This is a genomic window from Pseudomonas sp. HD6515 (assembly GCF_024971855.1).
GTDB lineage: Bacteria > Pseudomonadota > Gammaproteobacteria > Pseudomonadales > Pseudomonadaceae > Aquipseudomonas > Aquipseudomonas alloputida.
The window spans coordinates 1,567,362-1,622,464 of record NZ_CP079827.1; the positions used below are offsets into that span (position 1 = coordinate 1,567,362).

The 55,103-nt window shown below is 62.1% G+C and carries 53 protein-coding genes and 1 pseudogene (2 of these 54 cut by a window edge); 30 read left to right on the forward strand and 24 right to left on the reverse strand.

What is annotated here, in order from left to right:
• The 3 genes from KW568_RS07325 to KW568_RS07335 all read right to left on the reverse strand — a co-directional run.
• Nucleotides 1–1,008 (reverse strand): IS3 family transposase gene (locus KW568_RS07325; RefSeq protein ID WP_098089532.1). Its coding sequence is split into 2 segments (ribosomal slippage): nucleotides 1–532 and nucleotides 535–1,008, totalling 1,353 coding nucleotides; it reaches 347 nt to the left of the window's first position; the frame shifts between segments, so codons are not numbered across the junction.
• A 236-nt stretch (nucleotides 1,009–1,244) separates the two neighbouring features.
• A complete protein-coding gene (locus KW568_RS07330) occupies nucleotides 1,245–2,195 on the reverse strand; it encodes an IS110 family transposase (RefSeq protein WP_004577666.1) in 951 nt (316 codons plus the stop codon).
• 257 nt (nucleotides 2,196–2,452) lie between these two features.
• Nucleotides 2,453–3,364, reverse strand: a complete 912-nt coding sequence (locus KW568_RS07335) for a LysR family transcriptional regulator (protein WP_003254668.1) — start codon at nucleotides 3,362–3,364, stop codon at nucleotides 2,453–2,455.
• A gap of 130 nt (nucleotides 3,365–3,494) precedes the next feature.
• On the opposite strand from KW568_RS07335, the gene KW568_RS07340 reads away from it, so the two are divergent.
• The 4 genes from KW568_RS07340 to KW568_RS07355 are packed head-to-tail and all read left to right on the forward strand — an operon-like array spanning nucleotide 3,495 to nucleotide 7,167.
• Nucleotides 3,495–4,781, forward strand: a complete 1,287-nt coding sequence (locus KW568_RS07340; RefSeq protein ID WP_003254666.1) for an MFS transporter — start codon at nucleotides 3,495–3,497, stop codon at nucleotides 4,779–4,781.
• Nucleotides 4,782–4,790: 9 nt separating this feature from the next.
• Nucleotides 4,791–5,567 (forward strand): 5-oxoprolinase subunit PxpA, encoded by a 777-nt coding sequence (locus KW568_RS07345; RefSeq protein WP_033726002.1) that lies wholly within the window; start codon nucleotides 4,791–4,793, stop codon nucleotides 5,565–5,567.
• Nucleotides 5,567–6,253 (forward strand): 5-oxoprolinase subunit PxpB, encoded by a 687-nt coding sequence (gene pxpB / locus KW568_RS07350; protein WP_003254664.1) that lies wholly within the window; start codon nucleotides 5,567–5,569, stop codon nucleotides 6,251–6,253. The genes KW568_RS07345 and pxpB overlap by 1 nt, the downstream gene beginning before the upstream one ends.
• A complete protein-coding gene (locus KW568_RS07355; RefSeq protein ID WP_004576040.1) occupies nucleotides 6,250–7,167 on the forward strand; it encodes a biotin-dependent carboxyltransferase family protein in 918 nt (305 codons plus the stop codon). The genes pxpB and KW568_RS07355 overlap by 4 nt, the downstream gene beginning before the upstream one ends.
• A 117-nt stretch (nucleotides 7,168–7,284) precedes the next feature.
• Here KW568_RS07355 and KW568_RS07360 read toward each other — a convergent pair whose 3' ends face one another.
• From KW568_RS07360 to KW568_RS07370, 3 genes are all read right to left on the reverse strand, one after another.
• Entirely contained in the window at nucleotides 7,285–8,463 is a 1,179-nt protein-coding gene (locus KW568_RS07360) for a VWA domain-containing protein (RefSeq protein WP_004576041.1), read from the reverse strand.
• A gap of 13 nt (nucleotides 8,464–8,476) precedes the next feature.
• Nucleotides 8,477–9,322 (reverse strand): MoxR family ATPase, encoded by an 846-nt coding sequence (locus KW568_RS07365; protein ID WP_003254658.1) that lies wholly within the window; start codon nucleotides 9,320–9,322, stop codon nucleotides 8,477–8,479.
• A 179-nt stretch (nucleotides 9,323–9,501) separates the two neighbouring features.
• Entirely contained in the window at nucleotides 9,502–10,575 is a 1,074-nt protein-coding gene (locus KW568_RS07370) for a DUF748 domain-containing protein (protein ID WP_004576042.1), read from the reverse strand.
• A gap of 132 nt (nucleotides 10,576–10,707) precedes the next feature.
• On the opposite strand from KW568_RS07370, the gene cysK reads away from it, so the two are divergent.
• Both cysK and KW568_RS07380 read left to right on the forward strand, forming a co-directional pair.
• A complete protein-coding gene (gene cysK, locus KW568_RS07375) occupies nucleotides 10,708–11,682 on the forward strand; it encodes a cysteine synthase A (protein ID WP_004576043.1) in 975 nt (324 codons plus the stop codon).
• Nucleotides 11,683–11,855: 173 nt separating this feature from the next.
• On the forward strand, nucleotides 11,856–12,791 hold the full coding sequence (locus KW568_RS07380; protein ID WP_003254653.1) for an aspartyl/asparaginyl beta-hydroxylase domain-containing protein: 936 nt from the start codon (nucleotides 11,856–11,858) through the stop codon (nucleotides 12,789–12,791).
• Between the two features lie 110 nt (nucleotides 12,792–12,901).
• On the opposite strand, the gene KW568_RS07385 is transcribed toward KW568_RS07380, so the two are convergent.
• A complete protein-coding gene (locus tag KW568_RS07385) occupies nucleotides 12,902–13,030 on the reverse strand; it encodes a hypothetical protein (RefSeq protein ID WP_003254652.1) in 129 nt (42 codons plus the stop codon).
• A 195-nt stretch (nucleotides 13,031–13,225) separates the two neighbouring features.
• On the opposite strand from KW568_RS07385, the gene KW568_RS07390 reads away from it, so the two are divergent.
• Complete coding sequence (locus KW568_RS07390) at nucleotides 13,226–14,107, forward strand: DMT family transporter (RefSeq protein WP_003254651.1); 882 nt, start codon at nucleotides 13,226–13,228, stop codon at nucleotides 14,105–14,107.
• A 3-nt stretch (nucleotides 14,108–14,110) separates the two neighbouring features.
• Here the strand turns inward: KW568_RS07390 and KW568_RS07395 are convergent, their stop codons facing one another.
• Nucleotides 14,111–14,569, reverse strand: coding sequence for a DUF4265 domain-containing protein (locus KW568_RS07395; RefSeq protein WP_004576044.1), 459 nt, complete (start codon nucleotides 14,567–14,569; stop codon nucleotides 14,111–14,113).
• A 13-nt stretch (nucleotides 14,570–14,582) separates the two neighbouring features.
• Entirely contained in the window at nucleotides 14,583–15,458 is an 876-nt protein-coding gene (locus KW568_RS07400; RefSeq protein WP_004576045.1) for a DMT family transporter, read from the reverse strand.
• 204 nt (nucleotides 15,459–15,662) lie between these two features.
• Between KW568_RS07400 and aceK the strand changes: the two genes are divergently transcribed.
• The gene (gene aceK, locus KW568_RS07405) at nucleotides 15,663–17,378 is read left to right on the forward strand and encodes a bifunctional isocitrate dehydrogenase kinase/phosphatase (protein WP_003254647.1); all 1,716 of its coding nucleotides are present in this window, start codon (nucleotides 15,663–15,665) and stop codon (nucleotides 17,376–17,378) included.
• Nucleotides 17,379–17,397: 19 nt separating this feature from the next.
• Here aceK and KW568_RS07410 read toward each other — a convergent pair whose 3' ends face one another.
• On the reverse strand, nucleotides 17,398–18,258 hold the full coding sequence (locus KW568_RS07410; RefSeq protein WP_004576046.1) for a DUF6279 family lipoprotein: 861 nt from the start codon (nucleotides 18,256–18,258) through the stop codon (nucleotides 17,398–17,400).
• 130 nt (nucleotides 18,259–18,388) lie between these two features.
• On the opposite strand from KW568_RS07410, the gene KW568_RS07415 reads away from it, so the two are divergent.
• A complete protein-coding gene (locus tag KW568_RS07415) occupies nucleotides 18,389–19,225 on the forward strand; it encodes a S1 RNA-binding domain-containing protein (protein ID WP_004576047.1) in 837 nt (278 codons plus the stop codon).
• 5 nt (nucleotides 19,226–19,230) lie between these two features.
• On the opposite strand, the gene KW568_RS07420 is transcribed toward KW568_RS07415, so the two are convergent.
• Nucleotides 19,231–19,611 (reverse strand): hypothetical protein, encoded by a 381-nt coding sequence (locus tag KW568_RS07420; protein WP_003254641.1) that lies wholly within the window; start codon nucleotides 19,609–19,611, stop codon nucleotides 19,231–19,233.
• Nucleotides 19,612–19,846: 235 nt separating this feature from the next.
• On the opposite strand from KW568_RS07420, the gene KW568_RS07425 reads away from it, so the two are divergent.
• From KW568_RS07425 to def, 3 genes are all read left to right on the forward strand, one after another.
• The gene (locus KW568_RS07425; RefSeq protein WP_003254639.1) at nucleotides 19,847–20,026 is read left to right on the forward strand and encodes a CsbD family protein; all 180 of its coding nucleotides are present in this window, start codon (nucleotides 19,847–19,849) and stop codon (nucleotides 20,024–20,026) included.
• A gap of 160 nt (nucleotides 20,027–20,186) precedes the next feature.
• Complete coding sequence (locus tag KW568_RS07430) at nucleotides 20,187–21,143, forward strand: YihY/virulence factor BrkB family protein (RefSeq protein WP_004576048.1); 957 nt, start codon at nucleotides 20,187–20,189, stop codon at nucleotides 21,141–21,143.
• Nucleotides 21,143–21,679, forward strand: coding sequence for a peptide deformylase (gene def, locus KW568_RS07435; protein ID WP_003254635.1), 537 nt, complete (start codon nucleotides 21,143–21,145; stop codon nucleotides 21,677–21,679). The genes KW568_RS07430 and def overlap by 1 nt, the downstream gene beginning before the upstream one ends.
• On the opposite strand, the gene KW568_RS07440 is transcribed toward def, so the two are convergent.
• A complete protein-coding gene (locus tag KW568_RS07440) occupies nucleotides 21,634–22,038 on the reverse strand; it encodes a GNAT family N-acetyltransferase (RefSeq protein ID WP_003254633.1) in 405 nt (134 codons plus the stop codon). The genes def and KW568_RS07440 overlap by 46 nt on opposite strands.
• A 318-nt stretch (nucleotides 22,039–22,356) precedes the next feature.
• Here KW568_RS07440 and KW568_RS07445 point away from each other — a divergent pair, with 318 nt between their 5' ends.
• The 5 genes from KW568_RS07445 (at nucleotide 22,357) to KW568_RS07465 (ending at nucleotide 25,362) form a co-directional block, all read left to right on the forward strand.
• A complete protein-coding gene (locus KW568_RS07445; protein WP_003254632.1) occupies nucleotides 22,357–22,614 on the forward strand; it encodes a DUF2790 domain-containing protein in 258 nt (85 codons plus the stop codon).
• Between the two features lie 188 nt (nucleotides 22,615–22,802).
• Nucleotides 22,803–23,228, forward strand: coding sequence for a nuclear transport factor 2 family protein (locus KW568_RS07450; RefSeq protein ID WP_003254630.1), 426 nt, complete (start codon nucleotides 22,803–22,805; stop codon nucleotides 23,226–23,228).
• Between the two features lie 44 nt (nucleotides 23,229–23,272).
• Nucleotides 23,273–23,617: a YciI family protein gene (locus KW568_RS07455; protein WP_003254628.1), complete on the forward strand. Its 345-nt coding sequence runs from the start codon at nucleotides 23,273–23,275 to the stop codon at nucleotides 23,615–23,617.
• 21 nt (nucleotides 23,618–23,638) lie between these two features.
• The gene (locus tag KW568_RS07460) at nucleotides 23,639–24,124 is read left to right on the forward strand and encodes an SRPBCC family protein (protein WP_003254626.1); all 486 of its coding nucleotides are present in this window, start codon (nucleotides 23,639–23,641) and stop codon (nucleotides 24,122–24,124) included.
• Nucleotides 24,124–25,362: an RNA polymerase sigma factor gene (locus KW568_RS07465; protein ID WP_003254625.1), complete on the forward strand. Its 1,239-nt coding sequence runs from the start codon at nucleotides 24,124–24,126 to the stop codon at nucleotides 25,360–25,362. The genes KW568_RS07460 and KW568_RS07465 overlap by 1 nt, the downstream gene beginning before the upstream one ends.
• A gap of 118 nt (nucleotides 25,363–25,480) precedes the next feature.
• Here the strand turns inward: KW568_RS07465 and KW568_RS07470 are convergent, their stop codons facing one another.
• Complete coding sequence (locus KW568_RS07470; protein WP_003254624.1) at nucleotides 25,481–25,951, reverse strand: MaoC family dehydratase; 471 nt, start codon at nucleotides 25,949–25,951, stop codon at nucleotides 25,481–25,483.
• Nucleotides 25,952–25,985: 34 nt separating this feature from the next.
• Nucleotides 25,986–26,930 (reverse strand): alpha/beta hydrolase, encoded by a 945-nt coding sequence (locus KW568_RS07475; RefSeq protein WP_004576049.1) that lies wholly within the window; start codon nucleotides 26,928–26,930, stop codon nucleotides 25,986–25,988.
• A 218-nt stretch (nucleotides 26,931–27,148) separates the two neighbouring features.
• On the opposite strand from KW568_RS07475, the gene fadD2 reads away from it, so the two are divergent.
• Nucleotides 27,149–28,837: a long-chain-fatty-acid--CoA ligase FadD2 gene (fadD2, locus tag KW568_RS07480; RefSeq protein ID WP_003254621.1), complete on the forward strand. Its 1,689-nt coding sequence runs from the start codon at nucleotides 27,149–27,151 to the stop codon at nucleotides 28,835–28,837.
• A 331-nt stretch (nucleotides 28,838–29,168) separates the two neighbouring features.
• Nucleotides 29,169–30,866 (forward strand): long-chain-fatty-acid--CoA ligase FadD1, encoded by a 1,698-nt coding sequence (fadD1, locus tag KW568_RS07485; protein WP_003254620.1) that lies wholly within the window; start codon nucleotides 29,169–29,171, stop codon nucleotides 30,864–30,866.
• Nucleotides 30,867–31,152: 286 nt separating this feature from the next.
• On the opposite strand, the gene KW568_RS07490 is transcribed toward fadD1, so the two are convergent.
• Nucleotides 31,153–32,460 (reverse strand): FAD-binding oxidoreductase, encoded by a 1,308-nt coding sequence (locus KW568_RS07490; protein ID WP_003254619.1) that lies wholly within the window; start codon nucleotides 32,458–32,460, stop codon nucleotides 31,153–31,155.
• A gap of 24 nt (nucleotides 32,461–32,484) precedes the next feature.
• Nucleotides 32,485–33,849, reverse strand: a complete 1,365-nt coding sequence (locus KW568_RS07495; RefSeq protein WP_004576863.1) for a glutamine synthetase family protein — start codon at nucleotides 33,847–33,849, stop codon at nucleotides 32,485–32,487.
• Between the two features lie 571 nt (nucleotides 33,850–34,420).
• Between KW568_RS07495 and hrpA the strand changes: the two genes are divergently transcribed.
• Both hrpA and KW568_RS07505 read left to right on the forward strand, forming a co-directional pair.
• The gene (gene hrpA / locus KW568_RS07500) at nucleotides 34,421–38,326 is read left to right on the forward strand and encodes an ATP-dependent RNA helicase HrpA (protein ID WP_004576865.1); all 3,906 of its coding nucleotides are present in this window, start codon (nucleotides 34,421–34,423) and stop codon (nucleotides 38,324–38,326) included.
• A 174-nt stretch (nucleotides 38,327–38,500) separates the two neighbouring features.
• On the forward strand, nucleotides 38,501–39,622 hold the full coding sequence (locus KW568_RS07505; RefSeq protein ID WP_003254616.1) for a beta-ketoacyl-ACP synthase III: 1,122 nt from the start codon (nucleotides 38,501–38,503) through the stop codon (nucleotides 39,620–39,622).
• Nucleotides 39,623–39,866: 244 nt separating this feature from the next.
• Here the strand turns inward: KW568_RS07505 and KW568_RS07510 are convergent, their stop codons facing one another.
• Nucleotides 39,867–41,111 (reverse strand): putative porin, encoded by a 1,245-nt coding sequence (locus KW568_RS07510; RefSeq protein WP_003254615.1) that lies wholly within the window; start codon nucleotides 41,109–41,111, stop codon nucleotides 39,867–39,869.
• A 262-nt stretch (nucleotides 41,112–41,373) separates the two neighbouring features.
• On the opposite strand from KW568_RS07510, the gene KW568_RS07515 reads away from it, so the two are divergent.
• Nucleotides 41,374–42,501, forward strand: a complete 1,128-nt coding sequence (locus KW568_RS07515; RefSeq protein WP_004576866.1) for a GNAT family N-acetyltransferase — start codon at nucleotides 41,374–41,376, stop codon at nucleotides 42,499–42,501.
• 105 nt (nucleotides 42,502–42,606) lie between these two features.
• Here KW568_RS07515 and KW568_RS07520 read toward each other — a convergent pair whose 3' ends face one another.
• The 4 genes from KW568_RS07520 to KW568_RS07535 form a co-directional block, all read right to left on the reverse strand.
• The gene (locus KW568_RS07520) at nucleotides 42,607–44,439 is read right to left on the reverse strand and encodes an ABC transporter ATP-binding protein (protein WP_004576867.1); all 1,833 of its coding nucleotides are present in this window, start codon (nucleotides 44,437–44,439) and stop codon (nucleotides 42,607–42,609) included.
• 64 nt (nucleotides 44,440–44,503) lie between these two features.
• The gene (locus tag KW568_RS07525; RefSeq protein WP_004576868.1) at nucleotides 44,504–45,061 is read right to left on the reverse strand and encodes a peptidylprolyl isomerase A; all 558 of its coding nucleotides are present in this window, start codon (nucleotides 45,059–45,061) and stop codon (nucleotides 44,504–44,506) included.
• Nucleotides 45,055–45,867: an alpha/beta fold hydrolase gene (locus KW568_RS07530; RefSeq protein ID WP_003254611.1), complete on the reverse strand. Its 813-nt coding sequence runs from the start codon at nucleotides 45,865–45,867 to the stop codon at nucleotides 45,055–45,057. The genes KW568_RS07525 and KW568_RS07530 overlap by 7 nt, the downstream gene beginning before the upstream one ends.
• 13 nt (nucleotides 45,868–45,880) lie before the next feature.
• Nucleotides 45,881–46,804 (reverse strand): LysR family transcriptional regulator, encoded by a 924-nt coding sequence (locus tag KW568_RS07535; RefSeq protein ID WP_003254610.1) that lies wholly within the window; start codon nucleotides 46,802–46,804, stop codon nucleotides 45,881–45,883.
• Between the two features lie 48 nt (nucleotides 46,805–46,852).
• Here KW568_RS07535 and KW568_RS07540 point away from each other — a divergent pair, with 48 nt between their 5' ends.
• From KW568_RS07540 to KW568_RS07550, 3 genes are all read left to right on the forward strand, one after another.
• Nucleotides 46,853–47,167, forward strand: a complete 315-nt coding sequence (locus tag KW568_RS07540) for a hypothetical protein (RefSeq protein WP_003254609.1) — start codon at nucleotides 46,853–46,855, stop codon at nucleotides 47,165–47,167.
• 108 nt (nucleotides 47,168–47,275) lie between these two features.
• The gene (locus tag KW568_RS07545; protein ID WP_003254608.1) at nucleotides 47,276–47,875 is read left to right on the forward strand and encodes an FMN-dependent NADH-azoreductase; all 600 of its coding nucleotides are present in this window, start codon (nucleotides 47,276–47,278) and stop codon (nucleotides 47,873–47,875) included.
• Between the two features lie 267 nt (nucleotides 47,876–48,142).
• Nucleotides 48,143–49,018: a carboxylate/amino acid/amine transporter gene (locus KW568_RS07550; protein ID WP_004576869.1), complete on the forward strand. Its 876-nt coding sequence runs from the start codon at nucleotides 48,143–48,145 to the stop codon at nucleotides 49,016–49,018.
• Between the two features lie 41 nt (nucleotides 49,019–49,059).
• Here the strand turns inward: KW568_RS07550 and KW568_RS07555 are convergent, their stop codons facing one another.
• The gene (locus tag KW568_RS07555; RefSeq protein WP_004576870.1) at nucleotides 49,060–50,361 is read right to left on the reverse strand and encodes a mechanosensitive ion channel family protein; all 1,302 of its coding nucleotides are present in this window, start codon (nucleotides 50,359–50,361) and stop codon (nucleotides 49,060–49,062) included.
• Nucleotides 50,362–50,464: 103 nt separating this feature from the next.
• Here KW568_RS07555 and KW568_RS07560 point away from each other — a divergent pair, with 103 nt between their 5' ends.
• The gene (locus tag KW568_RS07560) at nucleotides 50,465–51,826 is read left to right on the forward strand and encodes a DEAD/DEAH box helicase (protein ID WP_012051553.1); all 1,362 of its coding nucleotides are present in this window, start codon (nucleotides 50,465–50,467) and stop codon (nucleotides 51,824–51,826) included.
• 71 nt (nucleotides 51,827–51,897) lie between these two features.
• Here the strand turns inward: KW568_RS07560 and KW568_RS07565 are convergent, their stop codons facing one another.
• A complete protein-coding gene (locus tag KW568_RS07565; RefSeq protein ID WP_003254599.1) occupies nucleotides 51,898–52,170 on the reverse strand; it encodes a hypothetical protein in 273 nt (90 codons plus the stop codon).
• Between the two features lie 215 nt (nucleotides 52,171–52,385).
• Between KW568_RS07565 and KW568_RS07570 the strand changes: the two are divergent.
• The 4 genes and pseudogenes from KW568_RS07570 (at nucleotide 52,386) to KW568_RS07585 (ending at nucleotide 54,399) form a co-directional block, all read left to right on the forward strand.
• A pseudogene (locus KW568_RS07570) lies at nucleotides 52,386–52,663 on the forward strand (BrnT family toxin).
• Nucleotides 52,641–52,895 (forward strand): BrnA antitoxin family protein, encoded by a 255-nt coding sequence (locus tag KW568_RS07575; protein ID WP_004576871.1) that lies wholly within the window; start codon nucleotides 52,641–52,643, stop codon nucleotides 52,893–52,895. The pseudogene KW568_RS07570 and the gene KW568_RS07575 overlap by 23 nt, the downstream one beginning before the upstream one ends.
• A gap of 76 nt (nucleotides 52,896–52,971) precedes the next feature.
• The gene (locus KW568_RS07580; protein ID WP_003254595.1) at nucleotides 52,972–53,367 is read left to right on the forward strand and encodes a hypothetical protein; all 396 of its coding nucleotides are present in this window, start codon (nucleotides 52,972–52,974) and stop codon (nucleotides 53,365–53,367) included.
• Nucleotides 53,368–53,472: 105 nt separating this feature from the next.
• Entirely contained in the window at nucleotides 53,473–54,399 is a 927-nt protein-coding gene (locus KW568_RS07585; RefSeq protein ID WP_004576872.1) for a DMT family transporter, read from the forward strand.
• A gap of 99 nt (nucleotides 54,400–54,498) precedes the next feature.
• On the opposite strand, the gene KW568_RS07590 is transcribed toward KW568_RS07585, so the two are convergent.
• A protein-coding gene (locus KW568_RS07590) for an MFS transporter (protein ID WP_004576873.1) crosses the window boundary here: on the reverse strand, nucleotides 54,499–55,103 show its 3' portion. The gene runs 568 nt beyond the window's last position; only the last 605 of its 1,173 coding nucleotides appear in the window; its start codon lies beyond the right edge, outside the window; it ends in the stop codon at nucleotides 54,499–54,501.

The window sequence follows — 55,103 nt, forward strand, 5'->3', positions numbered from 1 at the left end:
CCAGGCTATAGCACGGGCGACTGGCCATTTCGTAGGCCACGATTTCGCCGTTGTACAAATCCATCACGGGCGACAGATAGAGCTTCTGTTGAGCTACTTTGAACTCGGTTACGTCAGTCACCCACTTTTGGTTTGGGCGTTGAGCGACAAAATTTCGCTCCAGTACATTCGCTGCCACTTTGCCGACGGTACCTCGATAGGAGCGATATTTCTTGGGGCGCACTACTGATTTCAATCCCTGCTCAGCCATCAGCCGCTCAATGACCTTCTTGTTCACCCGCTTTTCCTTCCTGATTACGAGTGCGATACGGCGATAACCATAAAGCCGTTTCTGCTCGTGATAGACGCGATGCACCAATGCCTTGAGCTCAGCATGCCGGTCTGGCTTCTGCTGAGCTTTGAGCTGGTAGTAGAAGGTGCTGCGCGCCAGCTCGACCAACTGAAGGAGGTCAGGCAAAGGAAACCTGCGCTTGAGTTTGGAAACGATCAGGACTTTTTCCCGCGTGTTCGTTCCTTTTCCTCGCGCAGAGCCTTGAGCTCCTTTAGGACAGCATTCTCCATGCGCAGGTACTCAAGTTCAGCCATCAGCTGATCTCGAGACTTCTGATCATCATTGGTATCGGTGGGTTTGGCAGGCTTGATCTTCTTCGACACGTCGATTGGCTTTCTTGGCTTGATGGCAGTAGAGGGTGCAGGACTGCCACTGTAGTACTGCCGCTGCCAAATGCCTATCTGAGAAGACTGCCCAAGACCAAAGTGGGCAGCGGTCTGGCGCAGCGAAAGCCGATGCTCGTGCATATAGCTAAGCACCTGCTGTTTGAAATCACTGGTATAGCGCCGCCCATGCGAGCCTGGACCAATGCCATTATTGGCCTGATAACTGGCCACCCAGCGTCGAAGCAGGCTGAAATCGATACCTAAGTGTTGAGCCACCTTTCGGAAACCGTTGCTGCCATCCAGGTAGGCTGTGATCGCTGTGAGCTTGAATTGCTCGGTGTACTTACCCATAGATCCCCCAAGGGTTGGATTGGTGTCCAACTTCTTGGGGGCAGTCCAGGATCATCACAGGCCTGGCGGGCCAGGTTGTACCTGTGGGAGCAACTGTCTTGCTCAATTTCTAAAAGCTGGCGCCTTCCCTGTGGGAGCGGGCTTGCCCGCGAACACGGGCGAAGCCCGTGCCATCCACCACGGTGTTGGCTTCGCGGGCAAGCCCGCTTCCACGCGGCTCACGCTGCGTTCTGGATTTAAGTTGTACTTTCAGGCTGCGGTAGCACTAGATCGAGCCAAGATGTACCCGTTCTGAGCATGGCATTTAACCGCACGATGAACGTTCTCATGCAGGCCACGATAGCGACTTTGGGAAGTTTTCCGCGCTCCCGCAGTGACTGATAACGAGCCTTGAGTGCTGGGTTGTATCTCATCGCCACAAGGCATGCCATGTACAGCGATCGCCTGACCGCAAATCGCCCGCCAGAGATAGAGCGCTTGCCCATGAATTTCCCGCTGTCGTGGTTGAAGGGCGCCACTCCGACCAGGGAGGCAATTTCTCTGGATTCAACCCGACCCAGCTCCGGCAGCAGCGCTACTAGCTTGCCCGCTGTCACCATCCCAATGCCTTTCACTTTAATCAGTTGGGTAACCCGTTCGTCGTTCAGCATCGCGGTTTGCTGTTCGATCTCACGCTCAACCAGTTTGATCTGCGCTTTGAAGTGTTTCAGGTTGGCATTCAGGTAGTTAGCAACTGCAGTCGATTGCACCTGCTTCAGGCGCCGCAGGTCGTCATCTCGCTGTTGAACCAACCGATCACGTTGCTGAAGCAACTCTCGCAGAAGCGCTCGTTCGGGGCTGATTCGCAGAGAGGGTTGATCTGGAATGACTTCGGCATAGTGCGCCAGAACCTCGGCGTCGATGGCGTCAGTCTTGGCCTTGATGCCTAAAGAGTCAGCGAATGACCTGGCTCGCCTGGGATTGACGCGTATGACCTTGTAGCCAGCGTCCTGTAGAAAACGCATGACATCTCGCTCGTAGCCACCCGTTGCCTCTAACAGGACGCGCTTGATACTGAGCTTGCGAAGGCTCTCCAGTAGCGCCTCAAAGCCTGTGGGATCATTGCTTAAATGCATTTTGATGCCCTGTGGCCGCACCGCAGCATCAAGGGAGAGACTGGAAACATCGATACCCAAGAAGGAAGCCATCACCAAAACCTCCTAAACTCAACACAGTGAGAGGACTTTGGCTTGGCCCACGCTTGTGATTCGAGATCAGAGCCGCATCCAACTGTTCGGGCTCTCGCCAAAGTGGAACGGTGAATGGCAGCTTGTGCTCCCACACGTGCTCAAGGCACCTACGGCATTCAGCTTGCCATTCACCGCTCTCACTCCAGATTCTAATCCCCCATCAAGACACAAGCGGGCTTGCCCGCGAAAGGGCCGGTACAGGCAGAGACTGTTGTTCAGACTAGTACGATCCGCTGCCCCCCCACATCCCGCGCATACCGCTCCAACACCTGCCGGCAAACCCCAACCACCTCATCGACCAACGCCACCCCGGTCTGCCACGCCACCACCAGCTCAAGGCTCGGCGGCGGCTGCAACCCTTCCAACAGCACCAGCTCGCCCCGGCCCAACTCGGCATCCACCAGCGCCGGCGGTAGCGCGCCAATGCCAAAACCGTCGCGCAACAGCCGGGTAATCGCCGCCACCGAGTTCACACAATTCAACCGCGGCGCCTCTGCCCCCGCAGCCTGCAGCAAGCTCAGCACCTCCTGGTGTGGCCGTGAATTCTTCGAGAAGGTGATGATGCGCTCGCGCCCAAGTTCGGCCAGCGATGCATAGTCCCGGTGCTGGTGGGCGCCTGCGGCCACCACCCAGCCCATTGGGTAGCGCGCCAGGTCGAGGCTGCGGATCGATTGCTCGCGCAGCAAGTCGGTCTGCAAAATCACGTCAAGAAAGCCCTTCTGCAGCTGCTCGCGCAAGTTCAGCGCGGTGTCGGCCACCAGTTCGATTTCCACCTGCGGGTAGCGCTCGGTCAGCTCCGCCACCAGTGCGCTCATCCAGGTGTGGATCACCGTGTCCATTACCCCGATGCGAATGCGCCCGACCTTGGCCCGGTCGCTGTCCAGCGATTGCTTCATGGCCTTGGCGGTTTCCAGCATGCGTTCGGCGTATTCCAGTACCTTGCCGCCCTCCGGGGTCAGGCTGACGCCGCGGGAGTCGCGCAGCAGCAGCTTCACGCCCAGGTCAGCCTCCAGTGCGGCAATACGGCTGGATACCGAAGCCTGGGTGGTGAACAGCTTTTCTGCCGTCAGGCGGAAGCTCTTGAGCCGGGCGACCCAGACGAAGGTTTCGAGGAAGCGAAGGTTCATGATCAGTTTTTCTTGTTCCAGACCGGCGGTTTTTTTCGTTGGACGCAGGCGAGGTGGCCTCTGAACAATGGCGCCCAGGCCGCGACGCTTCATGTCGCCCATAAAACAATACCAACAAGCCGAGGCATCCATGAACCCCACCGGCGTGCAACAGCAGGTCAGTTCCCTCCGTTCGTCCGGGCCTTTCGCCTGGTACCGCGACATCGACAAACAGCAACGACGTACCTTCTGGAGCTGCAAGATTGGCTATGGCCTGGACGGCATGGACACACAGATGCTCAGTTTCGTCATCCCTACGCTGATCATGCTGTGGGGTATCACCACCACCGAAGCCGGGTTGATCCACACCAGCACGCTGATCGCCTCGGCTGTAGGAGGCTGGGTGGCCGGTATCCTCTCCGACCGCATCGGCCGGGTGCGTACCCTGCAACTGACGGTGTTGTGGTTCGCCTTCTTCACCTTCCTGTGCGGCTTCGCTCAGAACTACGAGCAACTGTTGATTGCCCGAACCCTGATGGGCTTTGGCTTCGGTGGCGAGTGGACCGCCGGCGCGGTGTTGATCGGCGAGGTGATCCGCGCCCAGGACCGCGGCAAGGCGGTGGGCATGGTGCAGTCCGGCTGGGCAATTGGCTGGGGCCTTACGGCCATCCTTTATGCGCTGCTGTTCTCCTGGCTGCCGGCAGAGCAGGCCTGGCGTGCGTTGTTCCTGCTGGGGCTGGTACCGGCAATCTTCGTTATCTTCGTTCGCCGCCTGGTCAAGGACCCTGAGGTCTATCGTAAGGCCAAGGCAGTGGAAAACGCCGAGGCACCCTCGCGCTTCTACGAAATCTTCGCGCCGGGCATGCTCTGGACCACCGTGCGGGCATCCCTGCTGACCACCGGCGCGCTCGGCGGCTACTACGCCATCACCTCGTGGCTGCCAACCTTCCTGAAGAACGAACGCGGCCTGAGTGTGCTGGGCACGGGGGGCTATCTGGCCATGGTGATCGTCGGCTCGTACATGGGCTATGTGGTCAGTGCTTATCTGTCCGACCTGCTGGGGCGCAAGAAGAACTTCATCCTGTTCGCCGTGGGCTCCTTCGTCATTGTGCTGTTGTACACGCAGATGCCGGTCAGCGATGGCGTGATGCTGTGGCTGGGCCTCCCGTTGGGCTTCTTCGCCTCGGGTATCTTCAGCGGCATGGGGGCGTTTCTGACCGAACTGTTCCCCACGCGCATTCGGGGTTCGGGGCAGGGCTTCTGTTACAACATCGGCAAGGTCATTGCCGCGTTGTTTCCGTTGATGATCGGCATGCTCGGCCAGAATGTTCCGCTGGGCCTGGGTATCGGCGTGTTTTCTGCGGTGTCCTACGGCATTGTGATCGTGGCGGCCTTGAGCTTGCCTGAAACCCGCGGCAAACAGCTGCAGGCGCGGTAAGGTAGGCCTATGCACAACGACAAGGGAGACCGCGTGGTGGAACGCCTGCTACTCAATTGCGACATGGGTGAGAGTTTCGGCAGCTGGCGCATGGGCCTGGATGCCGAGGTCATGCCTTACATTGATTGCGCCAACATCGCCTGCGGCTACCACGCCGGCGACCCCGGTATCATGCGCCGTACCGTGGCCCTGGCGCTGGAGCACGGGGTGACTATCGGCGCGCATCCGGCCTACCCGGACCTGGTCGGCTTTGGCCGCCGTTCCATGGCCTGCAGCCCGGAAGAAATCCGTGACCTGCTGCATTACCAGATCGGTGCGCTGGATGGCATCTGCAAAGTGCTGGGTGGTCGCGTGGCCTATGTGAAGCCCCATGGCGCGCTGTACAACGACATGATGGCCGACCCGCTCAAGCTGCGTACCGTGCTGGAGGCCGTAGCGGCCTATGACAGCAACCTGCCATTGATGCTGATGGCCACCGCCGACAACCGTGCCGCCCAGGCACTGGGCGATGAAATCGGCGTGCCGCTGTGGTTCGAGGCGTTCGCAGACCGCGCCTACACCGCCAGCGGCCATCTGCTGTCGCGGCGCCTGCCGGGCGCGGTGCATCACGACCCGGCGCGGGTGGTGGAGCAGGCGGTGCGTCTGGCCCGAGGCGAAACGCTGTTGGCTGACGATGGCAGTGCCTTGCAGCTTGCCGCCCGCACCCTCTGCGTGCATGGCGACAACGACAGTTCGGTGGCGGCGGTGCGGCAGATTCGCCAGGCCCTCGATGGGCTGGAGGCGTGATGAAACCGCGAATTGAAGTGGTCGCCATCGACAGCCTGATGGTCCGCCTGTTCGACCGTATCGATGAGGCCAACATGCCATGGATGCTCGCCGCCAGCCGGCGCTTGAGCGCGGCGTTCGGCGAGCACCTGCTGGACCTGGTGCCGTCCTACACCACGCTGATGGTGCAGTCTGCCCTGCCGCCGGGCGAGGCCAGGGCGCGAATCGCTCAGGCGCTGGACGGCTTGCAGCCTGACACCGGCAGTGGCGGCCGCCGACACGAGATCCCGGTGTGGTACGACGCCAGTGTCGGCCCCGAGCTGCCTGTGCTGGCGGCCCGCAGCGGCTTGAGTGAAGCGGAGATTGTTCGGTTGCACGGCGAACGTGATTACCCGGTGTTTGCCCTGGGCTTCGCGCCTGGTTTCGGCTTTATGGGCCTGGTCGACGAGCGCCTGGCCAGCCCTCGTCTGAGTACCCCGCGCAAGCGCGTGGCGGCGGGCAGCGTGGGTATTGCCGAGCGCCAGACGGCGGCCTACCCGGCAGTATCGCCGGGTGGCTGGAACCTGATCGGGCGCACCCCGGTGCGGTTGTTCGACCGTGAGCGTGAGGGTTACAGCCTTTTGCAACCCGGTGACCGGGTGCGCTTCGTGCCGGTTTCGCGCAGCGAATTCCTGGCCATGGGTGGTGATGTGGAGGCGCAGGGATGAAGCAGTTGATGATTGAGGCCAGTACGCCGTTGTGCCAGTTACAGGATGCCGGGCGCTTCGGCGTGCGCCACCTTGGCGTGACCCAGGGCGGGGCGCTGGACTGGGTGGCGATGCACTGGGCCAACTGGTTGTTGGGCAACCCGTTGGGGGCGCCGGTGGTCGAGGTGGCGCTGGGTGGTTTTTGCGTGGTGGCTGAACAGGATTGCGTGCTGGCCCTGGCCGGTGCCGACCTGGATGCGTGTGTCGATGATCAGCCGCTGGCGCCATGGCGCAGCTTTGCCCTGGCCAAGGGGCAGCGCTTGACCCTGAAGCAGCCCAAAGTGGGTGTGCGGGCGTATCTGGCGGCACCGGGTGGGTTCCTGGGTGAGGAGGTGCTGGGCAGTTGTGCCACCGTGGTACGTGAAGCACTGGGTGGCATCGATGGCCAGGGGGCTGCGCTGGCTAAACACCAGGCATTGGCTTTTACCGGTAGCAGTGCACCCCTGCGCGAAGTGCCGCACGCGTTGTGCCCACAGTTCGCCCCAAAGCCGGTGCTCGACCTGGTGATGGGCGCGCAGATTGGTGAGTTCAGCGGTACCAGCCTGTTCGAGGCATTCAACCGGGAGTGGACGCTGGACAGCCGGGCCGACCGCATGGGCATCCGGTTGTTGGGCCCGCAACTGGTGTACCAAGGGGCGCCGATGATCTCCGAAGGGATCCCGCTGGGAGCGGTACAGGTGCCGCCGGACGGGCAGCCGATCGTGTTGCTCAATGACCGGCAGACCATTGGTGGGTACCCGCGGCTGGGCGCGCTGACGCCGCTGGCGCTGGCGCAACTGGCGCAGTGCATGCCGGGGGCGGTGGTGCGGTTCAGGGCGGTGGTGCAGGACGAGGCCTGGCGGGAGCAGCAGCTTTACCTGGGGCGTTGGTCGTAAGGCTGCTGGCCCTTTCGCGGGCTTGCCCGCTCCCACAGGGATAGCACTGCATTTGAAGGTTGTGAATGTGGGGCTGTGGGAGCGGGCGAGCCCGCGAAAGGGCCGGTGCAGGCAACCTCACTTGGACAGGTAGCGCATCCCGTCCTCCAACCCTTGCAGGGTCAGCGGATACATCTTGTCCTCGATCAGGTCGCGCACCAGATGGGTCGACGCGGTGTAATCCCAGGCCTGCTTGGGGTACGGGTTGATCCAGATGACCTTCCTGAATTTTTCCATGAAGCGCTGGATCCACACATACCCGGCTTCTTCGTTCCAGTGCTCTACGCTGCCACCCGGCTGGGTGATCTCGTAGGGCGCCATGGCCGCGTCACCGACGAACACCACCTTGTAGTCATCGCCGTACTTGTGCAGCAGGTCGAAGGTGGAAAAACGTTCGGACGTGCGGCGCAGGTTGTTCTTCCACACTGACTCATAAACGCAATTGTGGAAGTAGTAATACTCCAGGTGCTTGAACTCGGTCTTGCAGGCCGAGAACAGCTCTTCGCAAACTTTGACGTGGGCATCCATCGAACCGCCAATGTCGAGCAGCAACAGCAGCTTCACGGTGTTGCGCCGCTCGGGGCGCATCTGGATGTTCAGCAACCCGGCATCACGCGCGGTGTGGTCGATGGTGCCGTCGATGTCCAGCTCTTCGGCGGCGCCTTCGCGGGCGAACTTGCGCAGCCGGCGCAGGGCCAGCTTGATGTTGCGGGTGCCAAGCTCGACCTGGTCGTCGAGGTTTTTGTACTCGCGTTGGTCCCAGACTTTTACCGCTTTGCCCTGGCGCTTGCCGGCGTCACCGACGCGGATGCCCTCGGGGTTGAAGCCGCCCGAGCCGAATGGGCTGGTGCCGCCGGTACCAATCCACTTGTTGCCGCCAGCGTGGCGTTCCTTCTGCTCTTCGAGGCGCTGCTTGAAGGCCTCGATAAGCTTGTCCAGGCCGCCCAGCGACTGGATCTGTGCGCGTTCTTCATCGGTCAGCGAGCGCTCGAATTCCTTGCGCAGCCAGTCTTCGGGGATCAGCGCCTCGATGTGCCGGTCGAGGTTTTCCAGGCCCTTGAAGTAGGCTGCGAAGGCACGGTCGAACTTGTCGAAGTGGCGTTCGTCCTTCACCAGGATGGCGCGGGCGAGGTAGTAGAACGCGTCCATGTCGGCGAACACCACGCGCTTTTGCAAGGCCTGGTGCAGGTCGAGCAGTTCACGCACCGAAACCGGCACCTTGGCCGCACGCATCTCATTGAACAGATTGAGCAGCATGGCCCTGCTCCTGTCAGCGGTTGCCGCGCCGGCTCATGAAGGCCAGGCGCTCGAGCAGTTGTACATCCTGCTCGTTTTTTACCAGCGCACCGGCCAGCGGCGGGATGGCCTTGGTCGGGTCGCGTTCGCGCAACACCGCTTCACCGATGTTGTCGGCCATCAGCAGCTTGAGCCAGTCGACCAGCTCGGAGGTGGACGGCTTTTTCTTCAGGCCCGGCACCTTGCGTACGTCGAAGAACACGTCCAGCGCCTCGCTGACCAACGACTGGCTGATGTTCGGGTAGTGCACGTCGACGATCTGCTGCAGGGTCGTGCGGTCGGGGAAGGCGATGTAGTGGAAGAAGCAGCGGCGCAGGAAGGCGTCCGGCAGCTCTTTTTCGTTGTTCGAGGTAATGATGATGATCGGACGCTGTTTGGCCTTGATGGTCTCGTCGATTTCGTAGACGTAGAACTCCATCTTGTCGAGCTCTTGCAACAGGTCGTTGGGGAATTCGATATCGGCCTTGTCGATTTCGTCGATCAGCAGGATGACCCGCTCGTCGGCCTCGAAGGCCTCCCAGAGCTTGCCCTTTTTCAGGTAGTTGCGCACATCGTGCACCTTGTCCACGCCTAGCTGCGAATCGCGCAGGCGGCTGACCGCGTCGTACTCGTAGAGCCCCTGGTGGGCCTTGGTGGTGGACTTGATATGCCAGGTGATCAGGCGCGCCCCGAACGAGGCCGCCAACTGCTCGGCGAGCATGGTTTTGCCGGTGCCCGGTTCGCCCTTGACCAACAGCGGGCGTTCGAGGGTAATGGCCGCGTTTACCGCCAGTTTCAGGTCGTCTGTGGCGACGTAGTCGCGGGTGCCTTCGAACTTCATGGGGGGTTGTCCTCTGTTTAGGGCTGTGCGGGCCTTTTCGCGGTACAGGTGCGGGTTTACCCGCGAAGCGGCCCGAACAGGCAGCACATAATCCGGATTTGTTTCCGACTATAACGCGGGGCCAGGCGGCTGCAAACGCAGACCGGGTATTCAGTCCCTGAATGCCCCGTCACGCTGTCTCAGTCAGACTTCGGCGCTGGTTGCTCATAGCGCGCATTGAATGCCTGGACAAACCCGTTGCGCAGGATCTGCAAGAACGCCTCGAAGGCACTGACATCCTGTTTGCGCACACTGCCGCTGAGCTCCACCCGGGTAGCGAACTGGTTTTTCGGCTGGTTCTTCAGCACTGTCTCGGTCGCCCCCACCAAGGCTTCCCACACCGAGCGGAAGAAACCCTTGTCCTTTTCCTCGACGTCCTGTTGCCAGTCGAACACGTCGACATCACGCAGCAGCGGTTTTATATAGCCGTTCAGCCGGCCGTTTTCTGCCTGGGCCTCGATGACCACGTCACCGTGCCCGGCATTGAAGTCGAATTTGCCGTAAGCGCTGGCAAAGTCATTCAGTTTGCGTAGCTCGATGCCGGTGGCGCGAAGCCTGAATTCGAAGTCGTCGAAATCACTGAAAGGGTCGAAGGTGGCACGGCTTTCTACGTTCGCATCCCCCGCGATGAGCGCCGTGCCTTCGAAACTTGCGTCGCGACGGCCTTTCTGGTCGCGCACGTTGGTCAGGTTGCGGATGCTGGCGTTCAACCGGGTAGCCTTGAGGTCGACCGGTGGCTTGGAATTGAAGTTGCGGAACGTCAGCACGCCATTGTCGATACGCACTTCGTTGAGGGTGATGGGCAGGAGTTTTTCCAGCTGCTGGCGCCAGTCGGTACCTTGGCCGGTCTGCGACGCCTGTTTGCTACCACCGTCGACAAAGTTCAGCTCGGGATGCACGAAGGTCACCTCCGCCACCACTGCCTTGTCGTACCACAACGCATGCCAGCTCACCGAGAGGTCGATCAGTGGGGCGTCGAGAAACGGTACGGGCACCTTGCCGGTGGTCTTGACGATTTTCAGCCCGTTTATCTGATAGGCACCGCGCCACCAGGCCAGGTCCACATCGGCTACCTGGCCGCGGTAGTCTCCCATGTCGGCCAGCTTGTCGTTGAGGTAGTCGCGCACCAGGTAGGGCAGGGCCAGGTGCAGCGCCACCAGCAGCACGATCAGGCTGGCCAGGCCGACCAGCGGCCAGCGATAGCGGGCTTTCATGAGGCTGTCTCCAAGGCGGGATGTGCGGTTGACCGCAACGTGCCGGGCTGAGTTCGAACAGGCTTTACGGGCCACCGCCGCAGGCTTACCCTTGAGGCATTTCCCTGCTTTTTCATGCCAAGGACCCCTGCCATGAGCCGTATCTTTGCAGACAACGCCCACTCCATCGGTAACACGCCGCTGGTGCAGATCAATCGCATCGCCCCGCGCGGCGTGACCATCCTGGCCAAGATCGAAGGGCGCAACCCCGGGTACTCGGTCAAATGCCGCATTGGCGCGAACATGGTCTGGGACGCCGAAAGCAGCGGCAAGCTCAAACCGGGCATGACCATCGTCGAGCCCACCTCGGGCAACACCGGTATCGGCCTGGCCTTCGTCGCCGCCGCCCGCGGCTACAAGCTGATGCTGACCATGCCCGCCTCGATGAGCCTGGAGCGCCGCAAGGTGCTGAAGGCACTGGGCGCCGAGCTGGTATTGACCGATCCGGCCAAGGGCATGAAGGGCGCCATCGAGAAGGCCAACGAAATCGTCGCCTCCGACCCGGAGCAGTACTTCCTGCCGGGCCAGTTCGAAAACCCGGCCAACCCGGCCATTCACGAGAAAACCACCGGCCCTGAGATCTGGAACGACACGGACGGCGCCATCGACGTGCTGGTGGCGGGTGTGGGCACTGGCGGCACCATCACCGGCGTGTCGCGTTACATCAAACATACCCAGGGCAAGGCCATCCTGTCGGTGGCAGTGGAGCCCGTGGCATCGCCGCTGATCAGCCAGACCCTGGCCGGCGAAGAACTCAAGCCCAGCCCGCACAAAATCCAGGGCATCGGCGCCGGCTTCGTGCCGAAAAACCTCGACCTGTCGATCGTCGACCAAGTGGCGACGGTGACCGACGAAGAGTCCAAGGCCATGGCGATTCGCCTGATGCAGGAAGAGGGCATCCTTTGTGGTATTTCCTGCGGTGCGGCAATGGCGGCAGCGGTGCGCCTGGCCGAAAAACCGGAAATGCAGGGTAAGACCATCGTCGTAATCCTGCCCGATTCGGGCGAGCGATACTTGTCGAGCATGCTGTTCAGCGACATGTTCAGCGAGCAGGAAAACCAGCAGTAATCCGCCTTCCCGCTGATCCGGCGCAACAATCGGCGGCCTGGTTTATTGCAAAATCTTCATGAATGCGATCCCGCCCGGGTTGTTTTTACCGCGGCGGGATCGGTTTATGATGGCAGGATGATTTACTGGAGAGCAGGCAGCGCAGCCCTGGCTCTTCCCCAAGGAGTGAAAGCATGACCTTTTCCTTTGCAGCCAAGGCGGGTGTCTTGCTGGTGTTTTTCGGCAGCGTGCTGTTCGTGCACCTGCGCGGCAAGGCCCGCCTGCCGGTGTTGCGCCAGTTCGTCAACCATTCGGCGCTGTTCGCCCCCTATAACGCGTTGATGTACCTGTTTTCCGGCGTGCCGTCCAAGCCCTACCTGGATCGCCAGCGCTTCCCGGAGCTGGACGTGTTGAAGGACAACTGGCAGGAAATTCGCGAAGAGGCCATGCGCCTGTTCGACGAAGGCTATATCCGTGCCGCTGAGAAAGATAACGACGCCGGCTTCGGTTCGTTCTTCAAGAAAGGCTGGAAGCGCTTTTACCTGAAGTGGTACGACAAACCGCTGCCTTCGGCGCAAACCCTGTGCCCGCGCACTGTCGAGCTGGTCAGCAGCATCCCCAATGTCAAGGGCGCAATGTTTGCCCTGCTGCCCGGCGGCAGCCACCTGAACCCGCACCGCGACCCGTTCGCAGGCTCGCTGCGTTATCACCTGGGGCTGTCCACGCCCAACTCCGACGCATGCCGCATCTACGTGGACGGTGAGCAGTACGCCTGGCGTGATGGCGAAGACGTGATGTTCGACGAAACCTACGTGCACTGGGTCAAGAACGAAACCGACGTAACCCGCGTGATCCTGTTCTGTGACATCGAGCGCCCGCTGAGTAGCCCGCTGATGACGCGCATCAACCGTAAGGTCAGTGCCTTCCTCGGCCGCGCCACCGCGCCGCAGAACACCGACGACGAGCGCGTGGGCGGGATCAACCAGGCGTACGCCTGGAGCAAGCGCTTCAGCAACAGGATCAGCAGCCACGTCAAGCAGTTCAAACGCGCCAACCCCAAGGCTTACCGCGTGCTGCGGCCGGTACTGGCGGTGGTGGTGGCGTATCTGTTGTATCGCTGGTTGTTCTGAGTTTTTCTGCGTTAACCGGCCCCTTTGCGGGGCAAGCCCGCTGCCACCGGTGCGCCTCATCCTTCAAGGACGAGGGTGCGCTTGTGGCAGCGGGCTTGTGCCGCGAAGAATCACTCGCTATATTCCAGAACATTCACTTTCTCAAAGACCGCGTTCATGCCAGCCATCCCTTCCACCACACGCTTTGCCATCGCGCCAGTCGCGGGCTTGGTCGTGCGTGGTAGCCAGCAGCCGGTCATGATCTGTCACTCCTCACCACCTGTCAGTGGCGTCGTAGGCGGCGTAGCTCCGCCTCATTGCGTGGTTGTGCTGGGCTGATCGGCTTCGTGCCGCAACCCTTCGCACGCGCAACGTACTGAACACGGTCGGCTACTGCTCACGTTGAAGCGCACGCCGTCCGTTTGGCTTATCTGCCTACTATCAGGTGGCAATTCATGTCTGTCTTTACCAAAACGTCCGTGGCCTCGGCGGCCACTACCTGCCTGTTCGTCCTGCTGTGGAGCAGCGGGGCGATCGTCTCCAAGCTCGGCCTGGCGCATGCCAGCCCGTTTGCCTTTCTGCTGTTGCGCTCGGCGCTGGCCCTGGCCGGCCTGTTGCTGATCGGCCCGTTGCTAGGGCTGCGCTGGCCGCGTACTCGCGGGAGCATTCTGCGCGCCCTGGGTACCGGTTGTGTGCTGCTCGGTGCCTATCAGATCTTCTATCTGTTGGCGCTTGATACCCATGTCACCCCCGGCGTCATGGCCACGGTGATGGGGGTACAACCGATCCTCACCGTGGTGCTGATGGAACGCCAGCGCTCCTGGAGCCGTTTGTTCGGCCTGGGTTTGGGGTTGGGTGGCTTGATCATGGTGGTCTACCAGGGCATCAACCTGGGCGGGGTATCGCTGGCGGGCATGCTGTTCGCCCTGCTGGCGTTGGTCAGCATGACCTTTGGCTCGATCCTGCAGAAGCGCATTACCGACAACCCCATGGGCACGCTGCCGCTGCAGTACCTGGCCGGCTTTGCCATGTGCGCGCTGTTCGCACCTCTGCAACCGCTTCATGTCGAGTGGACCGGCAGCTTCGTCGGTGCGCTGCTGTGGATGGGCCTGGTGGTCTCGCTGCTGGCAACCTTGCTGCTGTACCGGCTGATCGCCAAGGGCAACCTGGTCAATGTCACCAGCCTGTTCTACCTGGTGCCGGCAGTGACTGCGGTAATGGACTTGCTGATCTTCGGTAACCGCCTGGCACCGCTCAGCCTGTTGGGCATGGGGCTGATCGTGGTAGGGCTGCTGTTCGTGTTTCGCAAGCCTGCCGCGCGCCTGGCCGAGGCGTAGGCCCTAGCGGAATTCTTCGGGGATGGCGTGGCGCAACACGCCTTCCTCGAAGTCCAGCAGGCCGGCTTCGCGCTGGGTGAGCAGGTAGTAGAGCAGGGTATCGAGCGAGCGTTGCGGTGGGACCTCGACCGCCAACATCTTCACTGCTTGCTCGGTTTCACAGGCGCAGCCGAAATCCAGCAATGCTGCGCGCACCTGGTCGAGGGTTTCCGGTGGTTTGACGACCACCCGGAACACCGAGCTGCCGCTGCTGTGGCGCAGCGCTGCGAACCAGGTTTCGCCTGCTTCCTCGCGGGTGTCGATCACGTCGCCCGGGGCGATGCCATAGACATGGAAGGGGATGTTGTCGATGGCATAGCCGCCTTCCACGGCCTTGGCCCACAGGCCCTCGACCGAGGCTGGTGGGTAGCCGTTCTCGTCCTGTTCCAGGCGGAACAGGACCTTTTTGTACGCGCTGTTCATGCCGTACTCCGCTTCAGCTGCGCGCCGGGCGCAGCACCAGCCACAAGGCCAGGCCAATCAGCAGGCCGCCGTATAGGTGCGCCATCGACAACGGCTCATTCAGCAGCCATGCCCCCCACAATACGCCGAATACCGGGATCAGGAACGTTACGGTGCTGGCTTTTACCGGGCCGATTTCCTCGAGCAGGCGGAAGTACAGGATGTAGGCAAAGGCGGTGCACAGCAAACCCAGCCCCAGCAACGACAACCACACCTCCCAGCCCCCCCAGCTGGCGGGCGGTTGGGTGAGTGCGCTCCAGCCGAACAGCGGGGTCAGCATGAGCGTTGCGCCGAGCATGCTGCCCAGCGCGGAAAGACGGCTGTCCAGGCCACTGATCCAGCGGCGGGCGAGGAACCCGGCAAAGCCGTAGCAGGTGGTGGCCGCCAGGCAGGCGAGGGCGCCTTGCAGCAGGGCCATGTCCAGTGCCACCGGGCCGGCGCCGCTGAGGATGCCGACGCCGAACAGGCCAAGGAAGATGCCGCAGAGTTTGGCCAGGGTCATTGGCTCGCGGAAGAACAGTACGCCGACCAGCACACCCATCAGCGGGGTGGTGGCGTTGAAGATCGCCGAATAGCCGGCCGGCAGCACCTGGGCCGCCACCGAGTAGAAGGTGGCGGGGATGCCGGAGTTGATCATGCCCAGCACCAGGCACGCACCGAGCTTGCCCTGGAAGTCCCAGCGCACGCGGGCGGCGGCCAGAAGCACGATCAGGCCCAGGCAGGCGATCGAAACCCGGAAGAACGCGGTCGGCACCGTGCCCAGTTCGGGGGCGATGATGCGCATGAACAGGAAACTCGCTCCCCAGACGGCGGCAAGGGTCAGCAGGCGGGCTAGGGCGATGGGGCTCACAACGGTCTCCGGAGGTAAGGCAGGGGCGCGAGTGTACGCCACGGGGCGGGGGGATTCTTGTGCTTTCTTGCTGTGTAATTCCTCTTGGGCTGCAGGGCTCTGGGCAAGGCAGCTGCAACTACAGCTCGGGCCTTCAATGGCCGTAACCCATGAAGCCAAGGGCGGCTAAGCTCTGTACTCAATCCCAGTTCCGAGGCCCCACGCATGTCCCAGCCCTGGCCCGCTGTCGAAATCGCCCGGATGATCCTCGCCGGCTTCGACGACTACCGCGATCATTTCCAGCGCATCACCCTGGGTGCTCGCCAGCGCTTCGAGCAGGCGCGCTGGCAGGATATTCAGCAGGCCGCCGCCGCCCGCATCAATCTCTACGAAGAGAAAGTCGCCGAAGTCAACGGCTGGCTGCGCCAGGCCTTTGCCGCAGAGGTGCTGCTGGACGTGGAACAGTGGCCGCTGGTGAAAAACGCCTATATCCACCTGATCGACCCACGCCTGGACGACGAGCTGGCAGAGACCTGGTACAACTCGCTGTTTTGCAGCCTGTTCAGCCATGACCTGATCAGCGACGGCTGCATGTTCATCCACACGACCCGGCCTTCCATGCGCGGCCGCGAGCGCGCGGCGCAAACCCGTACCTATCGGCTTGACGGCAGTCTCAGGAACTTGCTGCGCGCGGTGTTCGCCGATTACCCGTTCGACATGCCGTATGGCGACCTGGAAGGCGACCTGGCGCGGCTGGAAGAACAACTGCGCGAATGCCTGCCCGACTGGGTGTGCAAGGACCCGGCGCTGGCCGTGGAGCTGTTTGTACCCGTGCTTTACCGCAACAAGGGGGCCTATCTGGTCGGCCGCCTGTACAACAGCGATGAGCAGTGGCCGTTGGTGATTCCCTTGTTGCACCGCGAGGGCCACGGTATCGAAGCCGATGCACTGATCACCGACGAGGCCGAGGTGTCGATCATCTTTTCGTTTACCCGCTCTTACTTCATGGCCGATGTCCCGGTGCCCGCCGAGTTCGTCAATTTCCTCAAGCGCATCCTGCCGGGCAAGCACATTGCCGAGCTATACACCTCGATCGGGTTCTACAAGCAGGGCAAGTCGGAGTTCTACCGCGCGCTGATCAACCACCTGGCCAGCAGTGATGACCGCTTTGTCATGGCGCCAGGGGTGCGGGGCATGGTCATGAGCGTGTTCACCTTGCCCGGCTTCAATACGGTGTTCAAGATCATCAAGGACCGCTTCTCGCCATCGAAAACCGTGGACCGCGCCACGGTGATCGACAAGTACCGGCTGGTGAAGAGCGTCGACCGGGTGGGGCGTATGGCTGACACCCAGGAGTTTGCCGATTTTCGCTTTCCGCGCAGCAAGTTCGAGCCGGATTGCCTGGCCGAGTTGCTGGAGGTGGCACCGTCGACGGTGGCGCTGGAGGGCGACACGGTGCTGATCCGCCACTGTTGGACCGAGCGGCGCATGACGCCGTTGAACCTGTACCTGGAGCATGCCACCGAGGGCCAGGTGCTGGAGGCGCTGGAGGACTACGGCCTGGCCATCAAGCAGCTGGCGGCGGCGAACATCTTCCCCGGCGACATGTTGCTGAAGAACTTTGGTGTGACCCGTCATGGCCGGGTAGTGTTTTACGACTATGACGAAATCAGCTTCCTGACCGAGGTGAATTTCCGCCACATTCCGCCACCGCGTTACCCGGAGGACGAAATGTCGGGCGAGCCGTGGTACTCGATCGGGCCGCATGATGTGTTCCCCGAAGAGTTTCCGCCGTTTCTGTTTGCCGATATGGGCCAGCGGCGGTTGTTCAGCCGCTTGCATGGGGAACTGTATGACGCGGATTACTGGAAGGGGCTGCAGGCGGCGATACGTGAGGGGAAAGTGATCGATGTGTTTCCGTATCGGCGCAAGGCCCGGTGAGTCAGGTCGAACAGACCTGTCACGCCTTCAAACACTTCATCTCGCTCAAATGGGTACGCACCTTGCTCAGCCGTTCCTGCAGGAACCGCCGCTGTTGCGGCGTGCTTTGCCGCACCAGGTCCACCAGCAGGCTGCGCGCCTGTCGCTCGGTATTCTGATACGCCGCCCGGTACTCGGGTGTCCACAAACTCTCCTTGCGCTGCAACAAGGTCGCCAGGCGCGGCTCGAAGCTGGAGTCGTTGCGCTGGTTCATCGCCAACAGCAGTTGCTGTTGCCAGTGTGCACGGTTGGCGATCCATTCACGGTTCTGGTCACCCAGCGCTTGAGACCAGGTCTGGATGCGTTGCTTCTGTACCGCCGTCAACTCGCCAAACCATGGCGTCAGGCGTTTTTCCATGCGCTCGCTACGGCGGGCCATCTGCTTCGGCAATGGCGTATCCACATACTGCTTTTGCCGCTCACTGATGTCATCGCGGAAGGCTTCACGCATCTGCGCTACCTGGTCGTCGCTCATGCCGCGCAGCAGTTCGGTGGCCGAAGGGGTGATTTCCTCGGCCACCCGACCAATTGCCTCACGGACCTCCCGGGTGCTTTGCTGCAGCGCTTGGTCGGTGACCTGGTCGTCGGCGACCAGGTCACGTAGCCGGTCGAGCCAGTCGAGGTAGCCGGGCAGTTGAGTCTTGCAATGCCAGGCCAGGTGCTCGCGCAACCGATCGTCCAGCAGCGCCCTTTGCTCGCGGTTCATGTCCAGGTAGTCGCTCAGCGACCACGGCACCAGGCGGTCGAGGTTGCGATAGGCCAGGTCGATGCGGCTGCAGGCGGCCAAGGCCAGGGCGAAGCCGATGGCGATAAGCAGGGCTTTGGGCAGGCGTAGCGGCATGTGCTGTTCCTTCCTCAGGCTGGCCAGAAGGTAGATGCAAGTGCGGCCTGGCGGTTCCACTGCATGAGTGGTCGGGCCATGTGGTGGCTTCAGGTGTAGAATAGCCGCCTTGTCTTGAGGATCATCGGAAATGGCTCTGCTTGGGCGTTACAACAGTTTGCAAATCGTGAAACACGTGGACTTCGGTCTGTACCTGGACGGCGCCGCCGATGGCGAAATCCTGCTGCCCGGGCGCTACATCCCGAAAAACGCCGAGACCGAGGTCGATGACTGGTTGAACGTGTTCATCTACTTGGACAGCGAAGACCAGCTGATCGCCACCACCGAGAAGCCCAAGGTGCAGGTTGGCGAGTTCGCCAGCCTGAAGGTCAAGGACATCAACGGTGCCGGTATCTTCCTGGACTGGGGCCTGTCCAAGGACTTGCTGATGCCGTACTCGGAAGAGGCTCGGCCGCTGAAGATCGGTGATTACTGCGTGGTGCACGTGTACCTCGACAAGCGCACCCGCCGGATCACTGCCACGTCGCGCCTGGACCGCTACCTCGATGTCACCCCGGCCGACTACAAGGTTGGCCAGCCGGTCGAGCTGCTGGTGGCCGGCGAAACGCCGATGGGTTTCAAGGCCATCATCAACAACCGCCACTGGGGCCTGATCCACAAGAACGAGGTGTTCAAGTTCTTGCGCTCGGGCATGCACGAGAAGGGTTTCATCAAGGAAGTGCGCCAGGACGGCAAGCTTTCACTGAGCCTGCAGCCGGTAGGCGCCGCCCTGGCGGACACCCTGCAAGAGCAGATCATGGCGCGCCTGGAAGCCGAAGGCGGGGTGTTGGGGGTGTGCGACAAGAGTGACCCTGCGTTGATCAGCAAGCTGTTCAACGTCAGCAAGGGCAACTTCAAGAAGGCCATTGGCGGGTTGTTCAAGCAGGGCCTGATCGTCATCCATGACGATCGCATCGAGAAAGCCTGACGGCCTTACGCCTGTACGAAGTTGCGGAAGTCCAGCTGCTCGCCACCCGGACGGGTGTCGCGCAGCAGCGAGTCACGGTCGGCGCTGAGGGCCAGGCTGATGGTGGAGCGGCGCTTGCCGGGCTTGCGCACTTCCATTTGCTCCAGGTGAGCCTTGAGGAAATTGGTGGGCACCTTCAGGTGCTGCAGTTCATCGCTTTCTGGCGTGTGCAGCAGCAGGTTGACCCAGTCGGCCTGGCCCTTGCCCAGCAGTGCCACTGGCACTTCGAACCACCACAGGTTGCGTTTGTTGTCCAGGATGGCGAACAGGGTATTGCTGCTGGTCAGCACCGGCCGGGCCAGTGCTTCGTTGCGCCGGGCGATGGCGGCGGGTTTGTCGAGTTTCATGCAGGTTCCTGCGAGTTGACGCTATGAAGGCCTGCATTGTGAGGGGTGGCACGGGGCGGGGCAAGGTTTGTGACTTGCGGTGCCTGTGCCGGCCTCTTCGCGGGCTTGGGCGGTATTCGCCTGCCGTTTTACCGTTCGGCTTCTGGCCGGAAAATCCGTTGAAACTCCTGGCCCAGGCGTTGGGTCAACCTACTGTCGACACGGTTCACGTGTCTCCATTTGCAGGAGTTTTGCCATGAGCGGTACTAAAGACAAAGCGAAAGGCTTGGCCAACGAAGCGATCGGCAACGTGAAACAGGGTGTTGGCAAGGTGACCGACAACGACAAGCTGCGGGCCGAAGGCAAGGCGCAGGAGCTTAAAGGCGAGGCGCAACAGATCAAGGGCAATGTGAAGGATGCGGTGAAGAAGCCTTGACTTGAGGTGAGGCGGCCTGTGCCGGCCTCTGGCGGGTAAATCCGCGTAGAGGCCGGCACTATTCGTAAGCAAATTCTTCAATCACGGCCGGGAGCAGCACAGCACGGGCACGGTCTATTAGACTTGCCTGTGTAACGATCAAGCGGCGAAAGGAGACGCTATGATTTTCCCCGACCTGCGCGGCTTGCCCCTGCACCGCGTGCTGGTTCGCACCGTCAAGGAATTCCTCGACGACGAGATGTCCACCTATGCCTCAGCGCTGGCCTATCAGGCGCTGTTCTCGCTATTCCCCTTCCTGTTGTTCCTGATTGCCCTGATCGGTTTCCTGCACTTGCCGGACTTTTTCTCCTGGCTGCGTCTGCAATCGGAACTGGTGTTACCGCCCCAGGCGCTGGAGCAGGTGAACCCGGTGATCGACCAGTTGCAACAATCCAAGGGCGGGCTGCTGTCGGTGGGTATCGTGATCGCCCTGTGGACCGCCTCCGCCGGCGTGCGCCTGATGATGAGCGCCATGAACGCCGCTTACGATGTGCCCGAAGGGCGCCCGGTGTGGAAGCGTATCCCGCTTTCCATTTTCTACACCGTGGGCCTGGCTGGCATGCTGCTGGCGGCCGCAGCACTGATGGTGCTGGGCCCGCAGGTGATGGAATGGATAGCCGCCCAGATCGGCATGCAGGAGTTCATCGTCACACTGTGGACCATCCTGCGCTGGCCGGTGATCATCATTCTGCTGATGGTGGCAGTGGCCCTGATCTATTACGTGATGCCTGATGTGAAACAGCAGTTTCGCTTCATCACCCCGGGTTCGGTGCTGGCGGTTGTGGTGTGGATCGTGGCCTCACTGGGCTTTGCCTACTACGTGAAGACCTTTGCCGACTACAACGCCATGTACGGCAGCATTGGTGCAATCATCGTGCTGTTGCTGTATTTCTATATTTCGGCTGCCGTGCTGCTGCTCGGCGCCGAAATGAATGCGGTGATCGAGCACATGTCAGCCGAAGGCAAGAACCCGGGCGAGAAAGACTTCAACGGGGAAAAGCCCAAGGAAACCTTGACTGTACTGGGTCACGAGCACCCGAACCCGAGCAAGCCTCATAGCGTCGAGCCGAACCCCTGATGATCCGTGACATTCTCAAGATGGGCGACGAACGCCTGCTGCGCATCGCTCCGCCAGTGCCCGAGCACATGCTTGGCAGTGCCGAACTGCAGCAACTGATCGACGACATGTTCGAAACCATGCGTCACGTAGGCGGTGTGGGCCTGGCCGCCCCGCAGATCGGCATCGACCTGCAGTTGGTGATCTTCGGCTTCGAGCGCAGCGAGCGATACCCCGATGCCGAGGCGGTGCCGCAGACCATTCTGCTGAATCCGGTCATCACCCCGACCTCAAGCGAGATCGAGGACGGCTGGGAAGGTTGTCTGTCGGTGCCTGGCTTGCGCGGCGTGGTGCCGCGCTTCAAGCATATCGGCTACCAGGGCATCGACCCCCAGGGCAACCCGATCAACCGCTTTGCCGATGGCTTCCATGCGCGGGTGGTGCAGCACGAGTGCGACCACCTGATCGGCCGGCTATACCCCTCGCGCATCCAGGACTTTGCCAGGTTCGGCTACACCGAGGTGCTGTTCCCTGGGCTTGAGGTCAGCGACGACTGACCTCGCTGCAGGGCTACCAGGCGTTTGTTGCGCTGATAGCGAAGCAGGCGGCTGGCCAGGGCTTCTGGCAGCTGTTGGGCCAGGTCGAAACCCAGGCGCTGGTAGAAGGGCGTCAGGTCGGGATGACAGAACAGCCAGACGGGCCCGTCAACCTGCGCCAGTGCTGCCTCGATCAACTGCGCGGCCACCCCTTGGTTGCGTCGCTGCGGGGCGACGAACAGGCCCGTCAGCCAGAATCCCTCACCCACCGCACTCAGGCTCAGCCCGGCGATGATGCCAGGGGCCCGCGCTACCCACAGCTCGGCGTCGCTTGCAGCGCGCATGCGTGAGCTGTGCTGGCGGTAGAAGTGGTCCAGCAAACGGCGTTCTGTGTCCGAAAGCGTCGAACAGGACAATTTTTCAGAAATGGTGAGTCCTACCCTGAAACGTGGCCAGAGGCTCTGGCCTGATGATTTGCGGCCACTTTGTCGCAGATTGTTGCAAAACCGGCAAGGGTGAATATCCGACTCCGGGGTTCAACTATTACTGGCCGGGAGTAGAATTTTCTTCATCCCCCCTGGCAGTACGAAGCGGGATCGGTACTTCGTGCCATCTAGACCCTAGATGACAACTTCTCCGCGCCGGATACGGCAATAGAAGTCAATCGATCAGCTTGAACGCTCTAAAGGCAAAACCACATGAAACCATTACTGATTCTTGCATTGGTCGGTATGTCCTCGTTCGCCCTCGCCGATGAGGCCAAACCCGTCTCCAGCGAGCCTGTGGCTCAGCAGTACGACTACTCGATGAACCTGGACATCAAGCGGGTGATCAACCTGTCGACCATCCCCAATGTCTGCGAAGTGGTACCTGCGACCATGACCTATGAAGACCATCAGGGCCAGGTGCACACCATCCAGTACCGTGCCATGGGAGAAGGTTGCCAGCAGGGTTGACTGGCGGTGCCCGCCACAGGGGCTGAAAACGCTGTGGCGGGCACTTGCTGGCCCCGATCCGATCTCCCAGGTGCTCCGCCAATACAGAATAATGTCCCCGCCTGTCGAATCCTCCGCTTCCCGTTCGACCATAGCTGAAGGCACGCGTCACACACCGTGCCCCCTATGATCTGTCGGAGGTACCCCCGATGAGCACCGCAGCCGAATCCGAAATCCGCCAATTGATCGAGCGCTGGATGCAAGCCGTGCGCGATCGCGACATCCCGGGCATCATCGCCCCCTATGCCGACGATATCGTCGCCTTCGATGCCATCCAGGCTCTGCAATTCAAAGGCAAGTCCGCCTACACGGCGCACTGGGAAATGTGCATGGGCATGTGCACCGGCCCCATGGTGTTCGAACTTGCCCAACTTACCGTGTACGCCGCTGGCGATCTGGCCCTGGCCCATTGGCTGAACCGCTGCGGCCCGGGCGACGACGAAAGCCAGTGCGGCTTCATGCGCGCCACGGTGGGCTATCGTCGTCAAGGCGGCCAGTGGCAGGTCATCCACGAACACTGGTCGGCGCCTTTCGACATGGAAACGCAAAAAGCCCTGTTCGATCTCAAGCCCTGAGCCTTTATCGCCAAACGCACTTTGCCAATGCCTTGGAGGCGACCATGAAATACCTGTGCCTGGTCTATTGTGACGAGGGGCTGTTGCACAGCCTGCCCGACAGCCCGGCAGACGCTGAATGCATGGCCTACGCCGAAGCCATTCACGGTTCCGGGCGCATGCTGGCGGCCGAGGCGCTGAAGCCGGTGCAGACGGCCACCACGGTGCGTATGCGTAACGGGCGCATGAGCCTGACCGACGGCCCGTTCGCCGAAACCAAGGAGCAACTGGCGGGCTTTTACCTGGTGGAGGCCCGCGACCTCAACGAAGCGCTGAATATCGCCAAGGGCATCCCTGCTGCGCGGGTCGGCAGTGTCGAGGTGCGACCGGTGCGCGAGCTGCAACCCTGACAGCCAAGGAGAACCATTAGCATGAGCCTTGCCCCCATTGCCCAGGCGCAACACGAGTTGTCCATCAACCGCCTGATCGACGCCCCACCGGCCAAGGTATTTCGCGCCTGGACCGAACCCCAGTGGCTGATGCAGTGGTGGGGGCCGCGCGGCATGACCACCCCGGAGTGTGAGATGCAGTTGTGGGCCGGTGGCCTGTTTCGCACCCTGATGCGCGCGCCGGATGGCAGCGAGTACCCGAACCAGGGCGTTTTCCTGGAAATTGCCGCGCCACGCCGGCTGGTGTTCACCGATGCCTTCGGCCCCGGTTGGGTGCCGTCGGACAAGGCCTTCATGACCGCCGTGATCAGCTTTGACGAGGAACAGGGCAAAACCCGCTACACCGCCCGTGCCTGGCACTGGAATGCCACCGACTGCCGTGCCCATGAAGAAATGGGCTTCCACCAAGGCTGGGGAGAAAGCCTGGACCGCCTGGTGGAGGTGGTGACCCAGCGGATGCCCGACTGATGGCAGCACTGGCCCAGGTGAGCGCCGAAGTCGAGGCCGTGTACCGGCAGGAGTCGCGGCGCATACTGGCGACACTGATCCGCTTGCTGGGTGATTTCGACCTGGCCGAGGAGGCCATGCATGACGCCTTCTTCATTGCAGTGGAGCGCTGGCAACGCGACGGTATCCCCGCCAACCCGCGAGCGTGGCTGGTCTCTGTCGGGCGCTTCAAGGCCATCGACGCGCTGCGCCGGCGCGTCCGCTTCGACCGCTCCCAGGCGGACTTGAGCATGCTGCTGGATGGTCAGGCGCAGGACCCCAGTGAAGAAGAACTGCTGGCGGATGACCGCCTGCGGCTGATCTTCACCTGTTGCCATCCGGCCCTGTCGGCCGACGCTCAGGTGCCATTGACGCTTCGCGAAGTCTGCGACCTGACCACCGAGCAGATCGCCCGCGCCTTTCTGCAAAGCCCGACAACCATCGCCCAGCGGATCGTGCGTGCCAAGGCCAAGATCCGTGACGCGGGCATACCGTACCAGGTACCCGAGCTCAATGAGCTGCCCGAGCGCCTGGAAAGCGTGTTGCGGGTGATCTACCTGGTGTTCAATGAGGGCTATTCGGCGTCATCGGGCGAAACACTGCTGCAGCAGGAACTGAGCGATGAAGCCATTCGCCTGGCGCGGTTGCTGGTGCAGTTGCTGCCCGACCCGGAGGCGGTCGGCCTGCTGGCGTTGATGCTGCTGCAGGCGTCCCGGCAGCGGGCGCGCATCGATGGCCAAGGCGATTTGGTGGTTCTGGAGCAGCAGGACCGTAGCTTGTGGGACCGGCAGTTTATTGCCGAAGGCTGTGCTCTGGTGCGCCAAGCCCTGCAGAGCCGTGCGTTCGGTGCCTATACCGTCCAGGCGGCGATTGCTGCCGTGCATGCCGAAGCGGCGACGGCTGAAGAGACGGACTGGGGAGAGATCGTCGGCCTGTATGACGTGTTGCAGCGGTATTGGCCGTCAGCGGTGGTGGCGCTGAACCGGGCGGTGGCGCTGGCGAAGCGGGATGGGCCGGAGGTTGGCCTGCGGGAAGTCGAAGGGATCCTGGCGCGGGGGGAGTTGCTGGACTATCACCTGGCACATGCGGCGCGCGCCGAGTTGCATTGCCAGCTGGGGCAGGTAGAAGAGGCGCGAGCGGCCTGGCAGCAGGCGCTGGCCTTGACCCGACAGGCGCCTGAGCGGCGGCATATCGAGCGGCGTTTGCAGGCTATCGAATGATGTGGGGGGGCCGGCTCTGTGCGGGCCAGCCCATATCCCACAGGATGCCCGCTAAATCAACGAATTAGCGGGTTACCCAGGAGAGCAGCCTTGAAGTAGGTGCTGGCTGCATCACACTTCAGCTCGCCACAAAATTCGGCGGCGACACCAGCTCGACGGTCTGCTGCTTGCGCGGCGCCAGGATCTCGGCTTCACCCGCGACCACCAGCTCGTCGTTCTGGTTGTAGACGTTGGTGGCGATGCGCACCTTGAACTTGGGCAGCTTCTCGAGGATTTCCAGGCGCACGGTCAGGGTGTCGCCAATTTTCACCGGCTTCTGGAAGCTCATCTGCTGGCCCAGGTAGATGGTGCCAGGGCCAGGCAGTGTGCAGGCCACTGCCGCACTGATCAGCGCGCCGCTGAACATGCCATGGGCAATACGTTCGCGGAACATGCTCTTGGCGGCGAACTCGGCATCCAGGTGAACCGGGTTGTGGTCACCGGACATCGCAGCGAACAGTTGGATGTCGCGTTCTTCAACGGACTTCTTGTACTCGGCCTTCTGGCCGACTTCGAGGGCTTCGTAAGGCGTGTTGGTGACCTGGGACATCGATGCTTCCTTAAGCGTTGGGCGAGGGCGGCTATCATTCACTGCGCGCAGGGCGGCCAAGGGCCAGCGCCTGTTCAAGCCAGCCGAGAATATCGGCGATGACCTCGCCACGGTTGGTTTCGTTGAGTACTTCATGCCGCGCCTCAGGATAGACGCGCAGCTGTACATGTCGGTTGCCGGTCGCGCGCAGGGCGTCGGCCAGATGGGTGAGACGCTTGCCGGCACTGACCGGATCACATTCACCGCCGATCACCAGCATCGGCAGGTTGGGATCGATCTGCGCGAGGTTACCCGGCTGACTGATCTGCGCCAAGCCTTGCAGCAGGTCGAGCCACAACTGGTTGGTGCAGCGAAAGCCGCACAACGGGTCATTCACGTACTGATCGACCTCGCCCGGGTCGCGGCTGAGCCAGTCGAAGGCTGTGCGGTTGGGCTTGAAGGCGTTGTTGAACGAACCGAAGGACAACCATTCGATCAGTGCACTCTTGCCCAGTGGCCCCTGGCGCCAGGATTCCAGCCGGGCAATCAGCCGCGCAAAGCGGTACAGCACGGCCGGTTGGTAGTTGGAGCCGCTGAGGATAGCCCCGTGCAGGCTGCCACTGTGATGCAGCAGGTACGCCTGGGCGATATAGCTGCCCATGCTGTGGCCGAACAGGAACAGCGGCGTGCACGGGTACTGCTGGCCGATATGCTGGGCCACACATCCCAGGTCGTTGACCACGGCATTCCAGCCATGATGGCGGGCGAACAGGCCGAGGTTGCCCAGCTCGGCAGTGCGCCCGTGGCCACGCTGGTCGGCAGCGAACAGGGCAAAGCCGGCCTCGCTCAGGGCCTGGCCCAGGCGCTGGTAGCGCCCGGCATGCTCGGCCATGCCATGGGCCAGCAGCACCACGGCCTTTACCGGTTTGGCCGGCAGCCATTGGTGTACGTACAGGCTGCAGTGCTCACTGGCGGGCAGCCAGAAGGCGTCGTGGGGCATGGCGGGTCCTTGTGCGCGCAATTACCCGAACAGTGTATGCACAACCGGCCGGATTGCAGGAGGGGCACAAATAAGATTCACAATGTTAATGGCGGCACTTGGCGTATATGCCACCTTGGGTTTACCTGCTAACGTCGAATCAACGCCTTTTCGCCAGCAGGCGGTCAGGTAAAGGATTAAAGGACGCAGTGCAGGTCCAGGCAGAGGAACAATAATAAATGCAAGCCGATTTCTGGAATGACAAGCGCCCGGCAGGCGTGCCTTCCACCATCGACATCAATGCCTACGCCTCGGTGGTCGAGGTGTTCGAGCGCTCCTGCAAGCGTTTTGCCGACCGCCCGGCGTTCAGCAACCTGGGCGTGACCCTCAGCTACGCGGAACTGGAGCGCCATTCGGCAGCCTTCGCTGCCTGGTTGCAGCAGCACACCGACCTCAAACCGGGTGAGCGCATTGCCGTGCAGATGCCCAATGTGCTGCAGTACCCCATCGCCGTATTCGGTGCCATGCGCGCCGGGCTGATCGTGGTCAATACCAACCCGTTGTACACCGAGCGCGAGATGCGCCACCAGTTCAAGGACAGTGGCGCGCGTGCGCTGGTGTACCTGAACATGTTCGGCAAGCGCGTGCAGGAGGTGCTGCCCGATACCGGTATCGAGTACCTGATCGAGGCAAAGATGGGCGACCTGCTGCCGGCCGCCAAGGGCTGGCTGGTCAACACCGTGGTCGACAAGTTGAAGAAGATGGTGCCGGCCTACCAGTTGCCCCAGGCGGTGCCGTTCACGCAGGTGCTGCGCGAGGGCCGCAGGCTGTCGCCCAAACCGGTGTCGCTGAACCTCGATGACATCGCCGTGCTGCAGTACACCGGCGGCACCACCGGCCTGGCCAAGGGCGCCATGCTCACCCATGGCAACCTGGTGGCCAACATGCTGCAGGTGCTGGCCTGCTTCTCGCAGCACGGCCCCGATGGGCAGAAGCTGCTGAAGGACGGCCAGGAAGTGATGATCGCGCCGCTGCCGCTGTACCACATCTATGCCTTCACCGCGAACTGCATGTGCATGATGGTCACCGGCAACCATAACGTGCTGATTACCAACCCGCGGGATATTCCCGGCTTCATCAAGGAGCTGGGCAAGTGGCGTTTCTCTGCCTTGCTGGGTCTCAATACCCTGTTTGTCGCACTGATGGACCACCCGGGCTTCCGTCAGCTGGACTTCTCGGCGCTGAAGGTCACCAACTCTGGTGGCACCGCGCTGGTCAAGGCCACCGCCGAGCGCTGGGAAGACCTTACCGGGTGCCGCATCGTTGAAGGCTACGGCCTGACAGAAACCTCGCCGGTGGCCAGCACCAACCCCTACGGCCAGCTGGCGCGTCTGGGTACGGTGGGCATCCCCGTGGCGGGTACTGCGTTCAAGGTCATCGATGATGATGGCAACGAACTGCCGCTGGGCGAGCGGGGCGAGCTTTGCATCAAAGGCCCGCAGGTCATGAAGGGTTACTGGCAGCAGCCCGAGGCAACGGCCCAGGCACTGGACGCAGAAGGCTGGTTCAAGACCGGTGATATCGCGGTGATCGACCCGGACGGCTTCACCCGCATCGTCGACCGCAAGAAGGACATGATCATCGTCTCGGGCTTCAATGTGTACCCCAACGAAATCGAGGATGTGGTGATGGGGCATCCCAAGGTCGCCAACTGTGCGGCTATCGGCGTGCCGGACGAGCGTTCCGGCGAGGCGGTCAAGCTGTTCGTGGTGCCGCGCGAGGGGGGGCTGAGCGTTGATGAGCTGAAGGCCTACTGCAAGGCCAACTTCACCGGCTACAAAGTACCCAAGCACATCGTGCTGCGCGAATCGTTGCCCATGACGCCGGTGGGCAAGATTTTGCGGCGGGAGTTGCGCGATATAGCGTGATACCGGGATGGCTTCTTCGCGGGTAAACCCGCTCCTACACCGCCAATGTAGGAGCGGGTTTACCCGCGAATGCCTCTAAACCGCTCTAAAAGGCCATATACAGCCTTATCTGCGACATTTTGGATAATTACTCTAAAAATGACCTGTATTGTTCATTGAGTCATTTTTGTGACCGCAAGGCCTGTTTTGGCCTCTAGGCGACCCCAGACAAAGCTGTTACTCTCGGCCCGCTTCCAGATGATCCGGTTTGCAACGAACCGTCATCTCATATCAATAATAAGCGCATCGACGCGTGAATCGAACTTCGCTGTTGCTGAAGGAGTGGGCTTCCATGATCGAAAATTTTTGGAAGGATAAGTACCCAGCCGGGATTACGGCGGAAATCAATCCTGACGAATTCCCCAATATCCAGGCGGTACTCAAGCAATCCTGCCAACGCTTTGCCGACAAACCGGCCTTTAGCAACCTGGGCAAGACTATCACTTATGGCGAGTTGTATGCGTTGTCGGGGGCGTTTGCCGCCTGGCTGCAGCAGCATACCGACCTCAAGCCGGGTGACCGCATTGCCGTGCAACTGCCCAATGTCCTGCAATACCCGGTCGCGGTCTTCGGTGCCATGCGTGCCGGGCTGATCGTGGTCAACACCAACCCGCTGTACACCGCGCGGGAGATGGAACACCAGTTCAACGACTCGGGTGCCAAGGCCCTGGTGTGCCTGGCCAACATGGCCCACCTGGCCGAAAAAGTGGTGCCCAAAACCCAGGTCAGGCACGTTATCGTCACCGAAGTGGCCGACCTGCTGCCGCCACTCAAGCGCCTGCTGATCAACAGCGTGATCAAGTACGTGAAGAAGATGGTGCCGGCCTACAACCTGCCGCAGGCCGTGCGTTTCAATGACGCCCTGGCGCTGGGCAAGGGCCAGCCAGTGACCGAGGCCAACCCGCAGGCCAACGACGTGGCGGTGCTGCAATACACCGGCGGTACCACCGGCGTGGCCAAAGGCGCCATGCTGACCCATCGCAACTTGGTGGCCAACATGCTGCAGTGCCGGGCACTGATGGGCGCCAACCTGCACGAAGGCTGCGAAATCCTCATCACTCCGCTGCCGCTTTACCACATCTATGCGTTTACCTTCCATTGCATGGCGATGATGCTGATCGGCAACCACAACGTGCTGATCAGCAACCCGCGAGACTTGCCGGCAATGGTCAAGGAACTGGGCAAGTGGAAGTTCAGCGGCTTTGTGGGCCTCAACACCCTGTTCGTCGCCTTGTGCAATAACGAGGCGTTCCGAGCCCTGGATTTCTCGGCGCTGAAAATCACCCTGTCGGGCGGCATGGCCTTGCAGCTAAGCGTGGCCGAGCGCTGGAAGGCCGTTACCGGTTGCGCCATCTGCGAAGGCTACGGCATGACCGAAACCAGCCCGGTGGCGGCGGTGAACCCGTCGGAAGCGAACCAGGTGGGCACCATCGGTATTCCGGTGCCGTCGACCTTGTGCAAGGTCATCGACGACGCCGGCAATGAGCTGCCGCTTGGCGAAGTGGGCGAGCTGTGTGTCAAGGGCCCGCAGGTGATGAAGGGCTACTGGCAGCGTGAAGATGCCACGGCCGAGATTCTCGACAGCGAAGGCTGGCTGAAGACCGGCGACATCGCCGTGATCCAGGCGGACGGCTACATGCGCATCGTCGACCGCAAGAAAGACATGATCCTGGTCTCGGGCTTCAACGTGTACCCCAACGAGCTGGAAGACGTGTTGGCGGCCTTGCCGGGCGTGCTGCAGTGCGCTGCCATCGGTGTGCCGGACGAGAAGTCGGGTGAAGTGATCAAGGTCTTTATCGTGGTCAAGCCGGGCATGACCGTGACCAAGGAGCAGGTGATGGAGCACATGCGTGCCAACGTCACCGGTTACAAGGTACCGCGCCACATCGAGTTCCGCGATTCGCTGCCTACCACCAACGTGGGCAAGATCCTGCGCCGCGAACTGCGTGATGAAGAGCTCAAGAAGCAAGGCTTGAAGAAGATCGCCTGACCATAAGCCTGCACGCTCAGTGTGGGAGCGGCCTGGTGTCGCGAAAGGGCCGCGAAGCGGCCCTGGGGTTTCGGCGGCGATGCAACAATGGCTGGGGGCGCTTTGCGCCCCTTTCGCGACATAAGGCCCCACAATAAGATGCCGCGCCGTCTTCAGACACTGTGAGCCCCTGTAGGCGCGGGTTTACCCGCGAATACGGTAGTGGCGACAACGGTGAACGGCGGGTGGAGATCGGTCAGCAGGGCCGGCTCTTTCGCGGGTAAACCCGCGCCTACATCCGCGCAACTCAGCGCAGTTTCTCGAGCATCTGGTAGTACCACATCCCCGCCGCCAGCAGCGGGTTCCCCAGCAAGTCCCCCATCGGCACCCGCACATGCTTGCACTGGGCAAAGGTGTCGAACTTCTCCAGCGTGCCGGTCAACGCTTCGGCCATGATCTCGCCCATGATGTGGCTGGTGGCAATGCCGTGCCCCGAGTAACCCTGGCAGTACCACACGTTGTCCGACAGCTTGCCCAGCTGCGGGATGCGGTTGACCACGATGCCCATGGCGCAGCTCCACTGGAACTCGATCGGCACCCCCTTCAATGCCGGGAAGGTGCGTTCGATGCAGGGGCGCAATTCGCCTTCGATGTCGCGTGAATCCTTGCCTGAGTAGTTGGCGCCGCCGCCGAACAGCAGGCGCTTGTCGGCCGTCAGGCGGTAGTAGTCGAGGACGAAGCGGCAGTCGTACACCGCCAGGTCCTGCGGGTTGATCTGCTCGGCCAGTTCACCCAGCGGCGCGGTGGTGACGATACCGCCCATGGCCGGGAAGATCTTGCCCTTGAGCTGGCGCTTTTCCAGCTTGTGATACACATCGCCGGCCAACATCACCTGGCGTGCCTCGACCCGGCCGTGGGCGGTAACCACCGCCGGGCGCGGGCCATGGACGATGTCCAGCACTTCGGAATTTTCGAATATCAGTGCACCCAGGCCATGCGCGGCACGGGCTTCGCCCAGGCACAGGTTGAGTGGGTGCAGGTGCAGGTTGCGCAGGTTCTTCAACGCACCCAGATAAAGCGGGCTTTGCAGATGCTCCGCCACTGCAGCGCGATCGAGCAGTTGCACCTGCTCGCCCATGCCGCGGCGCTGTGCTTCGGCCTCGAACGCACGCAGTTCGTTCATGTGCGAAGGCTTCATGGCTGCATGCAAATGGCCACGCTTGAGGTCGCAATCGATGCCATAGCGCGCCACGCGCTGCTCGATCACCTGGTGCCCGCGCCAGCGCAAGTGCCAGATGAAATCGTCCACTTCGGCGCCCAGGTGGTTGCGCATCTGCGAGCGCATGGCCTCGTCGCCCGACAGGCTGCCGGTGACCTGGCCGCCGTTGCGACCGCTGGCGCCCCAGCCGATACGGTTGGTTTCGACGATGGCGACCTTCAGGCCGCGCTCGGCCAGTTCAACCGCCGTGGCCACGCCCGTAAAGCCACCGCCGATGATCGCCACATCCACTTGCACCGTGCCTTTGAGTTGCGGGTACTCGCTGTGGTCGTTGAGGGTGGCGCTGTAATAGGACGGCGCGCGCTGCGCCGGGCCGTTGTTCAATGCTGCGTTCATGGGTGTTCCTTGTTTTGTAGGGGCTCAGGCCTGGTGCAGGTACCAGCGCCAGTCCTGTTCGCTGACTTCAGCCATGAACTGGCGGTACTCGGCGCGCTTGACCTTCAGGTACACGCCAAGGAAGTCTTCGCCCAGTGCTTCACGGGCCCATTCGGAATGTTGCAGGGCGTCGAGGGTGGTCAGCCAGTCGGTGGGCAGGTGTTCGGTGGCCTGAGCGTAACCGTTGCCTTCAACGGGGGCACCTGGGTCAAGCTGTTCGCGGATGCCGCGGTGGCTGGCAGCGAGGATCGCCGCTGCAGCCAGGTAAGGGTTGGCATCCGCGCCACAGATGCGGTGCTCCACATGGCGACTGTTGGCAGGGCCTCCTGGCACACGCAGGCTCACGGTGCGGTTGTCCACGCCCCAGGTTGGCGCCAGGGGCGCATAGCTGTTGGCCTGGAAACGTCGGTACGAGTTGGCGTTGGGGCAGAACAGCAGCAGCGAGTCGCGCAGGTGGCGCAGCATGCCGGCCACGGCCTGGCGCAGCAGCGGGGTGCCGGCCTTGTCTTCGCTGGCGAACAGGTTGTTGCCGGCGCTGTCGGCCAGGCTCAGGTGCATGTGCATGCCCGTGCCGGCCAGTTGGGCAAATGGCTTGGCCATGAAGCAGGCCTGCATGCCGTGAGCATGGGCCACACCTTTTACCAGGCGCTTGTAGCGCACCGCCTGGTCCATCGCCTGCAGCGCATCGCCATGCTCCAGGGTGATTTCCACCTGGCCCGGGGCGTACTCGGAAATGGCCGTGCGCGCCGGGATGCCTTGGGCCTTGCAGGCAGCGTACAGGTCGGCGAGGAACGGTTCGATCTGCTCCAGTTCGCGCAGGCCATAGACCTGGGTGCTGCGTGGGCGACCGCCATCGTTGTCCAGTGCCGGTTGTGGGCGGCCCTGGGCATCACGCTGCTGGTCAAGCAGGTAGAACTCCAGCTCGCAGGCCATCACCGGGTGGTAACCATCGGCCTTCAACGCTTCGATGGTGCGCAGCAGCACATGGCGTGGGTCAGCGATGCTGGCCGGCAGCCCCTCGCTGGGGTGCATGCTCACCTGCACTGCAGCGGTGGGCACCCGGCGCCAGGGCAGCCGCACCAGGCTGTCGTCAAGCGGATAGGCACGGCAGTCGATATCGCCTACGTCCCACACCAGGCCGGAGTTTTCCACGTCGTCGCCATTGAGGGTCAGGCCAAGGATGGTGCTGGGCAGTGGCCGGCCTGTCTGGTACACGGCCAGCAGTTCCTCGCGGTGCAACAGCTTGCCGCGTGGCACACCGTTGGCGTCGAGGATGAACAGTTCGAACAGCTCGATATCGGGGTTGTCGGCCAGAAAACGGGTAGCCTGCTCTACAGGGGCAAAGTGCATGATCAATTCGCTCATAGGCGCGCAGGGCCACCGCGCAAGCAGGCGGCCCAGTTGAGTCAAACGGCCAGACGGTGGCCGGGTTTGGTCACAATGGCGTGAGCGAGGTGTCCGGTGGGCGCGCGTGACGGCAGTGCCACAAGGCCCAGAAGGCGAGGATGATGTGGACCAGCGGATTTTCCCCGGCACGGCTCCGGGCCTTCGGCAGCGAAGGGCGGGACGACGGTGGGGCGATAGGCTGGGCGGGAGTCATGCCTTTGATACTCACATGCGGCGTAAGGTTGATTAAAGCAGTGAATGGCAACCTTTACATCGCACTTGGCTAAACATTCTGGTGAAAGCATCACGGTCAAAGTGGGAGCGGGCTTGCGTCGCGAAAGGGCCGCGTAGCGGGCTCCGGCCATCAGCGACCATTCAGAAGTTGCTGGGGCCGCTTTGCAGCCCTATCGCGACACAAGGCCGCTCTCACAGGGCGCGTGCAAGCAGCAGAGAATCCGCAAATCTGCGACAATCGCCCGACTTTCCGAATGCCGATCATGAAAAAGCAGGCTCACCTGCATCACTAAAAAGCCCCATGACTGACCACGCCATCGACAAACTGCTGCAAAACCTCGACCACGCCATGATTGCCGACCGCCATCGCCTGCGCCGGCAACTGCACGAACTGCGCAAGCGCCCCGACGAGGCGAAGCTGGCGCAGTGGGTGGAGAAGGTCCAGGCCTCCTGCGCTCAGGTCACCGCGCGTCAGCAGAGTGTGCCGACCGTACGCTACGACGACAACCTGCCCATCGCCGCCAAGCGTGACGAAATCAAGAAGGCCCTGGCCGAAAACCAGGTGTTGGTGATCGCCGGCGAGACCGGCTCTGGCAAGACGACCCAGTTGCCGAAAATCTGCCTGGAACTTGGCCGTGGCAGCCATGGGTTGATCGCCCATACCCAGCCACGCAGGATCGCAGCGCGTAGCGTGGCCGCGCGAGTCGCCGAAGAGCTGGGCACGCCCTTGGGCGCGCTGGTCGGCTACCAGGTGCGTTTCGAAGACCAGAGCGATTCCAATACCTTGGTCAAGCTGATGACCGACGGCATCCTCCTGGCCGAAACCCAGCACGACCGTTTCCTTGAACGCTACGACACGATCATCGTCGACGAAGCGCACGAGCGCAGCCTGAACATCGACTTCCTGCTCGGCTACCTGAAAACGTTGCTGCATCGTCGACCGGACCTGAAGCTGATCATCACCTCGGCCACCATCGACCTGGAGCGCTTCTCCAGGCACTTCGACGGTGCGCCGATCATCGAGGTGTCCGGGCGCACCTTCCCGGTGGACACCTGGTACCGCCCGCTGACCAGCGAACAGGACGAGGAAGGCAACCAGATCGAGGATGACCTCACCGTCGATCAGGCCATCCTTGCCACCCTCGACGAGCTGGCGCAGCACGAGCGTAGCGAGGGCAAGGGGCCGGGCGATGTGCTGATCTTCCTGCCGGGCGAGCGGGAAATCCGTGATGCCGCCGAGATCCTGCGCAAGGCGCAACTGCGCCATACCGAGATTTTGCCGCTGTACGCGCGCCTGTCGCCGGCCGAGCAGCAGCGTATCTTCCAACCGCACACCGGGCGCCGCGTGGTGCTGGCCACCAACGTCGCCGAAACCTCGCTGACCGTGCCTGGCATCCGCTATGTGATCGACACCGGTACCGCGCGCATCAGCCGCTACAGCTACCGCGCCAAGGTCCAGCGCCTGCCGATCGAGGCGGTGTCACAGGCCAGTGCCAACCAGCGTAAAGGCCGTTGCGGCCGGGTCGAGCCGGGCATTTGCGTGCGTCTCTACAGCGAAGAGGACTTCACCAGCCGGCCAGCGTTTACCGACCCGGAGATTCTGCGCACCAACCTGGCGGCGGTGATCCTGCAGATGTTGCACCTGCGCCTGGGCGCAATCGATGCCTTCCCGTTCATCGAGCCGCCGGATGGCAAAGCCATCAGCGACGGCTTCAACCTGTTGCAGGAGCTTTCGGCGGTTAACCGCGAGAACCAGCTGACGCCAATTGGCCGCCAGCTGGCGCGCTTGCCGATCGACCCGCGGCTGGGCCGCATGCTGCTTGAAGGCGCGCGCCTGGGCAGCCTGCAGGAAGTGCTGATTGTCACCAGTGCGCTGTCGGTGCAGGACCCGCGTGAACGCCCTCCAGAACGCCAGCAGGCCGCCGACCAGGCGCACGCACAGTGGAAGGACGTGGACTCGGACTTCGCTGCGCTGGTCAACCTGTGGCGCGGCTTCGAGGAACAACGCCAGGCGCTGACTGCCAACCCGCTGCGCAACTGGTGCCGCAAGCAGTTCCTGAACTACTTGCGGCTGCGCGAGTGGCGCGATGCTCATCGTCAGTTGGCGCTGATTTGCCGTGACCTGCAGCTGACGGTGAACAAGGAACCGACTGATTACCAGAAGATGCACAAGGCAATCCTCAGCGGGCTGCTCAGCCAGATTGGCCAGAAGACCGAAGAGGGCGACTACCAGGGCGCCCGCCAGCGGCGCTTCTGGGTGCATCCATCGTCGGGCCTGGGACGCAAGCGCCCGCAGTGGGTCATGGCTGCCGAGCTGGTCGAAACCACCAAGCTGTATGCGCGCATGGTGGCCAAGATCGAGCCGGACTGGATCGAGCCGCTGGCCGGCCACCTGATCAAGAAAAACCATTTCGAGCCGCACTGGGAGAAGAAGCGCGGGCAGGTGGTGGCCTACGAGCAGATCACGCTCTACGGGCTGATCCTGGTCGGCCGTCGGCCGGTGCACTACGGCCCGATCGACCCGGCGACCTCGCGCGAGCTGTTTATCCGTGAAGGCCTGGTGGGTGGCGAAATCCAGTCGCGGGCCAAGTGCCTGGCGGCCAACAAACGCCTGCTTGAAGCGCTGGACGAGCTGGAAGCCAAGGCTCGCCGGCGTGACATTCTGGCTGACGAAGAAACGCTGTACGCTTTCTACGAAGCGCGCCTGCCGGCGGAAATCCACCAGACGGCGACCTTCGACAGTTGGTACCGCATGGGCAGCCAGAAGGACGCCAACCTGCTGATCATGCGCGAGGAGGACGTGCTGGCCCGCGAGGCCAGCGAAGTGACCGCCGCACAGTACCCCGACAGTATGCAGGTGGGCGATTTGCGCCTGCCGCTGAGCTACCACTTCGAGCCCGGCCACCCCCGCGATGGTGTGACGGTGCGGGTGCCGGCGCCGCTGTTGCCGAGCCTGCCGGGCGAGCGCCTGGAGTGGCTGGTGCCGGGCCTGCTGGAGGCCAAATGCGTGGCGCTGGTGCGCAACCTGCCCAAGGCCCTGCGCAAGAACTTTGTCCCGGTACCTGACTTCGTCAAGGCTTCGCTGGCGCGCATGACCTTCGGCCAAGGGGCGCTCCCGCAGGCCCTGGGCCAGGAGCTGCTGCGCATGACCGGTGCACGTGTGTCGGACGAGGCCTGGGACGAGTCGGTCAACCAGGTCGAAGGCCACCTGCGCATGAACATCGAAGTGGTCGATGGCCAGGGCAAGTTCCTTGGCGAAGGCCGCGACCTGGCGGAACTGACCGCGCGCTTTGCTGCCGCCAGCCAGGCTGCCCTGGCCGTGCCGCGTGACGCCAAGGGTGAGCAGCCGGTGCAGGCCAAGGCCTTCAGCGAAGTGAAGCAGACCGCCCAGCAGAAGATCGCCGGCCTGTCGATGACCGTGTACCCGGCGCTGGTGGAAGACAACGGCACTGTGCGTGAGGGGCGTTTCTCGACCCAGGCCGAAGCCGAGTTTCAGCACCGCCGCGCCTTGCAACGGCTGTTGCTGCAGCAACTGGCCGAGCCGGCCAAGTTCCTGCGCGGCAAGCTGCCGGGGCTGACCGAGCTGGGCCTGCTGTACCGTGAAATGGGGCGGGTCGAGGCGCTGGTCGAAGACATTCTGCTGGCCAGCCTGGACAGTTGCATCCTTGAAGGCGAACAACCGTTGCCACGTGATGGCGCGGCCTTGGCCGCGCTGGCTGAACGCAAGCGCGGCAGCTGGGCCGAGCATGCCGAGCGCCTGGCAAGGCAGACCCTGGAAGTGCTGAAGCTGTGGCATGGGCTGCAGAAGCGCTTCAAGGGCAAGATCGACCTGAGCCAAGCGGTGGCGCTGAACGACATCAAGCAGCAGCTGGGCAACCTGGTGTACCCGGGCTTCGTGCGCGAAACGCCTGGGGTGTGGTTCAAGGAGTTGCCGCGTTACCTCAAGGCGGTTGAGTTGCGCCTCGAGAAACTCGGCTCGCAAGTACAGAAGGACCGGGTGTGGAGCGGCGAGCTGGCCAATTTGTGGGCGCAGTACAAGGCCCGTGCCGACAAGCATGCCCAGGAAGGCAAGCGCGATGAGCAACTGACTGTGTACCGTTGGTGGCTGGAAGAATATCGCGTGTCGCTGTTTGCCCAGCAGTTGGGGACCAAGGTGCCGATTTCTGACAAGCGATTGAGCAAACAATGGAGTCAGGTGGAAGGCTAACCTCTATTATTTGTGGCAAACTTTGGGGCGTTTGGGGCCGCTTTGCGGCCCTTGGCGGGTGAGCCCGCCTTGCGGGGGTAAACGTAGGCCCCTGAATTGGCACTAAAGTGCCATTAACCTGTCATGTTTCCAGCCAGCGCCCTGTGGCGGTGGCCTTTGACCAGAGGAACGACCGTGCATAACGTCGTGATCAGCGGCACCGGCCTGTACACCCCGGCCCAGAGCATTTCCAACGAAGAGCTGGTGGCTTCCTTCAACGCCTGGTCGCAGCAGTTCAACCAGGACAACGCTGCCGCCATCGAGCGCGGTGAAGTCGAGGCGGCGCCGCTCTCCGACGCGGCGTTTATCGAAAAGGCCTCGGGCATCAAGAGCCGCTTTGTCATGGACAAGGCCGGTATCCTCGACCCGCAGCGCATGAAGCCGCGCTTGCCCGAGCGCAGCAACGATGAACCGTCGGTGCTGTGTGAAATGGCCGTGGCCGCTGCCCGCCAGGCCCTGGAGCGCGCAGGCCGAACGGCGGCCGATGTCGACGGGGTGATCGTCGCCTGCTCCAACTTGCAGCGCCCGTACCCGGCCATCGCCATCGAAGTGCAACAGGCACTGGGTGTCCAGGGCTTTGCCTTCGACATGAACGTGGCCTGCTCGTCGGCCACCTTCGGTATCCAGACCGCCGCCAACAGCGTAGCGCTGGGCCAGGCGCGGGCGGTGCTGATGGTCAACCCCGAGGTGTGCACCGGCCACCTCAACTTCCGTGACCGCGACAGCCATTTCATTTTCGGCGATGCCGCCACCGCCGTGTTGCTGGAGCGTGCCGACCAGGCCACTTCGGCGCACCAGTTCGACATCGTCAGCAGCAAGCTCTGGACTGAGTTCTCCAACAACATCCGCAACAACTTCGGCTTCCTCAACCGTGCGGCGGAAGAGGGTGAAGGCGCTGCGGACAAGCTGTTCATCCAGGAAGGCCGCAAGGTGTTCCGCGAGGTGTGCCCGAAGGTGGCCGAGCTGATCGGGGAACACCTGCAGGAGAATGGGCTGCAACCGGGCGACGTGAAGCGCTTCTGGCTGCACCAGGCCAACCTCAGCATGAACCAGTTGATCGTCAAGAAACTGGTGGGGCGTGAAGTGTCCGAGGAAGAGGCACCGGTGATTCTGGACCGTTACGCCAATACCAGCTCGGCGGGGTCGGTGATTGCCTTCCACCTGTACCAGGATGACCTGGCCAAAGGCTCGTTGGGCGTGTTGAGCTCGTTTGGTGCGGGGTATTCGATTGGTAGCGTGATTCTGCGCAAGCGCTGATTGAGCACAGGCCTGTTCCGGCCCCTTCGCGGGTAAACCCGCTCCTACGACGGGCCGTGCCGGACCGCCCATGCGTGTACACCACCGACCGTTGTAGGCGCGGGCTCACCCGCGAATACGGTAGCGCCGGCACCGGTGAACGCCCGGTAGAAAGTGGCCGATGCATTTCTGGCATGCAAAAAAGCGGGAAACGCCGGATGGGGTCGGCGTTTCCCGCTTCAGGTGAAGCAGAGCAGGGTGTTGCTTAGAACTTGGCTTCCAGGTCTACCTGCAGGGTGTCGACGTCAGCATTGCTGTTCGGCAGCTGCGACAGGTCGGTCTTGGCCATCAGGTAGGCAGCACCCAGGGAGAAGTTCTTGTCGATTTCGTAACCGACCTTGAACTTATGACCGCGCGAACCGGTGTAGCCGTTGCCGAAGTCCGAATCGGTGAACAGGCTGACCACCGCGTTACGCTGCACATCGCGGTAGTTGTAGTCCAGGCTCCAGGCACCCATTTTGGTTTTCAGGCCAGCCAGCCAGGCCTGATCTTCGCCGTCGGTGCTGTCGGTGTTCTTCACGTACTGGCCATAGGCCGACAGCGGAATCGCCAACCCAGTGAAGTCGATCTGGCCAAAGCCTTCCACCAGATTGAACTCGTTGGTGGTGTTGCCGAACGACTGCAGGATGGCGGCTTCCTTGTCGTTGTCGTAACCATAGATGCTGGCACCCACGGTGAGCTTGAGTACGTCGGCCGGCGCGAACTTGGCGCCCAACTGGCCGTGGTAGACCTGTGCATCGTGCTTGTACTGGACGCCGTCACCATCGACGTTGTCCTTCAAGGTGTACTGACCGGCGCTGGCAAACACTTCGGCCCCGCCCAGATCAGCCTTGTAAGTGGCCGCCACACCTTCCGGGTTGATGTCGCTATCCCAGATGATGTCGCCCATGCTCACCCAAGGCTGTTGCATCTTGCCGCCGATCAGGTGCAGGTTAGGGACTGCAGTCGGGTGCCAGTCGAGGTAGGCCAGGTCGACCCACAGCGACTTCTTGTCGAAGTAGTTGTCGAAGCTCTGGTTGGTCGAACGGCGGTCAGCGCTGCTGCCAGTGGCGATACGAACCCCAGCGTCAACCTGCGGGTTGATCTCGCTGTAGAAGCCGACACGGGCACGTACTCGCTGGCGGTCCTGGTTGCCGCTGCTGCTGTTCGGATCGTCGACGTTGACGTCTTCGTAACGCAGGCGCACGTCACCCTTGATCTGGGTCTTGGCGGCCCATGCCACTTTTTGTTCAAAGGAGCTCATACGTTCGGACTGAGCTTTCTGGTCGGCCTTTTCCTTGGTTTCTTTTGCCAGGTCGCCCTGCAGTTCGTTGTACTGCGCCTGGTTGATCGAGCCATTGGCGCGGAGCATTTCGAGCAGCTTGGCGTCGACAGCAGCACTGGCCGGGGCACTCAGGGCCAGCATCATGCCGGTGAGGCTTACTCCGGTAAGTGTGGAAACAAGACGCATAAGGTTCTCCCTACTGAAAAAAATGGGGGAGGCTCAAGCGCCTGCCCCTGCGTTGGCATGTCTTCGGAAAGGGCCTGAATAGACAGGTTCTAGGGTTCCGGAAAACAGGCGCAAGTATTGCGGGGGCCAATGACAGATTAATGTCTGATTAGTGGCACTGTTGTTAAGTAATTGAGAATTAAAGGGCCCACCCGGCGTTCGTCATTTGAGCGACGGGCCTTCCTTGGGGATACTGACGGTCTTCAGAGAGCGAGCCGAAAACGTGACCAGCCTGTACAGCCTTGCCCACCTGCGTGATCTGCCGACGGCCACCTGGGATGCCCTTGTGCCAGCCGGCCAACCCTTCCTGCGCCATGCTTTTCTCAGTGCAATGGAGGACAGCGGCAGCGTGGCGCGCAACACTGGCTGGGCCGCCGAGCACCTGGTGCTGGAGCGAGGCGGGCAGGTGCGGGCGCTGTTGCCCGCGTACCGCAAATGGCACTCGTTTGGCGAGTATGTGTTCGATCATGGTTGGGCCGATGCGTGTGAGCGGGCCGGTATCGCCTACTACCCAAAACTGCTTGGCGCTGTGCCGTTCAGTCCGGTCAGCGGCCCACGGCTGCTGGCGGCCGATCCGGCTGACGGTTTGTTGATGCTGCAGGCCCTGCCGGAGTATCTGGGCAAAGGTGGGCTGTCCGGAGCGCACATCAACTTCACCGACCCGGCGCTGGACGCGCAGTTGGCGGGCCTGCCTGGGTGGATGGAACGCCTGGGTTGCCAGTTTCACTGGCAAAACCGGGGGTATCGCGACTTCCAGGACTTTCTCGACAGCCTCAGCTCGCGCAAGCGCAAGCAGATGCGCAAGGAGCGCGAGCAGGTGGCGGGGCAGGGTATCGACTTCCGCTGGTACCGCGGTGATGAACTGGACGAGGCACAGTGGGATTTCGTCTTTCTGTGCTATGCCAACACCTATGCGGTGCGCCGTCGTGCCCCCTACCTGACGCGCGATTTTTTCAGCCTGCTGGCCGAGCGCATGCCCGAGGCGGTGCGCGTGGTGATGGCCCGCCAGGGTGGTCGAGATGTGGCCATGGCCTTGAGCCTGGTGGGGGGCGACAGCCTGTTTGGCCGCTACTGGGGCTGCCTGGATGAGTTCGACCGGCTGCATTTCGAGACGTGTTTCTACCAGGGCATGGACTTTGCCATTGCCGAGGGTTACCAGCGTTTCGATGCCGGGGCACAGGGCGAGCACAAGTTGATACGCGGGTTCGAGCCGGTGTTGACGCGGTCGTGGCATTACCTGCTGCACCCGGGGTTGCGGCGGGCGGTGGAGGATTTTCTGCTGCAGGAACGGGAAGGGGTCAAGGGGTATGCCGAGGAGGCGCGGGGGATGTTGCCCTACCGCCGGGACTGAGAGATCTGTGTTGCCTGTGCCGGCCTTTTCGCGGGTAAACCCGCTCCTACAACGATAGCGAACCTGTGTAGGAGCGGGTTTACCCGCGAAAAGGCCGCGCAGGTGTCAATCGACCCCGACAAAACCTCCGGTCTGGTGGTGCCACAACCGGGCATACAGCCCTTGCTGCTCCAGCAACTCACTGTGGCTGCCACTTTCGACAATTCGCCCCTTGTCCAGCACCACCAGCCGGTCCATACGGGCAATGGTGGAAAGCCGGTGGGCAATGGCGATTACCGTCTTGCCCTGCATCAGCGTCTCCAGGCTTTCCTGGATCGCCGCTTCCACTTCCGAATCCAGCGCCGAGGTGGCCTCGTCCATGATCAGGATCGGCGCGTTCTTCAGCAGCACCCGTGCAATGGCGATACGCTGACGCTGGCCACCCGACAGCTTGACCCCGCGTTCGCCCACATGGGCATCGAAACCGGTGCGGCCCTGTGTATCCGAAAGCTGTGGGATGAACTCGTCAGCCCGCGCGCGGCGCACAGCTTCGTGCAGTTCTGCATCGCTGGCACCGGGCCGGCCGTACAGCAGGTTTTCGCGGATCGAACGGTGCAGCAGCGAGGTATCCTGGGTGATCATGCCGATCTGTGCACGCAGGCTGGCCTGGCTCACCTTGGCAATGTCCTGGCCGTCGATGAGGATGCGCCCACCCTGCACGTCGTACAGGCGCAACAGCAGGTTGACCAGGGTCGACTTGCCTGCCCCGGACGGGCCGATCAAACCGATTTTCTCGCCCGGGCGGATGTCCAGGTTGAGCCCTTCCATGACATTGGTGGCCTTGCCGTAATGGAAGTCGACCTCATCGAAACGCACCGCGCCGCGGCTGACCTTCAGTGCCGGCGCATTGGGCAGGTCGGTGACGGTGACTGGCTGGGCGATGGTCTGCAGGCCGTCCTGCACCATGCCGATGTTCTCGAAAATGCCGTTGACCACCCACATGATCCAGCCCGACATGTTGACGATGCGGATCACCAGGCCAGTGGCCAGGGCGATGGCACCCACGGTGATCAGCGATTGGCTCCACAGCCACAGGGCAAGGCCGGTGGTGGCGACCACCAGCAAGCCATTGAGGGTGGTGATGACCACGTCCATGCTGGTGATCACCCGGGAGGCCAGCTGGGTTTTCTCGGTCTGCTCGCGGATTGCCTCACGCGCATACTGCTGTTCGTAGTCGGTATGGGCAAACAGCTTCAGCGTTGCGATGTTGGTGTAGCCGTCGACGATACGCCCCATCAGCTTGGAACGTGCGTCCGAAGACACCACCGAGCGCTCCTTGACCCGTGGCACGAAGTAGAACAGCGCGGCAATGTAGCTGACGATCCACGCCAGCAGCGGCAGCATCAGGCGCCAGTCGGCCTCGGCGAACAACACCAGCGAGGTGATGGCGTAGATCAGCACATGCCATAGCGCGTCCACCGCCTGCACGGCGGAATCGCGCAGCGAGTTGCCGGTCTGCATGATGCGCTGGGCAATACGCCCGGCGAAGTCGCTCTGAAAGAAGTTCAGGCTCTGCTTGAGCACATAGGTATGGTTTTGCCAGCGGATCAGGCTGGTCATGCCGGGGTTGATGGTCTGGTGCACCAGCAGGTCGTGCAGGCCGAAGAACAATGGCCGCAGCAGCAGAATCACCACCAGCATCCAGATCAGCTCGCCGCTGTGCTCGCTGAAGAAGTTGGCATTGGGCGTACCCTGGGCCAGGTCGATGATCCGGCTGAGGTAGCTGAACATCGCCACCTCGATCAGCGAGGCGACCAGGCCGACCACCAGCAGGGCCACGAAGCTGGGCCACACCTGGCGCAGGTAATACAGGTAGAACGGCCACACGGTCGTCGGCGGCGATTCACTGGGGGCTTCGCGAAAGATGTCGATCAGTTGTTCGAAACGGCGGTACAGCATGGGTGGTGACACTCCTGTTCCATCCGGCCCTCAGGCGGTTTCACATCCTTGTGAAAGCCTGCGGTCAGTCGATGCGTTTGGCCGACTTGATGTACACCGGGTCGCTCGGCACATCACGCATGCCTTTCTTGACGGTGGTCGGCGAGTTGACGATCTGGTCGACCACTTCCATGCCCTTGGTCACTTTGCCGAACACGGCATAACCGGCGTCGCGGCCTGGGTTGAGGAAGTCGTTGTCGGCGACGTTGATGAAGAACTGGCTGGTGGCCGAGTTCGGGTTGGACGTGCGCGCCATCGACAGGGTGCCGCGGGTGTTCTGCAGGCCGTTGCTGGCCTCGTTCTTGATCGGGGCCTTGGTATCTTTTTGCACCATCTGGTCAGTGAACCCACCGCCCTGGACCATGAACCCCGGGATCACTCGGTGGAAAATGGTGTTGTTGTAGAAGCCGCTGTCGACGTATTGCAGGAAATTCTTGGTGCTGACAGGCGCCTTCTCGGCGTTCAGTTCGATTTCGACCTGGCCGAAGCTGGTGTCCAGCAGAACGTGCGGGGTCTTGTCGGAGGCCATCACGCTGGTGGCGAAGGCGACCGAGCAGGCGGTGAGCAGGAGTTTTTTCAGCATGGGCTCAAAGATCCTTGAGAGGTGGAAGCGGCTGCGAGGAACTGCAGCAGGGTCTGGTTGAAGACCTCGGGTTGATCGAGGGGTGTAGCGTGCCGGGAATCGTCGACGACGACCAGCCTGGCGTTGGGTATGAGGGCGACATAGCGCTGTTTCAGTTGTATCGGCGTGTAATCGTGGTCGGCGGCGATCACCAGGGTAGGACAGTGAATCTGCCCGATGCGTTCCTGCACGCCCCAGTCGACGATGGCGTCGAAGCTTTTCAGGTAGGCGCGCTTGTCGTTGCGCGCCCAGCGCTGGGCCATCTTCTGTCGCAGGTCTGCTTGTTGTGGTTTGGGGAACAGCCGCTCGGCCAGCCCCTTGCCGACGGTTTCGACACTGAGGATGCGCGCCAGGCTCCAGCGCTTGAGCCACCACGCCCAGTCACTGCGGGTGCGGCGCTTGACCTCAGGGGCGCTGTTGACGATGCACAGGCTGCGCAACCATTGAGGGTGGTCGACGGCAAACTGGAAGCCGACCATGCCGCCCATGGACAAGCCGACGAAGTGCACCGGGCCTGTGTGCAAGTGTTCGAGCAGGGCCAGCAGGTCGGCACTGAAGGTGGCGATCTGGTAACCGTCAGCGGGTTTGTCGGAGCGACCGTGGCCGCGGATGTCCATGAGTATCACCCGGTAGTGGCGGCTGAACAGCGGCACCTGCAACTCCCAGTCCTGGCAGCTGGAGCCCAGGCCGTGCAGCAACACCAGGGGTTCGCCCTGGCCATATTCCTCGTAATGCAGTGTGCATCCTTCGTGTTCGAAATAGGCCATGGGCGCGGTCCTCTCAGGCTTGTGGGGGGGCTGCGAAGGGCACGTCCAGTGGCGCGGTGTCGAAATTGCGCAGCAGGTCGATGAGAATCTGCGTGGCCGGGCCCAGGGTCTTCTCTTTGCTCGAGTAAAGGTAGAACAGTGGGTGGCGGCTGCCACCCTGATCCAGCGGCAATGGCTTGAGCACGCCTTCGCGCAGTTCGCGCTCGATCATGTGACGGGGCAGCCAGGCAAAACCCAGGCCGCTGCTGACGAAGGTGGCGGCGGTGCCCAGGCTGCCGACGGTCCAGCGCTGCTCGGCGCCCAGCCAGCCGACGTCGCGCGGTTGGGCGCGGCCGGAGTCGCGGATCACCACCTGCAGCTGGCTTTCCAGGTCCTGGAAGGTCAGTTCGCGTCCCAGGCGGTGCAGGCTGTGCTCGGGGTGGGCGACGGCGATGAACTCCACTGCGCTCAATTCGGCGCCCAGGTAGCCGCCGATGCTGTAGCTGCTGATGGCCAGGTCGGCGATGCCTTCATGCATCACTTCCTCCACGCCAGACAGCACTTCTTCACGCAGGCGTACCCGGCAGCCGCGGCTTTGTGGCATGAATGCAGCCAGCGCGCGTACCAGACGGGCGCTGGGGTAGGCGGCATCGACCACCAGGCGCACCTCGGCTTCCCAGCCTTGTTCCATGTGGTGGGCCAGGTCTTCGAGCTGGCTGGCCTGCTTGACCAGGTGGCGCGAGCGGCGCAGCAGCACATTGCCGGCCTCGGTCAGCACCGCCTTGCGGCCATCGATGCGCAACAGCGGGACGCCCAGTTGCTCCTGCATGCGGGCCACGGTGTAGCTGACCGATGACTGCGAGCGGTGCAAGGCCTCGGCGGCCTGGGCAAACCCGCCGTGATCGACCACTGCTTGCAGGGTTCGCCACTGGTCAAGGGTTACGCGCGGCGCTTTCATCTTTCGCTCCTGTTGTCCTAAGCTGCGCTCTTTCAAGGAGAGCGGCCCATGAAGAAATGTTGTGCGGCAATACTGATGTGCCTGCCCCTCGGGGCCATGGCTTATCCCATCGATGTGGAGAAGGAGCTGACCGGGGTCAAGCTCGACTACACCGCCTATGACACGGCCTATGACATTGGCGCCATCACCCTCAACAACTATGGGCAGGTCCCGGCGGCGTGCAAGGTGACCTTCCGCAATGGCCCAGAGGCACCGCGGGTACGCCGTGTGAACGTACCGGCAGGTAAAAGCGTCGATGTCACTGCCAAATTCAATCGGCAAATCATCAAACTGCGGATCGCCTTGAACTGCACTGCGGAATAAACTGATTAATCGATAGATTGGACCCACTTTTTACGCTTTTTTATCGATAGGTCAAGCCTTAATCTCACCTCCATCGAATCGCACCCTTTTTGCCGATGGAGGCATCCCATGTCCCGTGTACTGATCATCGAAAGCAGCGCCCGCCAGCAGGATTCCGTTTCCCGTCAGCTGACCAAAGATTTCATCCAGCAATGGCAGGCTGCCCACCCGGCCGATCAGATCACTGTGCGCGACCTGGCAGTAAGCCCGGTACCCCACCTGGACGCGAACCTGCTGGGCGGCTGGATGAAACCCGAAGAACAGCGCAGCGCCGCCGAACTGGAGGCCCTGGCCCGTTCCAACGAGCTGACGGATGAATTGCTGGCTGCCGACGTGCTGGTGATGGCTGCGCCCATGTACAACTTCACCATCCCCAGCACCCTGAAAGCCTGGCTGGACCATGTGCTGCGTGCCGGCATCACCTTCAAATACACCCCGACCGGCCCGCAAGGCCTGCTGACCGGCAAGCGCGCCATCGTCCTGACTGCCCGCGGCGGCATCCATGCGGGTGCCAGCAGTGACCATCAGGAACCGTACCTGCGCCAGGTCATGGCTTTCATCGGCATCCACGATGTCGACTTCATCCATGCCGAAGGCCTGAACATGAGCGGCGAGTTCCACGAGAAGGGCGTCAACCAGGCCAAGGCCAAGCTGGCGGCGGTGGCCTGAGGGTTCACGAATTCCCAAACCTGACACCTGTTTTTGCTCCTTTGGGTGTACCTGCCCGGCTTGTATGGCCGGGCTTTTTTTATGCCTGGGGTTTTTAGGTCGCCAGTGCCGGCCTTTTCGCGGGTAAACCCGCTCCTACAAAGGCCATTGCAGATAACTGCGCGCAGGCGAGCCGCGAAGAGGCCGGTACAGCCCCTACATTCCTCATGGTTGAACTCATTCGCTGCAACCCGCTAAGGTCGCGGCCTTGATTCACGAGAGGCAACCATGGGCTACCTGATAATCGTCGCGCTGATCCAGGCGTTTTCCTTCAGCTTGATCGGCGAGTACCTGGCCGGGCACGTCGACAGCTATTTCGCAGTGCTCGCCAGGGTGCTGCTGGCCGGCCTGGTGTTCCTGCCGCTGACCCGCTGGCGCCAGGTCGAGCCACGCTTCATGCGTTCCATGCTGCTGATTGGCGCGCTGCAGTACGGCATCACCTATGTCTGCCTGTACCTGAGCTTCCGCGTGCTTACCGTACCGGAGGTGCTGCTGTTCACGATCCTCACGCCGCTACACGTGACCTTGATCGAAGATGCCCTGAACCGGCGCTTCAACGCTTGGGCGCTAGTGGCCGCGCTGGTCGCCGTGGCCGGTGCTGCCGTGATCCGTTTCGACAGCATCAGCGGCGAGTTTTTCATCGGCTTCCTGCTGCTGCAACTGGCCAACTTCACCTACGCTGCCGGCCAGGTGCTGTACCGTCACCTGGTCGCTCGCCACCCCAGCGACCTGCCACACTACGCCCGCTTCGGTTACTTCTACCTCGGTGCCTTGCTGGTGGTGCTGCCGGCCTTCCTGCTGTTCGGCAATACCCAGCACTTGCCGAGCACTGACGTGCAATGGCTGGTGCTGTTGTTCCTGGGGCTGTGTCCGACGGCGCTGGGGCTGTACTGGTGGAACAAAGGTGCATGCCTGGTTTCTGGCGGTACGCTGGCGGTGATGAACAACCTGCATGTGCCGGCGGGGCTGCTGCTGAACCTGTTGATCTGGAACCAGCACGAGCCGCTGGGGCGGCTGTTCATCGGCGGGGGGATCATCCTGGCGTCGGTGTGGCTGAGCCGCCTGGGTGGGCGCGCACAGGCGCCGCTGGCCGGCAAGGCCTGACGTGCCCTTTGATCCGGGGCTGCTAGGCAGCCCCGGCAATATCAGGCCTCGTTCATCTCTTCAAGGCGACGCGGCATTGGCTCTGCTGCCGTGCGCCCGGCCAACCCCACGCGCATATCATTGCCACTCGGCTGCTGATACAGGCTCAAGCCGAACTCCGGCAACACCGCCAGCAGGTAGTCGAAGATATCCCCCTGGATCCGTTCGTAATCCGCCCATACCGTGGTGGTGGTGAAGCAGTAGATCTCCAGCGGCACGCCTTCGGCGGTGGTCTGCATCTGCCGCACCATGCAGGTCATGTTCGGGTGCACGTTGGGATGGTTCTTCAGATAGGCCAGGGCAAACGCGCGGAAGGTGCCGATGTTGGTCAGCTTGCGGCGGTTGGCCGACAGGTCCGCCACCGGCCCCAGCGCCTCGTTCCAGTTTTGCAGTTCCTGGCGCTTGCCCGCCAGGTAGTCACTCAGTAGCTGCACCTGGCTCAGGCGCTGTTCTTCTTCGCGGGTGAGGAAGCGCACGCCGGCGGCGTCGATGAACAGGCTGCGCTTGATGCGCCGGCCACCGGACTGCTGCATGCCGCGGTAGTTGCGGAATGACTCGCTCATCAGGCGCCAGGTGGGGATGGAAACGAGGGTCTTGTCGAAGTTCTGCACTTTCACCGTGTGCAAGGTGATGTCCACCACGTCGCCATCGGCGCCTACCTGCGGCATTTCTATCCAGTCCCCGACATGCAGCATGTCGTTGCTGGTCAGTTGCACGCTGGCGACGAATGACAGCAGGGTGTCCTTGTACACCAACAGCAATACCGCCGACATCGCACCCAGGCCGGACAGCAGCAACAGCGGCGAGCGGTCGATCAGGGTGGCGACGATGATGATCGAGGCGAAGATCCACAACATCATCTTGGCCAGTTGCACGTAGCCCTTGATCGAGCGGGTGCGGGCGTGTTCGGTGCGGGCATAGATGTCGAGCAGGGCATCCAGCAGGCATGACAGCGCCATGGTCATGAACAACAGGGTAAAGGCCAGGGCGCCATTGCCAAGGAAGTGCTGAGCGGTGTCGGACAGCTCAGGCACCAGCTTCAGGCCGAACTGCAGCACCAGGGACGGGGTCGTTTGTGCCAGGCGGTGGAACACCTTGTTGTGGCGCAGGTCGTCCAGCCACTTCAGTGCAGGCTGGCGGGCCAGCAGGCGCGCGCCGTGCAGTATCAGGAAGCGCGCCAGGCGGCCGACTGCCAGGGAGATGAGCAGCAGTACTGCCAGACCGATGGCAGCGTGCAGCATGGGATGTTGGTCGAGGGTGCCCCACAGGTCGAGGGAGTCACGCCAGATTCGTTGGATATCCATGGGCTTGCATACAGTCTTGTTGCGAAACGAAGCCGTATTAGAGCGCGGATAGCGACAAAGTTGCCAAAAGAAATTCGGCTAAGGCTGCAGAAAACGTTACCCTATGCAACTGAATTTCCCGCACTTGTCTGAGGTTACCTCCGTGTTCTCCCAATTCGCCCTGCATGAACGCCTGCTTAAAGCCGTGGCCGAGCTTAAATTTGTCGAGCCAACCCCGGTGCAGGCCGCGGCCATCCCCCTGGCCCTGCAAGGGCGGGATCTGCGTGTGACTGCGCAGACCGGCAGCGGCAAGACGGCGGCCTTCGTACTGCCACTGCTCAACCGTCTGGTCGACCTCAGCGGTCCGCGTGTCGAGATTCGCGCGTTGATCCTGCTGCCGACCCGTGAGCTGGCCCAGCAAACCCTCAAGCAGGTGCAGCTGTTCTCGCAGTTCACCTACATCAAGTCGGGCCTGGTGACTGGCGGCGAAGACTTCAAGGAACAGGCCGCCATGCTGCGCAAGGTGCCCGACGTGCTGATCGGCACCCCGGGTCGCCTGCTCGAGCAGCTCAATGCCGGCAACCTCGACCTGTCCCACGTGCAGGTCCTGATCCTGGACGAAGCCGACCGCATGCTCGACATGGGCTTTGCCGAAGACATGGAGCGCCTGTGCAAAGAGTGCGAGAACCGCGAGCAGACCTTGCTGTTCTCGGCTACCACCGGTGGCGCGGCCCTGCGCGACATCATCGGCAAGGTGCTGAAAGACCCTGAGCACCTGATGCTCAACAGTGTCTCGCAACTGGCTGAAGGCACCCGCCAGCAGATCATCACCGCCGACCACGACCAGCATAAAGAGCAGATCGCGCAGTGGTTGCTGGCCAACGAAACCTTCGACAAGGCGATCATCTTCACCAACACCCGCGCCATGGCCGACCGCATCTACGGTCACCTGGTGGCCAAGGACGTGAAGGCCTTCGTGCTGCATGGCGAAAAGGACCAGAAGGACCGTAAGCTGGCCATCGAGCGCTTCAAGCAGGGCAGCTCCAAAGTGCTGGTGGCGACCGACGTGGCAGCCCGTGGCCTGGATATCGACGGCCTGGACCTGGTGATCAACTTCGACATGCCACGCAGCGGTGACGAGTACGTCCACCGTGTGGGCCGTACCGGCCGTGCCGGTGGCGAAGGCCTGGCGATCTCGCTGATCACCCACAACGACTGGAACCTGATGTCGAGCATCGAGCGCTACCTCAAGCAGCAGTTCGAGCGCCGGGTCATCAAGGAAGTGAAGGGCACCTACAACGGGCCGAAGAAGGTCAAGGCCTCGGGCAAGGCGGCCGGCAGCAAGAAGAAAAAGGTCGAGAAGAAGACCGGCGACAAGAAAGCTGCCGCCAAGCGCAAGCCTACTGCCAAGCCGAAGGCCAACGCGCCTCTGGCCAGTGCAGATGGCCTGGCGCCACTGAAGAAGCGCAAGCCTGCTGCTGAATAAGACTCACGCAGGCCCTTTGCAGAAGCGACGCAAGCTTGCTTCTGCGAAGGGCGTGCGCAGGCGACGAACGATCACTCCGCCTTTTTCTCTGCCTGCTTCAACTCCTTGATCCGCTGGTCGATCAGCTGACACTTGTCGGGCAAGTCCTTGCTCGCCGTCCCCAGATCCATCCCCTGAAGCTCATCATTGATCTCCTTGGCCTTTTGCGGGTTCTGCTCAGTCAACTGAGTGACCAGCCCGGCCAGCTCCTCACGTTTTTGCGTTGCTTCTTCAGGTGTGCAGGCCCAAGCGGGCAGGGCGCAAAGCAGGGCAGCGGCACAGGCTATGGGCAGTAGCGGTTTCATCCTTCCAACCTCCGGCGGTGGTGATGCCCGGTGGAGGGCTGTGGGGGCAGGTAAGTTCAGGGCTTGCGACCGATGGAAGATTTCTTTGGTGGTGGTAGTCCGTTTCTGAAACGCTCCCGTATCTCTCCAGCGCCGTTGAGCAGCACGCTACATCGCTCTAGTCTCGAAGGAAAAGAGGGGGTACTGTATGTACAGCTGTAAATACAGTTCGTCCCATGTTCTTTGAATGGGACGAAGGGAAAAACCAGAGCAATATCCGCAAGCACGGCATCGACTTTGCCGACGTTCCTGACATGTTCAACCATCCATGCTGATCCGGCGTGATGAGGATGTGGAATGTGCTGAAGAACGTTGGGTCAGCCTAGGATGGCTAAAGGCGCTGATAGGTGTCGTCGTGTACACGGAGAGGCGGGGTGAGGTGATACGCATCATTTCTGCAAGAAAAGCCACCAAACGGGAGGCCAGGTACTATGACCAAATCATCGAGAACTGACTGGAGCCGCCTGGCCCGGCAGGACGACAAGGATATCGACACATCAGATATCCCTGAACTGGACCAGGACTTTTTCCGCCAGGCCGAGCTGCGCGTTCCCGCCAAGCAGACGGTGACCATTCGACTGGACTCAGATGTCCTCGCCTGGTTCAAGGAGCAGGGCAGCGGCTACCAGACCCGCATCAATCAGTTGCTGCGCCAATACATGCAAGCGCAACAACGCCAGCGCTAAGCGCTTCGGAACGCTTGGCAACCTTGGCGGGTCCCAACCTGTGTACCCCTTTCGTCCACAGCAGGAGCCCGTAGCCATGAGCATCGCCTACGACTGGGACCTGATCGAACGCTTGCTGCACGAAGTGCAGAATGGCGCCGGTCACAGCTTCACACCCCGCCCATATGCCGAACAGCATGCTGCTGCACTGGCCGCCAAGGGTGAGCCGGTGGGTGACGTGGATCACCTGAAAACCCGTGCATGCGAGTATGAAAAGCTGCTATTTGAGCGCGGATTCATTGAATGCCGGCCTGAAGAGGACGGCGGCAATGGCGAAAACTTCGTCCTGACCGAACGCGGCTCGCGCTTGATGAGCCTGATCGACAGCAGCATCCCCGGCTTCGAGCACCCGCGCCAGGTGCTGGATGAGCAGGAAGATGCGCTGGACGAAACGACGTTCGAACAGGTATCTGCGAAGGCACAGATTGCTTGAGGTCGTTTTAAGGCTGGCAAGTGCAGCGTTCAAAACCCGATAATCGGTAGCTTCTGAACGCTGCCGAGCCTTGCCCATGCCTACGACCACCCCAGAGGCCCGCTTATGAGCGCGGTCCGCAAGAACCCTGACGCCTTTGCCTTCCAGGTAATGCTGGGCCTTTGCCTGATCTGGGGCTGCCAGCAGGTACTGATCAAGACCGCCGCCGCAGACATTGCTCCGGTGATGCAGGCAGCACTGCGCAATGGCATTGCCGCTGTGCTGGTAGGCCTGATGCTGTGCTGGCGGGGTGGCTGGGAGCAGGTCGGCACCACCTGGCGCGCAGGGTTGGTGGCGGGCGGGCTGTTCGGGGTGGAGTTTCTGTTCATTGCCGAAGGGCTGAAACTGACCTCGGCGGCGCACATGTCGGTGTTCCTCTATACCGCGCCGGTATTTACCGCCTTGGGCCTGCATTTTCGTCTACCCAGTGAACGCTTGCGGCTGCTGCAGTGGCTGGGCATTCTGCTGGCCTTCGGCGGCATTGCCATGGCCTTTGCCGGTGGCACTTCGTTCGAGCACATGGACAGCCGCACCTTGCTGGGAGATGCCTTTGGCGTGATCGCCGGGCTGGCCTGGGGCGCGACCACGGTGGTGGTGCGTTGTTCACGGCTATCGGAGGCGCCGGCGACCTTGACCCTGTTCTATCAGCTGGCGGTCGGTTTTGCCGGGCTGCTGCTGATCGCCCTGCTCAGCGGGCAGATCGGCGCGGTGTCGCTGACGCCGCTGGCGATGGGCAGTGTATTGTTCCAGGGGATTGTGGTGTCGTTCATCAGCTACCTCACCTGGTTCTGGTTGCTGCGCAAATACCTGGCGTCGAACCTCGCGGTGTTTTCCTTCATTACCCCGTTGTTTGGGGTGACCTTTGGCGTTTTGCTGCTGGATGAGCCGCTTAGTGCGAATTTCGTGGTGGGCGCGTTGATGGTATTGCTGGGTGTGATCCTGGTAAGTGCCGAGCCTTGGGTGAAACAACAATTGCGGCGGTTGGTAGGGTGATGTGTTGCCTCTACCGGCCCCTTCGCGGGCAAGCCGCGCCTGCAAAGCCGTTGTAGGCGCGGGCTTGCCCGCGAAGGGGCCGGTACAGACTGCATCGCCTCAGGATGCAGCCTTGGCCTGACAGGCGCTTCCCTGCTGTGCGTTACCCGGCAACTGGACCAGTACGCCCGCCACCGCCAACCCGCCCGCCGCCAGCATCAATGCCGGTTGCAGCCCGCCACTGTAATGGCTGCTGAGCGCCGCCAGCAGCGGCCCACTCAACTGCCCCAAGGCAAAGCACGCGGTCAGCAGCCCGGCATTGCGCTGTGTGGCATGTGGCGCCAACTCGCGCGAGCGCTGCATGACCAGTTGCATGCAGGCCAGGAACGGCCCGCCACACAGCGCAACACCCAGCACCAGCCCGATCCCTCCACCCATCAGGCAGGCCAGCACACCCAGCCCTTGCAACCACAGGGTGGTGGTCAACCAGGTCGAGGTGCGGCCACCACGGCGCACGCTCACCAGCAAAACGCCCAGCGCCGCCGCCAGGCCAAACGCCGGCCAGAACAGGTCAGCCAGCCACTGCCCGCGAAACTGCTGATTGGCCATCTGTGACAGAAAGGTGGCTGGCAGGATGTAGCCCATGCCATACAGGCCATACACCAACCCCAGGCGGCCAGTGCCGACACTGCGCGTCGGGCCTTGTCGCACTGGCGGCTGAGCCG

What these genes read in the sequence shown, in the direction of transcription:
- aceK (WP_003254647.1), top strand. Translation starts at nt 15,663, where the DNA reads ATGTCCCAGCCCTGGCCCGCTGTCGAAATCGCCCGGATGATCCTCGCC.
- cysK (WP_004576043.1), top strand. Translation starts at nt 10,708, where the DNA reads ATGAGCCGTATCTTTGCAGACAACGCCCACTCCATCGGTAACACGCCG.
- pxpB (WP_003254664.1), top strand. Translation starts at nt 5,567, where the DNA reads ATGAAACCGCGAATTGAAGTGGTCGCCATCGACAGCCTGATGGTCCGC.
- KW568_RS07510 (WP_003254615.1), bottom strand. Translation starts at nt 41,111, where the DNA reads ATGCGTCTTGTTTCCACACTTACCGGAGTAAGCCTCACCGGCATGATG.
- KW568_RS07335 (WP_003254668.1), bottom strand. Translation starts at nt 3,364, where the DNA reads ATGAACCTTCGCTTCCTCGAAACCTTCGTCTGGGTCGCCCGGCTCAAG.
- KW568_RS07540 (WP_003254609.1), top strand. Translation starts at nt 46,853, where the DNA reads ATGAAGAAATGTTGTGCGGCAATACTGATGTGCCTGCCCCTCGGGGCC.
- KW568_RS07330 (WP_004577666.1), bottom strand. Translation starts at nt 2,195, where the DNA reads ATGGCTTCCTTCTTGGGTATCGATGTTTCCAGTCTCTCCCTTGATGCT.
- KW568_RS07495 (WP_004576863.1), bottom strand. Translation starts at nt 33,849, where the DNA reads ATGCACTTTGCCCCTGTAGAGCAGGCTACCCGTTTTCTGGCCGACAAC.
- KW568_RS07580 (WP_003254595.1), top strand. Translation starts at nt 52,972, where the DNA reads ATGAGCATCGCCTACGACTGGGACCTGATCGAACGCTTGCTGCACGAA.
- KW568_RS07365 (WP_003254658.1), bottom strand. Translation starts at nt 9,322, where the DNA reads ATGAAGTTCGAAGGCACCCGCGACTACGTCGCCACAGACGACCTGAAA.
- hrpA (WP_004576865.1), top strand. Translation starts at nt 34,421, where the DNA reads ATGACTGACCACGCCATCGACAAACTGCTGCAAAACCTCGACCACGCC.
- KW568_RS07450 (WP_003254630.1), top strand. Translation starts at nt 22,803, where the DNA reads ATGAGCACCGCAGCCGAATCCGAAATCCGCCAATTGATCGAGCGCTGG.
- KW568_RS07370 (WP_004576042.1), bottom strand. Translation starts at nt 10,575, where the DNA reads ATGAAAGCCCGCTATCGCTGGCCGCTGGTCGGCCTGGCCAGCCTGATC.
- KW568_RS07385 (WP_003254652.1), bottom strand. Translation starts at nt 13,030, where the DNA reads ATGACCGGCTGCTGGCTACCACGCACGACCAAGCCCGCGACTGGCGCG.
- KW568_RS07575 (WP_004576871.1), top strand. Translation starts at nt 52,641, where the DNA reads ATGACCAAATCATCGAGAACTGACTGGAGCCGCCTGGCCCGGCAGGAC.
- KW568_RS07430 (WP_004576048.1), top strand. Translation starts at nt 20,187, where the DNA reads ATGATTTTCCCCGACCTGCGCGGCTTGCCCCTGCACCGCGTGCTGGTT.
- KW568_RS07470 (WP_003254624.1), bottom strand. Translation starts at nt 25,951, where the DNA reads ATGTCCCAGGTCACCAACACGCCTTACGAAGCCCTCGAAGTCGGCCAG.
- def (WP_003254635.1), top strand. Translation starts at nt 21,143, where the DNA reads ATGATCCGTGACATTCTCAAGATGGGCGACGAACGCCTGCTGCGCATC.
- KW568_RS07520 (WP_004576867.1), bottom strand. Translation starts at nt 44,439, where the DNA reads ATGCTGTACCGCCGTTTCGAACAACTGATCGACATCTTTCGCGAAGCC.
- fadD2 (WP_003254621.1), top strand. Translation starts at nt 27,149, where the DNA reads ATGCAAGCCGATTTCTGGAATGACAAGCGCCCGGCAGGCGTGCCTTCC.
- KW568_RS07390 (WP_003254651.1), top strand. Translation starts at nt 13,226, where the DNA reads ATGTCTGTCTTTACCAAAACGTCCGTGGCCTCGGCGGCCACTACCTGC.
- KW568_RS07345 (WP_033726002.1), top strand. Translation starts at nt 4,791, where the DNA reads ATGCACAACGACAAGGGAGACCGCGTGGTGGAACGCCTGCTACTCAAT.
- KW568_RS07530 (WP_003254611.1), bottom strand. Translation starts at nt 45,867, where the DNA reads ATGGCCTATTTCGAACACGAAGGATGCACACTGCATTACGAGGAATAT.
- KW568_RS07380 (WP_003254653.1), top strand. Translation starts at nt 11,856, where the DNA reads ATGACCTTTTCCTTTGCAGCCAAGGCGGGTGTCTTGCTGGTGTTTTTC.
- fadD1 (WP_003254620.1), top strand. Translation starts at nt 29,169, where the DNA reads ATGATCGAAAATTTTTGGAAGGATAAGTACCCAGCCGGGATTACGGCG.
- KW568_RS07465 (WP_003254625.1), top strand. Translation starts at nt 24,124, where the DNA reads ATGGCAGCACTGGCCCAGGTGAGCGCCGAAGTCGAGGCCGTGTACCGG.
- KW568_RS07355 (WP_004576040.1), top strand. Translation starts at nt 6,250, where the DNA reads ATGAAGCAGTTGATGATTGAGGCCAGTACGCCGTTGTGCCAGTTACAG.
- KW568_RS07555 (WP_004576870.1), bottom strand. Translation starts at nt 50,361, where the DNA reads ATGGATATCCAACGAATCTGGCGTGACTCCCTCGACCTGTGGGGCACC.
- KW568_RS07460 (WP_003254626.1), top strand. Translation starts at nt 23,639, where the DNA reads ATGAGCCTTGCCCCCATTGCCCAGGCGCAACACGAGTTGTCCATCAAC.
- KW568_RS07415 (WP_004576047.1), top strand. Translation starts at nt 18,389, where the DNA reads ATGGCTCTGCTTGGGCGTTACAACAGTTTGCAAATCGTGAAACACGTG.
- KW568_RS07340 (WP_003254666.1), top strand. Translation starts at nt 3,495, where the DNA reads ATGAACCCCACCGGCGTGCAACAGCAGGTCAGTTCCCTCCGTTCGTCC.
- KW568_RS07425 (WP_003254639.1), top strand. Translation starts at nt 19,847, where the DNA reads ATGAGCGGTACTAAAGACAAAGCGAAAGGCTTGGCCAACGAAGCGATC.
- KW568_RS07410 (WP_004576046.1), bottom strand. Translation starts at nt 18,258, where the DNA reads ATGCCGCTACGCCTGCCCAAAGCCCTGCTTATCGCCATCGGCTTCGCC.
- KW568_RS07535 (WP_003254610.1), bottom strand. Translation starts at nt 46,804, where the DNA reads ATGAAAGCGCCGCGCGTAACCCTTGACCAGTGGCGAACCCTGCAAGCA.
- KW568_RS07560 (WP_012051553.1), top strand. Translation starts at nt 50,465, where the DNA reads ATGCAACTGAATTTCCCGCACTTGTCTGAGGTTACCTCCGTGTTCTCC.
- KW568_RS07565 (WP_003254599.1), bottom strand. Translation starts at nt 52,170, where the DNA reads ATGAAACCGCTACTGCCCATAGCCTGTGCCGCTGCCCTGCTTTGCGCC.
- KW568_RS07455 (WP_003254628.1), top strand. Translation starts at nt 23,273, where the DNA reads ATGAAATACCTGTGCCTGGTCTATTGTGACGAGGGGCTGTTGCACAGC.
- KW568_RS07445 (WP_003254632.1), top strand. Translation starts at nt 22,357, where the DNA reads ATGAAACCATTACTGATTCTTGCATTGGTCGGTATGTCCTCGTTCGCC.
- KW568_RS07545 (WP_003254608.1), top strand. Translation starts at nt 47,276, where the DNA reads ATGTCCCGTGTACTGATCATCGAAAGCAGCGCCCGCCAGCAGGATTCC.
- KW568_RS07360 (WP_004576041.1), bottom strand. Translation starts at nt 8,463, where the DNA reads ATGCTGCTCAATCTGTTCAATGAGATGCGTGCGGCCAAGGTGCCGGTT.
- KW568_RS07475 (WP_004576049.1), bottom strand. Translation starts at nt 26,930, where the DNA reads ATGCCCCACGACGCCTTCTGGCTGCCCGCCAGTGAGCACTGCAGCCTG.
- KW568_RS07525 (WP_004576868.1), bottom strand. Translation starts at nt 45,061, where the DNA reads ATGCTGAAAAAACTCCTGCTCACCGCCTGCTCGGTCGCCTTCGCCACC.
- KW568_RS07490 (WP_003254619.1), bottom strand. Translation starts at nt 32,460, where the DNA reads ATGAACGCAGCATTGAACAACGGCCCGGCGCAGCGCGCGCCGTCCTAT.
- KW568_RS07420 (WP_003254641.1), bottom strand. Translation starts at nt 19,611, where the DNA reads ATGAAACTCGACAAACCCGCCGCCATCGCCCGGCGCAACGAAGCACTG.
- KW568_RS07585 (WP_004576872.1), top strand. Translation starts at nt 53,473, where the DNA reads ATGAGCGCGGTCCGCAAGAACCCTGACGCCTTTGCCTTCCAGGTAATG.
- KW568_RS07550 (WP_004576869.1), top strand. Translation starts at nt 48,143, where the DNA reads ATGGGCTACCTGATAATCGTCGCGCTGATCCAGGCGTTTTCCTTCAGC.
- KW568_RS07395 (WP_004576044.1), bottom strand. Translation starts at nt 14,569, where the DNA reads ATGAACAGCGCGTACAAAAAGGTCCTGTTCCGCCTGGAACAGGACGAG.